The organism is Pseudomonas xionganensis, from assembly GCF_009763245.1.
Taxonomy (GTDB): Bacteria; Pseudomonadota; Gammaproteobacteria; order Pseudomonadales; family Pseudomonadaceae; genus Aquipseudomonas; species Aquipseudomonas xionganensis.
This window is the reverse complement of the sequence record NZ_WKJZ01000001.1, coordinates 1,627,599-1,683,781: the sequence shown is the minus strand read 5'-3', so window position 1 is coordinate 1,683,781 and position 56,183 is coordinate 1,627,599. Positions and strand designations below refer to the sequence as shown.

Below are 56,183 nucleotides of genomic sequence, written 5' to 3'. Positions count from 1 at the left end.
AAGGATCAGCACCTTGGGGTCGTGCAGAATCGCCTGGGCCAGGCCGACGCGACGCTTGAAGCCCTTGGACAGCGTCTCGATGCTCTGCTCCAGCACCGCATCAAGCTCGACCTGAGCCACCGCCTTGGCCACCCGCTCGCGCTTCTCGGCCCCCTTGTAGCCACGCACCTCGGCGATAAATTCAAGGAAGCGGCGCACGGTCATATCGCCGTAGCATGGCGCACCTTCGGGCAGATAACCGATCTGCTGCTGGGCCTTGAGGGTGTCTTTCTGGATATCGAAGCCGAGAATGCTGGCCGTACCCGCGCTTGGCGCGAGAAAGCCGGTAAGCATCTTCATGGTGGTGGACTTGCCGGCGCCGTTGGGGCCGAGAAAGCCCAGCACTTCCCCGGGCTGAACGCTAAAGGACAGATTGTCCACGGCGGTGTGCTGGGCAAAACGCTTGGTCAGGTTTCTTATTTCAATCATGGCCTTTCACCAGTGCGGTAACTGGCCCCACGCGCAACCCGTGCAGGCGCAAGCGGGGCGTTTAAGTGCCGGCGGACTATAAGGAGTCACGCGCAGGCTGCGCAAGCCGGGAACCTGACGGTCAAGGCCCGGGCGTGCAACAGACCGTGACAAACCTGCCCGGGAGCCTGGCTACCCATGGCAAATCAAGCAGTTACAAGATTTTGCCGATAGCCCATCGATCCGGCACACTAAGCGCCCCGAGCAAATGCTCGTTTTGCACAGTTTTCCTGACGCCATGACCCGATCTCCCTTCCGTCGCCTTGTCTTCGGCACCCTGCGCCGCGTGCTGTACCTCTGGGTACGCTCGGAAACCATCAACCAGTCGGCCTTTACCCTCAAGCTCGACCGCAGCAAGCCGGTGTTCTATGTGCTGCAGCTGCCGTCGCTGAGCGACCTGGCGGTGGTCGATACCGAGTGCCGCAAGGCCGGTCTGCCGCGCCCGGTGCTGCCCGTCGCAGTGGGCAACCTGGAGGAGCCTGCAGCCTTCTTCTACCTGACGCCGGAACCGGACTGGCTGGGCCGTCAGGACAAGCGCGGCATCTCCCCTACCCTGCAGCGCCTGGTCGGGGCGCTCAGCCAGCATGCCGTGGATGACGCGCAGATCGTGCCGGTCAGCGTGTTCTGGGGTCAGTCCCCGGACCGCGAAACCAGCGCCTGGAAGCTGCTGTTCGCTGACAGCTGGGCGGTCACCGGGCGTCTGCGCCGGCTGGTCAGCATCCTGATTCTGGGGCGCAAGACCCGCGTGCAGTTCTCCACCCCCATTCATCTGCGCGAGCTGGTGGAGCAGGACAAGGGCCACGAGCGCACCCTGCGCATGGTGCAGCGCATCCTGCGGGTGCACTTTCGCAACCAGAAGGCCGCCGTCATCGGCCCGGACGTGTCGCACCGGCGCAATCTGGTCAAGGGCCTGATTCACGGCCCGCAGGTACGCCAGGCCATTATCGAAGAGGCCGAGCGCGAGGGCATCAGCCTGGAGAAAGCCGAAAGCCAGGCCCTGCGCTATGGTAACGAGATTGCCTCGGACTACGCCTACACCGCGATCCGCTTCCTCGAACTGGTGCTGAGCTGGTTCTGGAACAAGATCTACGACGGCATCAAGGTCAACCATATCGAAGGCGTGCAGGACGTCGCCCAGGGCCACGAAGTGATCTACGTGCCCTGCCACCGCAGCCATATCGACTACCTGCTGCTGTCCTACCTGCTGTTTCGCAACGGCCTGACGCCGCCGCATATCGCCGCCGGCATCAACCTGAACATGCCGATCATCGGCGGCCTGCTACGGCGTGGCGGCGCGTTCTTTATGCGCCGCACCTTCAAGGGCAACCCGCTCTATACCGCGGTATTCAACGAATACCTGCACACCCTGTTCAGCAAGGGTTTCCCGGTGGAGTACTTCGTCGAGGGCGGCCGTTCGCGCACCGGGCGCATGCTGCAGCCGAAGACCGGCATGCTGGCCATCACCCTGCGCAGTTTCCTGCGTTCCAGCCGCCTGCCGGTGGTGTTCGTGCCGGTGTATATCGGCTACGAGCGGGTGCTGGAAGGCCGCACCTATCTGGGCGAGCTGCGTGGGGCGAGCAAGAAGAAGGAGTCGATCTTCGACATCTTCAAGGTTATCGGCGCGCTCAAGCAGCGCTTTGGCCATGTCTGGGTGAATTTTGGCGAGCCGATCAAGCTGGCCGAGTTCCTCGACGCCGAGCAACCAGACTGGCGTACCCAGGATTACGGCACGCAGTTCCGCCCCGACTGGCTGAACAGCGCCACCAACCGCCTGGGCGACAAGGTGGCGCAGCACCTCAACGAAGCTGCGGCGATCAACCCGGTCAATCTGGTGGCCCTGGCGCTGCTCTCCACCAGCAAGCTGGCCCTGGATGAAGGCGCCCTGGCGCGGGTACTCGACCTCTACCTGGCGCTGCTGCGCCGGGTGCCCTACTCGCCCCACACCACCCTGCCGGAGGGCAATGGCCAGGCCCTGATCGAGTACGTGCAGAAGATGGACCTGCTCGCCGAACAGAAGGACGCTCTGGGCAAGATCCTCTATCTGGACGAGCACAATGCGGTGCTGATGACCTACTACCGCAACAACGTGCTGCATATCTTCGCCCTGCCGGCGCTGCTGGCGAGCTTCTTCCAGAGCAGCGCACGGATGAGCCGCGAACAGATCCTGCGCTTTACCAAGGCACTCTACCCCTACCTGCAATCCGAGCTGTTTATCCGCTGGGAGCTGGACGAGCTGGAAGCGGTGATCGACCAGTGGCTGGCGGCCTTTGTCGAGCAGGGGCTGCTCAAGGTCGAAGGAGACGTCTATGTGCGCCCGGCACCCAGCTCGCGCGAATTCGTCCTGCTCACCCTGCTGGCCCGCGCCATTGTGCAGACCCTGCAACGTTTCTATATGGCCACCGCCCTGCTGCTGAATGCCGGACAGAACGCCATCAGCGCCGAGGAACTGGAAAACCTCTGCACCGTGATGGCCCAGCGCCTGTCGATCCTGCATGGCCTGAATGCCCCGGAATTCTTCGACAAGAGTCTGTTCCGCCACTTTATCCAGAGCATGCTGGAACAAGGCGTACTGCGTCAGGACGAAGCCGGCAGGCTCAGTCACCACCCACTGCTCGGGGAACTGGTCGAAGGCGCCGCCAAGCGCGTGCTGCCGGCGGAAATTCGCCTGTCGATCCGCCAGGTGGCCCTAGATAGAAACGAGGATGTAGCCGAGCCGGTATAACCGGCCTGCCTAGCGCAAATACCCTAGGGTGGATGACGCTTTATCCATCCTCCAATATCGGCCGCGAGGGTGGATGAAAAGAGCGTCATCCACCCTACGCGGCGCAGGCTCTGCAGATAATCCCAGGATCAATCACCCGCATCCGATAGCCCATGACCCCAGCCAACGATCAAACCGCCAAGCCATCGCGCGCCGAGTTCCACCAGGCCAACCAGGCCCGCGCCGAGGCCGAAGCCCAGCGCCTGCTGGCAGCCAAGGCCGAACTGGGCGCCCGTTGGCTGGCCTGGGTAGCCAGCCAGTTGTATGCCCTCAAGCCCGCCGAATATGCACAGATGGTGCGCCGCGAACTGCAGCGTCTAAGCCAGGCCAATACCGACTGACAAGGCCTGCTAAGCTGGCTGAACACCCCACTGCACAAGGATGCCCCTCATGCTTCGTCTGATTTCCCTGGCCACCGGCCTGCTGCTGTCCAGCAGCGCCATGGCCCTGTCCCTGGCCGACCTGACCCAGACCGACGCCAGCGGCGGCCTCAAGGACGCCCTGATCCAGGGCGCCCAGGTCGCAGTCAAGCAACTGGGCGCACCGGGCGGGTTTAGTGACAACCCGGATGTGCGCATCGAACTGCCGGGCAACCTCGGCAAGGCCGCACGCACCATGAAGATGATGGGCATGGGCGCCCAGGTCAGCCAACTGGAAAGCAGCATGAACCAGGCCGCCGAAGCCGCCGTACCCCAGGCCCAGGCCCTGCTGGTGGACGCAGTGAAGAAGATGACCGTGCAGGACGCCAAAAGCATCCTCGCCGGGCCACAGGATTCGGCCACCCAGTACCTGAACAAGAGCAGCCGCGAACAGATCCGCGCCAAGTTCCTGCCCATCGTTCAGCAGGCCACCGCCCAGGTTGGTCTGGCCCAGCAATACAACGCCTTTGCCGGTCAGGCCGCCAGCTTTGGCGTGATCGATGCGAAAAACGCCAATATCGAGAGTTATGTCACCGAGCAGGCCCTGGACGGCCTGTTCGAGATGATCGCCCAGCAGGAAGCCAGCATCCGCCAGAACCCGGCGGGCGCGGCCACCAGCCTGGCCAAGAAGGTATTTGGCGCGCTGTAACCCTCCGACTGCCAGCCGGGTTGCCTGACACAGCAGGCGACCCGGCTGGCATCCTTACAGGATATTGGCGTAATCCGCCTCGATCCGGTCCAGGCTCAGGTGGTTGAGGAAGTTGGAGAAGCACATCCAGGCCGACAGCGAGTTGAGGTCGCTGAACTGCGGCGGCAGGTACTTGGGCACCACCACCAGCCCCTCATCCACCAGACGGCGCAGGGTACGCATATCCTCCAGGGTGGTCTTGCCGCAGAACAGCAGCGGAATCTGCTCCAGCTTGCCCTTGCGCACCGCCAGCTGGATGTAGTTGTAGACCATGATAAAGCCCTTCAGATAGGACAGGTCCTTGGTGAAAGGCAGGCCCGTGGGCGTGGAACCGCGAAACACCCGGCTGGCATTGCTGTAGCTGTCTTCCGGGGTAAAGTCCTGCTCGCGGTAGAACTCGAATACCTGGAGAAAGTCCGCGCCCTCCTCGGCCATATGGATGGCCCGGGTGCGGTTGGTCAACTTGCGCAGACGCGTCGGATAGGAGGCGAAAGCGATCACCTCCATGAGAATGGCCAGACCTTCCTGGGTCACGGTGGAAGAAGGCGGGCCCTTGGCCAGAAAGGTGCACACCGGCTGGTTGAGGCCATTGAGGGTGGTGGCCACATGCACCAGCCCCTCATGCACCTCCAGGGCCTTGACGTCGCGTTCGTTGAAGGTGGCGTCGCTGCGGATCTTGATGTAATCGGCGCCCGCCGCCGCGTCGGCGAGGATGCCATCGGATTCGAAGACGCGGATGGTTTCTTCGGCTTCGCCGAACACCTTGTTCAGGCGGTGCTGCAGCAGGTCCACGGCCTGCTTGGCATTGAGGGTCTTGGGCTCGTCCTTGAGGTCACCGCGACTGTCGATATTGTTCAGGTAGTCGGAAAACATCAGGCCCAGATCGGCCAGGGTCGGATCGCCGGCATGAAAGGCGTCTGAGGCAGCGCCGTAAAGGTCCTGGCTGATCAGGCCGAAATCGGCGGTGCCACGGGCTTCGAGCATGCGGATGACCATGCGGTATTCGCGGCACATGCGCCGCATGATCTGCCCCACCGGGTTGAACTGGCCGAGCTGGCGGGTGATATCGCGCTCGATATTCTGGAACTCCAGCTTCTTCTCACCGGCATCGAAGGCCAGGGGGCGGCCTTCGTAATAGGCTCGGTCCACCGCCGGCAACTGTCGCCCCTTGTGTTTGAGGAAATCGGCGCGTACCTGATCGTCCCACTTCACCGCATCCAGCACGCGAATCGGGTTCTGCGCCTCGACGATACGTTCTGACAGTGCGCGCACCGTCAGTTGATAATCATCCAAACCGCTTTGACTGTTCATCCATCCTCGCCGTCAGTCGGCCACACGCTGATAACGTGCCGCTTCGATAAATACATCGGAGTTGGCCTGGTCATCCAGGTAGGCAAACACCTGCTCCAGGGGGCTGGTGATCAGCACGCCCTCGGCCTCGCGCATGTCCACCAGTTCGCCCTGCAGGGTGCCCTGCTGCATGTCCTGCAGAATGCGATCGACATCCAGGTTATACAGCACCAGTTCGCCATCGGTGGTCAGCTCGAAGCCGGCAATGGCGAAGTTGGCACCGAACTTCTGCGGCAGGCCCGCCGACAGGTACCAGCGTCGGCCATGGTGGGCCACGGTAAAGCCGTACTCTTCCAGACTGTCGAGGTTGTCCGGGCTGTCGACATAGGACTTGGCCTTGTAGACATTGGAACCGGCACGGGTGATTTGCAGGTAGAGCTGCTCGCCCCACTCGTTTTTGCGCACCCACTCACCCAGCAGGGGCATGGGCGCCGACTCGTTGGCCGGGATCGGGTCAGTGAAGGTCACCAGACAGCCACTGAGCAGCAGGAAGGACACGGCCAACAGCGCGCGCCAGACGATCATTGAGCTCTCCTTGAAAGCAGTGCGGGTCAAAGCCCCAGCACCAAGTGCATATAGCGTTTAAGAATGGCCAGCATATCCTCGCTGTCCAGGCGCTCGACACCATCGAGCAGGCCTTGATACTCCATGCGCACGATAATGGCCGTCAATAGCTTGGCATCCTGCTCAGGCTGCTCGCTACCCAGTACTTCAAAGAAATGGGTCACGCCCTGCAACAGGATCCTGCGATGGGCGCGCACCAGTTCGTGCAAGCGTGGGTTGAGCAGCGCTTCCTGCTGAAAGGCCTGCTCGGCCAGCAGATGCTCGCGGCGCTGCAACAGCTGGTTACGCACATACTCCACCGCCAGCCGGGCGATATCGCTGGCCAGGCGGCGGCGCGCCTCGGCGCTGCCGTCCAGGCTGGCCACCTGACTCTGCAGCAGGCCCTCGGTACTGCTCCAGAACTGCGCCATATGGGCGGCGCTGCGCTCGACAAACTGGGCGAAGGTATCGGTGATCAGGTCATCGATATCCTTGAAGTAATAGGTGGTGGCCGAGAGCGGTACCTGGGCCTCGGCGGCCACGGCCCTGTGGCGTACGGCACGCACCCCGTCACGCACGATAATGCGCATGGCGGCATCGAGAATGGCCTGGCGACGCTGCTCGCTGCCCTGGCGGCTGGCCTTGCGGCCCTGGTACTGAACGCTTTCGACCACGGCATGGGCCAATTCGGTGGCACTTTCCTGTGCGGGTTTGGCAGTCACGGCTAAGGTTTCCTTTCGAGTTTCAATGCACGCTTGGACAGCTCTTGCTGAAAAATAGTCCAGGCTGTGAAGGCCCGTCGGGCCCTGTTGCACACAAACCTCTCCCCAAGCAGTCAGCACAGGCCAGACGTATACGGATGGCGGACATAAAAAAGCCGCCCGTAGGCGGCTTTATGGCCATCAGGCCTGCGGACGCATATGCGGGAAGAGGATCACGTCCCGAATAGACGGCGCATCGGTGAGCAACATCACCAGGCGGTCGATACCGATGCCTTCACCGGCGGTAGGCGGCATGCCGTATTCCAGGGCGCGGACGAAGTCGGCGTCAAAGTGCATGGCCTCGTCGTCGCCGGCATCCTTGTCGGCCACCTGCTGCATAAAGCGCTCGGCCTGGTCTTCCGCGTCGTTCAGCTCGGAGTAGGCGTTGGCGATCTCGCGGCCACCGATAAACAGCTCGAAGCGGTCGGTGACGCTCGGGTCATCGTCGCTGCGCCGCGCCAGGGGCGACACCTCGAAGGGGTAGCGGGTGATGAAGTGCGGCTGCTCCAGCTTGTGCTCGACCAGCTCCTCGAAAATCATCACCTGCAGCTTGCCCAGGCCTTCGTGACCGAGCAGTTTGGCCCCAGCCTTCTTGGCGATCTCCCGGGCGCGGTCGATATCCTGCAGGTCGGCGGCGCTGATGTCCGGGTTGTACTTGAGGATGGAATCGAACACCGACAGGCGCGCGAACGGCTCGCCGAAGTGGAACACCTTGCCCTGGTAGGGCACATCGGTGCTGCCCAGCACCAGCATGGCCAGCTCGCGGAACAGCTCCTCGGTCAGGTCCATGTTGTCTTCGTAGTCGGCGTAGGCCTGGTAGAACTCGAGCATGGTGAACTCGGGGTTGTGCCGGGTCGAGACGCCTTCGTTACGGAAGTTGCGGTTGATCTCGAAGACCTTTTCAAAACCACCCACAACCAGCCGCTTGAGGTACAGCTCCGGGGCGATACGCAGGAACATCTGCATATCCAGGGCATTGTGGTGCGTCTCGAAGGGCTTGGCTGCGGCGCCGCCAGGGATGGTCTGCAGCATCGGCGTTTCCACTTCGAGGAAATCGCGCTGCATCAGGAACTGGCGGATATGGGCGATCACCTGGGAGCGCACGCGAAAGCTGTGACGCACCTCCTCGTTGACCATCAGGTCGACATAACGCTGACGATAGCGCTGCTCGGTATCGGTCAGGCCGTGGAACTTGTCCGGCAGCGGGCGCAGCGACTTGGTCAGCAGGCGCACGTCGGTCATTTCCACATACAGGTCACCCTTGCCGGAACGGGCCAGGGTGCCCTCGGCGGCGATGATGTCGCCCAGGTCCCAGTGTTTGACCGCTTCCAGGATTTCGGCCGGCAGGGTCTTGCGATTGACATAGACCTGGATACGCCCGGTCATGTCCTGGATCACCATAAAGGAGCCGCGGTTGAGCATGATGCGCCCGGCGACCTTGACCGGGATGGCGGCCTCGGCCAGCTCTTCCTTGCTCGATTCGGCGTACTGTTTCTGCAGGTCGGCGCAGTAGTTGTCGCGGCGAAAATCGTTGGGGAAGGCGTTGCCCTGCTCACGAATGGCAGCCAGCTTTTCCTTGCGCTGGGCAATCAGCTTGTTTTCTTCATGCTGCCGTTCTTCGTGGGAAAGGGCTTGTGGGTCGAGTTGTTGGTCGCTCATGGTCGTCTGTCTGCCTGGCGCGTAAATACAAATGGAATTAGGTAAGGGTTACAGGCCCTGTTTCAGGCTGGCCTCAAGGTAGCCATCGAGGTCACCGTCGAGGACCTTCTGGCAGTCGCTACGCTCGACGCCGGTACGCAGATCCTTGATGCGCGAGTCATCGAGCACATAGGAACGGATCTGGTGGCCCCAGCCGATATCCGACTTGCTGTCTTCCAGCGCCTGGGAGGCGGCGTTGCGCTTCTGCATCTCCAGCTCGTACAACTTGGCCCGCAGCATCTTCATGGCGGTGTCCTTGTTGGCATGCTGGGAGCGCTCGTTCTGGCAGGCCACCACGGTGTTGGTCGGCACGTGGGTAATCCGCACCGCCGAGTCGGTGGTGTTGACATGCTGACCACCGGCACCGGAGGAGCGGTAGGTGTCGATACGCAGGTCGGCCGGGTTGATCTCGATCTCCACCTTGTCGTCGATCTCGGGGGATACGAACACCGCCGAGAACGAGGTGTGGCGACGGGCGCCGGAGTCGAACGGGCTCTTGCGCACCAGGCGGTGCACACCGATCTCGGTGCGCAGCCAGCCGAAGGCGTACTCGCCCTTGATATGCACGGTGGCGCCCTTAATGCCGGCGACTTCGCCTTCGGACAGCTCGACGATCTCGGCATTGAAACCGCGCTTGTCGGCCCAGCGCAGGTACATGCGCAGCAGGATATTGGCCCAGTCCTGCGCTTCCGTGCCGCCGGAGCCGGCCTGGATATCCAGGTAGCAGTTGTTCGGGTCCATCTCATGGCTGAACATGCGGCGGAATTCGAGCTTCTCGAGGATCTCGCGCAGGCGCTCGACTTCGACGACGATGTCATTCACCGCGCCTTCGTCGTTTTCCTCGGCGGCCATCTCCAGCAGATCCTTGGAATCGGCCAGGCTGCCGGTGAGGTCGTCGATGGTTTCGACGATCTGCGCCAGCATGGCGCGCTCACGGCCCAGGGCTTGCGCGTACTCGGGCTTGTTCCAGACGCCGGCGTCTTCCAGTTCGCGGTTTACTTCGACCAGACGATCATGCTTGTGATCGTAGTCAAAGATACCCCCGAATGCTGAGGGTGCGCTCGGACAGATCCTTGATGGCATTGAGGATCGGATTGATTTCCATGGTAGTCGGCACTCGCAAGTCAAACTTTCGGAAAAGCCGGCGAGTATACCCGACTCCCGCCACCCCTGGCACCACGCAATCGGCAGTGGATCACCAACTGACAGACCGATGGCGCACTACACTCACTACAGGAAAATCACAGCCTCCCCTCGCGCCGAAGACACAGGAGTATGCGGGGCCGCTGCCAGGGAATGGTTAACCACAGCCTTGACTGCTCAGGAACAGATCCAGCATGCATTCATCCCACAGCCTGCGCAGCCGCTTTGCCATTACCATCGCCGTGCTGGTAACGGCACTCAGCTGGCTGCTGGGCACCCTGATCGGCATGGACAGCAGCCAGCGCATTCGTGAGGAAGTGGGCCGCGACCTGGCGGAAGTGTCCTACATGATGGTGGACCGCCTGGACCGCGACATGGAAAGCCGCGCCGGCATGCTCCAGGTACTGGGCCAGTTGCGCGCCCTGCGCGAAGGCCAGGACATAGCTGAAGTGCGCAATCTGCTCGACCGCCTGCAGAGCAACTTCCCCAGCATTGCCTGGATCGGCTACACCGACGAGCAGGGCCAGGTGCTGGCCTCCAGCAACGGCATTCTGGAGGGCGTCAATATCGGTCATCGCCCGGTCTTTCTGGAAGGCAGCAAGGGGCTGTTTATCGGCGATGTGCATGAAGCCGTGCTACTGGCCAAGCTGCTGCCCAATCCAACGGGCGAGGCGATGAAGTTTGTCGATATCAGCCTGCCAGTGCTTGACCAGGAAGGCCAACTGGTCGGCGTACTGGCCTCGCACCTGTCATGGGCCTGGGCCGACGAGGTACGCCTGGCCATTCTGGAGCCCATTCAGCAACGTCGTCAGGTCGAATTCTTTGTAATCGGCCAGGATCATACGGTGCTGCTGGCGCCCAAGGAGATGATCGGTCAGCAATTGACCTTGCCCGCCTTGCTGGTCAGCAACCCGCCGCACAACCATTGGGCCGTACAGCAGTGGCCGGATGGCAAGGAATACCTGACCGGCATTGCCACCAGCCAGGGCTACAAGGCCTACGAGGGCCTGGGCTGGATCGTAATCGCCCGCCAGTCACTGGATGAAGCCTATGCGCCAGTGCGTGAAACCACCTTCAATATCCTCCTGTGGGGTAGTCTGCTGGCCCTGCTGTTCGCCTTGCTGGGCTGGCTGCTGACCGGCTATTTCACCCGTCCTCTGCGCCAGATCGCCGAAGCGGCTGATCGTTTGAGCGCGGGTGAGATTGCAGTGATTCCGGATATTCGCAGCACCCACGAAATCGAAACCCTGAGCCACTCCATCCGCCATCTGGTGGAGAGTCTGACCCATCATCATCACGCCCTGGGCGCCATGCAGACCCTGGCCCACCAGGATGGCCTGACCGGTCTGGCCAACCGCATAGCCCTGGAGCACTACCTGCCCCAGGCGCAGCAGCAGTGCCACCAGCACAATCGCTGCCTGGCCCTGCTCTACCTGGATCTGGATGGTTTCAAACCGATCAATGACAAGCTCGGCCACGCCGCAGGCGATTTATTGCTGCAGGAGGTCGCCAACCGGCTACGCAACGGCCTGCGTGAAGGGGACCTGGTGGCGCGCCTGGGTGGCGATGAATTTCTGATGGTGCTGCAGGTCCCCAGTGAAACGGCCCAGGACCAGGCGCAGATGGTGGCCGAGCGCACCCTGCTGGCCCTCAAGGCGCCGGTGCAACTGGAGGGCCACAGCGTGCAGATCGGCTGCAGCATTGGCGGCGCGCTCTGGCCAAACGACCATGGGGATATTGCCGCCACCCTGCAGCTGGCCGACCAGGCCCTGTACCAGGCCAAGGATGCCGGACGCAACTGCGTGGTCTTCTATGCGGCGGCGCCCACCTGACCGAACCCAACCCAGCCGCCAAGTCCCGAGGAAAGAGGCTTACGCAGCGTCCTGCGCCTGACGCACCTGGGCTTCCAGCTCGGCCTTGAGCGCCGGCTCCAGCTTGAGCTGACGCGCCAGTTCATCCAGATAGGCGCGCTCCATAAAGTGCTCCTCATCCACCATCAGCACACTGGCCACATACATCTCGGCGGCCATTTCCGGTGTGCTCGCCGCCCGCGCCAGCTCCGCCGGATCCAGCGGTTTGTTCAGCTCGACCTGCAGCCACTGCTGCAGCTGACCATCCGAGTCGAGCTTGGCCAGTTCGCCATCAATCAGCTGGCGCTCGCGGGCATCGATATGACCATCGGCCTTGGCCGCCGCGACCAGGGCCCTGAGCACCGCCTGGCTGTGTTGTTCGACCTCTGCCGGCGGCAGGCGATCCAGGGTCTGCGGCTCATGCCGGGGCGCACTGGCCTGCTGTGCCTGCCAGTTGCCATAGGCCTTGTAGGCAATCACCCCGAGGGCGGCCAGGCCGCCATAGGTCAGGGCCTTGCCGCCCAGCTTGCGCGCCCGCTTGTTGCCTAGCAGCAGGCCCATGGCCCCCGCCGCCAACGCGCCGCCACCGGCACCGCTGAGCAAACTGCCCAGATCCACGCCCGTCTTTTTTCCGGCAGCCCCGCTGCCCTGCTTGCCGAGCAGATCCTGACCCGACTTGAGTAACTGATCCAGCAAACCACGGGTATTCATTGGCACCGCCCTCAACGTAAATGACCAGATTTCAGACCCACCGAATGCCTTGCGAGTTTCCCCACACCTAAAGCCAAGCGGCGCGAGAAAGATTGGCCCGCTCTTTGCTCAAAGCATCTGGGCCGGGATGGAAAGTCAAGATACCGACTTTTCAGCCCAGGCGAGGCGTCGCGGTTCGTCGTAGGCCGTGCAAATTCGAACAAAAAATTACTGGCGCCAGAAAACCCATAAGAGCCGAGCAGTTCGTCGGGTATCCGGCAGGAAAAATGTCAAATATTGGTCACCGTCACAAAACGCCCATAGCTGTTTTGTAATTGACGCCGATAGGATGGCAGCACAAGAAGAGAGTGGCCAAAGGCCAATAAGCGCCTGAGCCCGAGGGGAAACGATGTTACGGTCCTCGACTTACCGGAAATTCTGCCTGAAGACCCTGGCCGGCATGCTGCTGGGTGGCTGCCTGCTCAGCCCGCAGGCCATTGCCAATAATCCATCGCCCGCCTTCAGCGCCCTGAGTGATGCCCAGAGCGCGGCGCGCCTGGCCAGCTGGGACGTGCTGCTGCAGAACGCGGGCGAGAGTGATGAGCGGGCCCTGCTGCAGCAGGTCAATCGCTTTGTTAACCGCTCGGTGCGCTTTGTCAGCGACCAGCAGGCCTGGGGCCAGAACGACTACTGGGCCACCCCGGCCGAGACCCTGAGCCGCGGCCTGGGTGACTGTGAAGACTTCGCCATCGCCAAGTATTTCAGCCTGGTGCGCCTGGGCATTCCCAGCGCCAAGCTGCGCCTGACCTTCGTCAAAGCCCTCAGACAGAACCAGGCCCATATGGTGCTGGCCTACTACGCCAGCCCGGATGCGCAACCGCTGATTCTCGACAACCTCGATGCGCAGATCCGCCCCGCCAGTGAACGCAGCGACCTGCTGCCGGTGTATGCCTTCAACGACCTCGGCGTATTCCTGGCCAAGGCGCCGCAGCGGGTCAGTCAGCCGCCGCAGTTCCTCGCCCGCTGGAGCGAGCTCAACGAGCGCGCCCTTGCCGACGGCTCGGCCGCCACGGCGCCCCGCAGCTGACAGCTCGCTAGCGTGGCGCCATATGCGCCACCAGCAGCTGCACGCTTTCCTGCCCACGGTATTCGTTGACATCCAGCTTGTAGGCCAGCTCTGCCCAGCGCACCGTGGGATTGGGCCACTGCTCGCGGTCGATATTGAAGGCGATGCCATCGAGCTGCAGGCTGCCGCACTCGCTTTTCAGCACCAGCTTGAGGTGGCGCTCGCCAACGATGCGCTGCTGCACCAGCTGAAACACGCCATGGAACAGCGGCTCGGGAAAATGCTGACCCCAGGGCCCGGCATTGCGCAGCTCCTTGGCCAAAGGCAGATGGAACTCCTCGATCGACAGGCTGCCATCGGACAGCAGTCGCCCGGTCAGATCATCCTCAACCAGCTGACGCCGCACCTCGGCATCGAAGGCGGCGGCAAAGGCGCCGAAGTTGGACGCCGGCAGTGACAGGCCGGCGGCCATGGCATGCCCGCCGAACTTGCTGATCAACCCCGGATGGCGGGCCGCCACGGCGTCCAGGGCATCGCGGATATGAAAACCCGGCACCGAGCGCGCCGAGCCTTTCAACACGCCCTCGCCGGCATCGGCAAAGGCGATGGTCGGGCGGTGATAGCGCTCCTTCATGCGCGAGGCGAGGATGCCGATCACCCCCTGGTGCCAGTCGGCCTCGAACAGGCACAGACCGAAGGGCATGTCCTCCAGGGGCAGATCCTTGAGCTGGGCCAGGGCCTCGCGCTGCATGCCCTGCTCGATGGCCTTGCGATCCTGGTTGAGCTGATCGAGCTGCACCGCCATATCCCGGGCCTGGGCCTCATCCTCACAGAGCAGGCATTCGATGCCCAGACTCATATCGTCCAGCCGCCCGGCTGCATTCAGCCGCGGGCCGAGGATAAAACCCAGATCGGTGGAGGTGATGCGCCGATGGTCGCGTCCGGCCACTTCGAGAATCGCGCGCAGGCCCGGGCGCGCGCGGCCGGCGCGGATGCGCGCCAGGCCCTGATGGACCAGGATGCGGTTGTTGGCATCCAGCGGCACCACGTCCGCCACACTGCCCAACGCCACCAGATCCAGCAGCTCGGCCAGGTTGGGCTCGACCCGCTGCGGGCCAAACCAGCCCAGCTCGCGCAGACGGGCACGCAGGGCCAGCAGCACATAGAACATCACCCCGACCCCGGCCATGGCCTTGCTGGGGAACTCGCAACCCGGCTGATTGGGATTGACGATGGCATCGGCCGCCGGCAATTCCGGCCCCGGCAAATGGTGATCGGTGACCAGCACCCTGAGCCCGGCAGCCTTGGCTGCGGCCACGCCCTCGACACTGGAAATGCCGTTGTCCACGGTAATCAGCAGCTCGGGCTGACGCTCCAGCGCCACCGCGACGATTTCCGGGGTCAGGCCATAGCCATACTCGAAGCGATTGGGCACCAGGTAATCGACATGGGCGGCGCCGAGCATGCGCAGGCCCAGTACCCCCACCGTGCTGGCGGTGGCGCCGTCGGCATCGAAGTCGCCGACGATCAGCATGCGCTGACCTTGCTGCAAGCCCTGCACCAGCAGCTCGACGGCCGCTTCCATGCCCTTCATCTGCTGATAGGGCAGCAAACGCGCCAGGCCCTTGTCCAGTTCGGCCGCCGACTGCACGCCGCGGGCGGCATACAGACGGGTCAGCAGAGGCGGCAGATTGCCCAGGTCAGGCAGGTTTTGGGGCAGCGGACGGGACTCGATACGCATGGGCAGGATGTCGCTTTATCAGGTGTAGATTCGTAGGGTGGACGACGCTTCATCCGTCCACCAGGTGCGCGGGCGCAGGGGGACGAAAAAAGCGTTGTCCACCCGACTGATCCCATCGGCTCAGCGCTCGCCGATCAACCACTCGATCGGCAACTCATGCTGGCCACGCTCATCGGTGACGAACAGCTCGCCATCACTGATCATCACGCTCCAGTTCAGCGAACGCGGCATATCCAGGGCCAGGGCGGCCAGGGCCTCCTGATCCAGGGCCACCACATTGATGTTCTTCAGGCTGCGTACCGGATCCAGCTCCTTGGTCTGCCAGACGCGCAGGTTGCCATAAGCCACCAGACTGAACTTCTCGGTACGCCGCGAGCACCAGGTGATGCGCTCGCTGTCCGGCTGGCCCACCTCGATCCAGTGCAGCACGCGGCCATCCAGGCTCTTCTCCCACAGCGCCGGCTCATCCACATCCGACAGGCCCCGGCCGAAGGCCAGCTGCTCGTGGTAGAACAGGGCATAGGCAACCAGCCGCGCGGCCAGGCGCTCCTCGGTCTCAGAAGGGTGGCGGGCCACGGTGAAACGCAGGCTCTCGTAGACACTGCGGTCCATGTCGGTGAGGTTCAGTTCGATTTTGTAGGTGGTCGACGGCAGGGCCATGGAGGGGCTTCTTGGCTGATCGGAAAGTCGCCAAGTCTAACCCGAAATGCGAGTTGCCGGGCCTGCAGTCAGCAGCGCAGTTGCCGTTCACTCCCGTCATCCGGGTCGCAATAGTGAATGATGGCCTGGCTGGTACTGAGCTCCACCTGCAGCCGGCAATAGTGCTGGCCGTGGCGCCAGGCCATGGCCAGGCTGCTGTCGCTGGACTGGATCAGCTCGAAGCGCCCGGCGAACGCCGGATGCTGGTTGCGAAAGCGCATCAGTGCCAGCAGACGCTGGACCAGCGGTTGCTGCAGCGCCTGCTCAGCCTCATCCAGGCTGTAGCGATGACGATTGATATCGCGCACCTCACCGCTTGCCTCGGCCAGCTGGAAATCGTTGCAGCCGGCCAACAGGCCGACGTAATAGACCTGGGGAATACCGGGCGTGAAGAACTGGATGGCCCTGGCCGCGATATAAGCTTCATCGTTGCGCATCAGCGCTTCATAAAACGTGCAGGTCAGCTGATAGATGGCCCCCACGCTATGCACATTGACCGCCGAACGACGCATGATCGGATCGGCACTGCGCACCGACACCTCATCGACCAGATAGCGGATCTCCGCCTCCGGCAACAGCCCTTCAACATCGGGAATGCAGATGCCGTCGTGGGTATCGAGCACGGTCATCTGGTTGCGTGGGCACATGCGCAGCCACTGCTTGAGGTAGCGGCTGTTGCCGGCCAGGAAGCTGTACAGCACCAAAGGCGGCAAGGCGAAGGCATAGGGATGCATAGCGCGCCGCGAGATGGCGTACTGATAGCTGATATGGTCGTGCACCTCAGGCAGCATCGCGGCGCCATATTTGGCCCCGGTATCGCGAAACCATTCGAGGATCCGGTAGACATCCGGCTCGACCAGAAAGCAACTGCTGCCAATGCGCTTGGTGGTATAGCCAAACGCATCCAGGCGGAACAGCCTGACCCCGCGGGCGGCGAGGAAGGCCATGTACTCCTCCATCAGCCGGTATGTTTGCGCGGACTCATAGTTCAGATCAATCTGCCGCTCGGTGAAGGTACACCAGACCCGACACTGGCTGCCGTCAGCCAGCTGCACCGCGCGAAAGGGCTCCTTCTCCTTGCGGATATGGATCTTGGCCAGATCTTCCAGGCTGATCTCACCCAGCTTGTCGACCTGCACGAACAGCTCGGCAAAGGGTGACGCCTGCCCCCGGGCGATAAAGTCGAGAAACTGCGGCGACTCATCGGCAATGTGACTGATGATCAGATCGACACAGAGGTCGAAGCGCGCGGAAATGCGCTCGACATCGGCCCAGTCGCCGTAACGCGGGTCCACCTGCATATGGGTCAGCGGCGAAAAGCCGGCATCGGCATTGGATGGGTACAACGGCAGGATATGCACCCCGCCGACGGCATCGGCCAGGTGACGATCCAGCAAGCTATACAGTTCGGCCAGGTTGCCGCCGAAGCGATCCGGATAGGTGATCAGCTGAACGGCATTACGCAGCCCCATGCGTCTTCCTCCTTCGGCGCCTAGCATCCGTTAAAGCAGGCTGAGCGCATACGTCAAGTCAGCACCACCCAACCGCAGCCGGCGTAAAGCGCCTGCAGCCTCTCAAACTCGCAGCAAGAGGCGGCCGGCACAAGCGCAGGATCAATGGCCGCGTATTTATCTCGTCAACAGGAGACAGCAGGTCCATAGCCTCCCCCGCCACAATGCAATAGGCTACGCCAGCCGCTGTCACCCAGGAGCCTCCATGATCCCCCCTAGCAAGCCCCTCGCCGGCCTCAAAGTCATCGAACTCGGCACCCTGATCGCCGGGCCGTTTGCCTCACGCATCTGTGCCGAATTTGGCGCCGAGGTGATCAAGGTGGAATCACCCGACGGCGGCGACCCACTGCGCAAATGGCGCAAGCTGTATGAGGGCACCTCGTTGTGGTGGTTTGTGCAGGCGCGCAACAAACGCTCGATCACCCTCAATCTCAAGCATGAAGCCGGGCGCGAGGTGCTGAAGCAGCTGCTGGCCGAGGCGGACATCCTGATCGAGAATTTCCGCCCCGGGGTGCTGGAGAAGCTCGGCCTGGGCTGGGACGTGCTGCATACGCTCAACCCCAAGCTGGTCATGGTGCGCCTGTCGGGCTTTGGTCAGAGCGGGCCGATGAAGGATCAGCCGGGCTTCGGCGCGGTGGGCGAGTCCATGGGAGGGTTGCGCTATATCACCGGTTTCGAGGACAGGCCGCCGGTACGCACCGGCATCAGCATCGGCGACTCCATTGCCGCCCTGTGGGGGGTGATCGGCGCGCTGATGGCCCTGCGCCAGCGCGAAGTCAACGGCGGCAGCGGCCAGGTGGTGGACGTGGCGCTGTATGAGGCCATTTTCGCCATGATGGAATCCATGGTGCCGGAGTTCGATGTATTCGGTTTTATCCGCGAGCGCAGCGGCAATATCATGCCGGGCATCACGCCCTCCTCCATCCACACCACGGCCGATGGCAAACACATTCAGATCGGCGCCAACGGTGATGCCATCTTCAAGCGCTTTATGCAGGCCATCGAGCGTGAAGACCTGGCCAACGCCGCAGACCTGGCCAGCAACGATGGCCGCGATGCCAGGCGTGACGAACTCTATGGGGTGATCGACCGCTGGGTCGGCGCCCACAGCCTGGAGCAGGTTCTCAAGACCCTGCAGCAGGCCGAGGTGCCGGCCAGTCGCATCTACTCCGCCGAAGACATGTTCACGGATCCGCAGTTTCTGGCCCGGGAGATGCTGCTCTCGGCCAGTCTGCCGGATGGCAAACCCTTCAAGATGCCCGGCATCGTGCCCAAGCTGTCCGAGACCCCGGGTGGTGTGGACTGGGTAGGCCCCCGGCTGGGCGAGCACAATGACGAGGTTCTGCAGGCTCTGGGCTATAGCGCCGAACAGATACAGGCCTTGCGCCAGGCCGGCACCCTCTAGAGATAGACACCGTATTTGGCGTAGATCCGCTCGATAACACCCTGCTTCTTGAGCACCAGCAAGGCGGCGTCCAGCTTCTCCAGCCACGCCTCATGCCGCGGCTGCACACGCATGCTGACATCGAACGCACTCATCACATCGCCTATTTCCAGATCACGGTATTCCGGTATCTGCAGCACGCTGTACTGCACAACGGCCTTATTGATCACGACCTGATCAAAACGCATTCTGGCCAGCATCTCCAGCAACTGCGCCTCGTTCAGCGCATTGCGCCGATCAATCTGCCCCGCCTTGATCAAGGGCAGTAGATCCGGATAGGCATAACCTCGTACCAGCCCCACCGACTTGCCGCGCAGATCCTCGGGGCCCTTGACCGGAAAGCGTTTGCCCGGCGCAAAGACCATGACATCGACTACCTTGCCAAAAGGTACAGAGAACACCCCGGGAACCGGCTGATTGTGTACCCAGCCCGGATAAACACCCGGCTCTATGTCAAGTTTCTCGGCATTGAACAGCAGGCCTATGCGCGGGTAGGGGTAGTACTGGATATTGAACTGATCACCGGTGAGCTTGGCCAATTCGTCGAAGATATCCTGATAAATGCCCTGCCGACCGTCCTCGATCATCATCGGCGGATAGTCATAGAACCCGACTTCAAAGGTTGCCGCCTGGGCGTTCGCCCAGATGCAGACCACGCAGTACAGCAGTAAGGCCCTGACAAACCCTTGCATCAGCACACCCTCAACATCAGTCCACGGTCATCCGATCCGCATGCTTGCGCCCTCGCCCTGGCCACAGGCACTCGACCCAAGCGCATCACCAGCATCCGACACCCTGTTTGCGCAAGGCCGTTATAGCTTAGCCGCCCTGCAGCCAGGCAAAAAAAACCGGCCATCGGAGCCGGTTTTTATTACGCGCCAGTTACAGTGGCTTGCCACGATTACCATGTTGAGCGACGAAGCCCTGCACGGTTTTCAGGTCATTGGCCAGCACCGTGCAACGCTCGGCGCGCTCGAACAGATCGGCCAGATGCGGCGGCAATGCCGGAGCCGCACCGATACCGGCCTTTTCCACCGCTTCCGGAAACTTGACCGGGTGCGCGGTGCCCAGCACCACCATGGGTGTGGCCAGGCTGCGGCGGCACTCGCGGGCCGCACGCACACCGATGGCAGTGTGCGGGTCGAGCAACTCGCCACATTCGGCGTGAACCTCGGCGATGGTGGCGCAGGTCTGCGCATCGTCCACCGCCAGGGAGTCGAACAGGCGGCGCGCCTCGGTCCAGCGATCATCCTCCACCGCCAGCTTGCCGCTGGCCTTGAAGCCATCCATCAGGCGCGCCACTTCAGCGCCATTGCGCCCGTGCAGGTCGAACAGCAGGCGCTCGAAGTTGGACGAGACCATGATGTCCATGGACGGCGACAGGGTCGGGTGCAGGGTGTCCTTGTCGTAGCGGTTGCCGGACATAAAGCGGTGCAGGATGTCGTTGCGGTTGGTCGCGACGATCAGCTGGCTGATCGGCAGGCCCATATTGCGCGCGAGATACCCGGCGAAAATGTCACCGAAGTTGCCGGTGGGCACCGAGAAGGCAACGGAACGGGCCGGGCCACCCAGCTGCAGTGCGGCATGGAAGTAGTAGACGATCTGGGCCATGATCCGCGCCCAGTTGATCGAGTTGACCGCCACCAGACGGGTGCCCTTGAGGAAGCCCTGGTCGGCGAAGCTGGCCTTGACCATCTCCTGGCAGTCATCGAAGTTGCCTTCGATGGCGATGTTGTGGATGTTGTCGCCGAGGATGGTGGTCATCTGCCGGCGCTGCACCTCGGACACCCGGTTGTGCGGGTGCATGATGAAGATGTCGACGTGTTCGCAGGCCTTGCAGCCCTCGATGGCCGCCGAGCCGGTGTCGCCGCTGGTGGCCCCCATGATCACCACGCGCTCGCCCCGCTTGCTCAGCACATGGTCGAGCAGACGACCGAGCAGCTGCAGGGCGAAATCCTTGAAGGCCAGGGTCGGGCCGTGGAACAGCTCCAGCACCCACTCATTGCCGTTCAGCTGGCGCAGCGGCGCCACGGCGTTATGGGCGAACACACCGTAGGTTTCCTCAAGAATTCGCTTGAAGTCCGCGTCACTGATGCTGCCGGTGACAAAGGGACGCATCACCCGGAAGGCCAGTTCGTGGTACGGCAGGCCGGCCCAGGAGGCGATTTCCTCAACGGTAAAACGCGGCAGATTCTCCGGCACATAGAGGCCGCCATCACTGGCCAGGCCGGCCAGCAGCACATCTTCGAAGTTCAGGGCCGGTGCCTGGCCACGGGTACTGATATAGCGCATTGTTGAAAACCCTTTAAAAACCGATAAAAGCACTGCAGGCCGGGCTTACCACCCGACCTGGCGTCTTAAGCGAGCTGTTCCACGCGGATACGCACCACTGGCGCGGCCACACCATCCAGGGCCTCCAGGGCAGCAATGGCATCGTTCATGTGCTGCTCGGTGACGCGATGAGTGACCAGGATCATCGGCACCAGGCCATCATGCTCCTCGACTTCCTTCTGCATGATCGACTCGATATTGATGCCGCGCTCGGAGAGGATGCTCGCCACCTGGGCCAGTACGCCCGGGTGATCCTTGGCCTGGATGCGCAGGTAGTAAGCGCTTTCACACTGCTCGATCGGCAGAATCGGGTGATCGCTCAGTGAATCCGGCTGGAAGGCCAGGTGCGGCACACGGTTGGTCGGATCGCTGGTCAGGGCACGCACCACATCCACCAGATCGCCCACCACCGAGGAAGCAGTCGGTTCCATACCGGCGCCAGCACCGTAATAGAGGGTGGAGCCGGCCGCATCACCATTGACCATCACCGCGTTCATCACGCCATTGACGTTGGCAATCAGGCGATCGGCCGGGATCAGGGTCGGATGCACCCGCAACTCGATACCAGAAGCGGTGCAGCGCGCCACGCCCAGGTGCTTGATGCGGTAGCCCAGGGCCTCGGCATAGTTGACGTCGGCAGTGGTCAGCTTGGTGATGCCTTCGGTGTAGGCCTTGTCGAACTGCAGGGGGATACCAAAGGCGATGGACGCGAGAATGGTCAGCTTGTGCGCCGCATCGATGCCCTCCACGTCGAAGGTCGGATCGGCTTCGGCATAGCCCAGGGCCTGAGCCTCTTTCAGCACATCGTCAAAGGCACGGCCCTTCTCGCGCATCTCGCTGAGGATAAAGTTGCCGGTGCCGTTGATGATGCCGGCCAGCCAGTTGATGCGGTTGGCCGCCAGCCCCTCGCGAATGGCCTTGATCACCGGAATGCCGCCGGCCACGGCGGCTTCGAAGGCGACGATCACGCCCTTCTCGCGGGCCCGGGCAAAGATCTCGTTACCATGCACGGCGATCAGCGCCTTGTTCGCGGTAACCACATGCTTGCCATTGGCGATGGCCTGCAAGACCAGATCCTTGGCCAGGGTGTAGCCACCGATCAACTCGATAACGATATCGATCTCGGGGTTATTGACCAGTTCAAAGACATCGCTGGTCAGGTGAATACCGGTCGTGTCGTACTGGGGCTTGGGCGAACGAATGGCAATCTGGGCGATTTCAATACCGCGACCGGCACGCCGGGTAATTTCCTCGGCATTGCGCTTCAATACATTCAACGTACCGCCACCGACAGTACCCAGCCCACAGATGCCTACTTTGACCGGTTTCACACTGAACTCCCCATCTGCACTGCATAAAACGGCCGGAGCAAGCTCCGGCCGTAGAAAAAGAGCCGCACCATACGAAGCGGCTGTTTATTAGTCAATCCGCTAGACGGCTCGGATCACTTGGACTCCAGGGCAATCTTGGCCAGCTGCGGCGCCGGCTGATAACCCGGGATGATCTTGCCATTGGCCAGCACAATCGCCGGAGTACCGGTGACACCGATCATCTGGCCCAGGGCGTACTGCTTGGCCACCGGGTTGTCGCATTGGGCATCCGGCACCGGCTGACGAGTCTTGGCCAGGTTCATGGCCTGCTGCTTGTCCTTGGCACACCAGACACTGGTCAGCTCCTTGGCGGCCGGGGCGTTCAGGCCCTGACGCGGAAACGCCAGGTAACGCACCTCAACCCCGAGACGATTGAGCTCAGGCACCTCGCTGTGCAGCTTCTGGCAATAGCCACAATCGGTATCGGTGAACACGGTGATATGGGTCTTGGATTCCTTGCCGGCAAACACCACCATCTCGGAAGCCGGAATGGCATCGATGGTCTTGGCCACGCCCTGGCTCTCCGCCTGCTCGGTCAGGTTGACCGCCTTGCCGTCCTTGATCTGGAACAGATAGCCCTGCATCAGGAACTGACCGTCACCACTGGCGTAGAGCTGGCGCCCACCTTCCAGCTGCACCTGATAGACCCCCGGCATCGGGCTCTCGGCGATCGCTTCAACCGGCAGATCGGCCTGGATGGCCTTGAGGGTCTGGCGAATGGCCTGATCCGCGTCCTCGGCCACGGCTGCAGCACAGGACAGACCAAGAGTGATAGCCGCAAAAAGGCGAGTTAAACGCATGGAAACTCCCGTCAAAAGACACACTGGGTAGAGATGCACACAGCCTACCATAGAAGCCCCCGATACACCGACCACGGCAGGCCAGGCGGCGTTCTCAGCCGCGCGGATGGTGCTCGGCATGCAGCGCCTGCAAACGCGCCCGGGCGACATGGGTATAGATCTGCGTGGTCGACAGGTCGCTATGGCCCAGCAGCATCTGCACCACGCGCAAATCGGCGCCATGGTTGAGCAGGTGGGTGGCGAACGCGTGGCGCAGGGTATGGGGGGACAGACTCTTGCCGATACCCGCGACCTGGGCCTGATGTTTGATCCGGTGCCAGAAGGTCTGGCGGGTCATCTGCACCCCGCGCAGACTGGGGAACAGTACATCACTGGGCCGGCCATCCAGGAGAAACGGCCGCGCCTCCCTGCTGTAGCGCTCGATCCAGGCAAGCGCCTCCTCGCCAAGCGGAACCAGGCGTTCCTTGCTGCCCTTGCCGAACACCCGCAACACGCCCTGGCGCAGATTGACCTGCTCCAGGGTCAGGCTGATCAACTCCGTGACCCGCAGGCCACAGGCATACAGCACTTCGAGCATGGCGCGGTCGCGCAGACCGACCGGATCATCCAGGTCCGGCGCCGCCAGCAGCGCCTCGACATCCGCCTCGGACAGTGATTTTGGCAAGGGCCGACCCAGCTGCGGCAGCTCCACCTGCAGGGTCGGATCGCGCCCGATCAGTCCTTCGCGCAGCAGAAAGCGGTAGAAACCCCGCAAACCGGACAGCAGGCGCGCCGTGGAACGGGCCTTGTAACCCTGGTTCAGGCGCCAGGCCAGATGATCAAGGATCAGCTCACGCCCCACGGCATCCAGCTGCAGGTCACGGGCCTGCAACCAGCCATTGAACAGCTCCAGGTCACTCCGATAAGCCGTGCGGGTATGAGCCGACAAACCCTTCTCCAACCACAAGGTCTCGACAAAACGTTCGATCAGGGGGTGCTCGACAGCAGACATCGACTAAACCTTATAGAAGCAGAGGCACTAGTTTCCACAAGCCTGGAGGCCAGGCCAAGCGAGCAGCGGAAAAAGCCTGTCACCCTATCTTATGGTCGGTGACAGACCCGCACTCACACGCCATGATTGCATCACGCCACTATCCGAAAACAGGCCCAGCCCATGTCCCAACAGCACTCCCGCCTCGGTCAGATCCTGATCAACAAGGGCTTGATCACCCGCCAACAGCTGGATGAGGCGATAAAACTGCAGCTCACCGGGCACAAACGCCTGGGCGAAATCCTCATCGAACAGGGCTGCCTGACCGAGCGCCAGCTGCACAAGGCCCTGCGCAAGCAGACCAATCTGCGCCTGGCTGCCACCTTGGTGGCCGCGCTGATGCTGCCCTTCCAGCCGATACTGGCCAATCAGCGCCTGGAGCTGGACAGTGTCGCCAGCCAGAACATCGACCCGCCTGGCATGCAGGCGCTGTCTGAAATCGAACTGCGCGATGTCTCCGCCCAGGGCCTGGAAGACAGCCTGCCCGCCCTGTTCCTGCAAGCCGAGAGCGGCGATGGCCTGAGCACGGTCAAACAGCTGTCGAAACTGCTGCTGCCGGTGCTGGACAGCCTGGAGGCGGAAACCTCGCTCAAGGACGTGCACTACGACACCCAGAACCTCAGCTCGGTGATCAATGCGGATGGCTCGGTCAACGTGCGCCTGCCCAGCTCCATCGGCGAACTGCGTTTTGACAATATTCGCGTCGCCGGCGCCGCTCCCGGGCAAAGCTTTGGCAGCCTGAGCCTGCACGATATCGATCTGTCCCAGGCCTCGCTGAAGATCAGCATGCACAAATAATCCGCAACAAAGGCCCAGAAACGAGAAAAGCAGCCCGAGGGCTGCTTTTCTTTGGATAAAACCCGCTATTAGCCGAGTTTTTCCTTGATACGTGCTGCCTTACCGGACAGGTCACGCAGGTAGTACAGCTTGGCTTTACGCACGTCACCGCGACGCTTGACGGCCAGGCTGTCAACCAGCGGGCTGTAGGTCTGGAAGGTACGTTCAACGCCAACACCGTTGGAGATCTTGCGTACAGTGAAGGCACTGTTCAGACCACGGTTACGCTTGGCGATTACCACGCCTTCGAAGGCCTGCAGACGCTGACGGTCACCTTCCTTTACCTTCACCTGAACGACAACGGTGTCGCCGGGGGCAAAAGTCGGGATCTCTTTGCTCATCTGCTCAGCTTCGATCTGCTGAATGATTTTGTTGGTCATGCTGCGCTCCTAAAGACAAGCCACCGGCCTATCATCGATACATTAACTATCGTCCCGCTGGCGGATGTATTCCTCCAGCAGCTTCTTCTCTTCTCCAGAAAGCGAGCGGCTATCCAGAAGATCAGCGCGACGTTCCCAGGTCCGACCAAGGGACTGCTGCAAACGCCAGCGCCGGATGTGTTCATGGTTGCCACTAAGCAACACGGCTGGAACACGTTTATCCGCATACACCTCCGGGCGGGTGTAGTGCGGGCAGTCGAGCAGGCCATCCGTAAAGGAGTCCTCCTCGGCCGAGTCTGCATGACCCAATGCACCAGGCAAAAGGCGCGTTACCGCATCGATCAGCACCATGGCCGGCAGCTCACCGCCGGACAGGACGTAATCCCCGATCGACCATTCTTCATCGACATGCGCCTGAATAAAGCGCTCATCAATACCTTCGTAGCGGCCGGCAATCAGGATCAAAGCTTCCTCACTGGCCAGTTCGCGTACGGCTGACTGCTTCAGCTGACGACCCTGCGGCGACAGGTAGATCACCTTGGCCGCACCACCGGTTGCCTGCTTTGCATCGAGCAAAGCGTCTTCCAGCGGTTTGATCTTCATCACCATGCCGGGGCCACCACCAAAGGGTCGATCATCCACTGTGTGGTGCCGATCCGTGGTGTAGCTGCGCGGATTCCAGCAGGTCAGTTGCAACAACCCCTGCTTCACCGCTCGACTGGTGATGCCGTAATCACTGATGGCGGCAAACATTTCCGGGAACAGCGTAATGACTTCAACGCGCAGATTTGGCATCAGGCTTAGAAGTCCGCATCCCAGTCCACCTGCATCTCGCCGGCGGCCAGGTCGATTGCAAGCACGCACTGCGCCGTATAGGGCAACAAGCGCTCGCGATCATCCAGGCTGTCAGCGCAGGGTTTGACCACCATCACATCGTTGGCACCGGTCTCAAACAGATGATCGACCTTGCCGAGCAACTGCCCCGCCTGGTCAATGACCTTCAGACCTTCCAACTGATACCAGTAGAACTCGTCATCGCTGAGCTCCGGCAGCTCGCTGCGGGGCACACATATCTCGAAACCGGCGAACGTACGCGCCACCTCGCGATCATCAAGCCCCTTGAGCTTTGCCACCAGAACCTTGCCCTGCAAGCGCCCACTGGCTACATCGACCTGCTTTACCTCGTTGTCACGCTTGAGCGTCCAACGGCGGTAATCGAGCACATTGGTAATGGGATCGGTAAAGGAATAGACCTTGACCTCACCCTTGATGCCATGCACCGAAACAATCTTGCCGAGTACCACAAGGTCCTCGGCGGGAGCGGGCATCGTGCTCATAAATTTGCTTAGGCAGCAGCCTTGGCAGATTCCTTCAGCAGCTGAGCAACGCGCTCAGACGGCTGTGCACCCTGACCCAACCAGTAAGCAACACGCTCCTGGTTGACGGACAGCTTGATCTCGTTACCCGAAGCAACCGGGTTGAAGAAACCTACACGCTCAACAAAGCGGCCATCGCGCGCGTTGCGGCTGTTGGTCACAGTCAGGTGATAGAAAGGGCGCTTCTTGGAGCCGCCACGGGCAAGACGGATGGTTACCATTGAACTTCGTTCCTGTAGTCGGTGCTGCAAAACTGAAATGCACGCATAGGGCACTAGGCCCGAAAGGCCGCATATTCTAAGGATTATCCGGCTTTTTGCAAATCTCTTTTTCAAGCCGCCGGTCGTTACTGCCTGCGACAAGCCTGCCGGACCAGCTATCGCTGCCTGCAGAGCCTGTCACTACTGCCTACATCTTGGGCAAACCGCCCGGCATCATGCCGCCAAGACCGCGCATCATCTTGGCCATACCGCCTTTGGCGGTGAATTTCTTCATCATCTTCTGCATCTGCTTGTGCTGCTTGATCAGCCGCCCGATGTCCTGCACCTGGGTGCCGGAGCCCATGGCGATACGGCGTTTGCGCGAACCGCTGATGATTTCCGGATCGCGACGCTCGGCCGGGGTCATGGAGTTGATGATGGCCTCCATCTGCTTGAACTGCTTCTCTGCCGCACCCTGGGCATTGCCCATCTGCGCCAGATTGACACCACCCAGTTGCGGCAGCTTGTCCATCAGGCCGCCCAGGCCGCCCATGTTCTTCATCTGCTGCAGCTGATCACGGAAGTCTTCCAGGTCGAAGCCCTTGCCCTTCTTCAGCTTCTTGGTGAGCTTCTCGGCCTTTTCCCGGTCCAGGGTCTGCTCGGCCTGCTCGATCAGGCTGAGCACGTCACCCATACCGAGGATGCGCGAGGCGATTCGGTCGGGATGGAAAGGCTCCAGGGCCTCGGTCTTCTCACCCATGCCGATAAACTTGATTGGCTTGCCGGTGATATGCCGCACCGACAAGGCCGCACCGCCACGAGCATCACCATCGACCTTGGTCAGCACCACGCCAGTCAGCGGCAGGGCATCATTGAAGGCCTTGGCCGTATTGGCGGCGTCCTGGCCGGTCATGGCATCGACCACGAACAGGGTTTCCACCGGTTTGATCGCCGCGTGCAGGGCCTGGATCTCGGCCATCATCTGCGCATCAATGGCCAGGCGACCGGCGGTATCGACCAGCACCACATCAATAAACTTGAGCTTGGCTTCCTTGATCGCGGCCTCGGCAATGGCCACCGGCTTCTGGCTGATATCGGAAGGGAAGAAGGTCACACCAATATCAGCCGCCAGGGTTTCCAGCTGCTTGATCGCCGCCGGGCGATAAACGTCAGCCGACACCACCAGCACGCTCTTCTTCTTGCGCTCCTTGAGGAAGCGCGCCAGCTTGCCCACGGTGGTGGTCTTACCGGCGCCCTGCAGACCCGCCATCAGCACCACGGCTGGCGGCGCGGCATTCAGCGCCAGGTCTTCGTTGGCCGCACCCATCAGCTCTTCCAGCTCGGCGCGCACGACCTTCACAAAAGCCTGCCCCGGAGTCAGGCTCTTCGACACCTCGACACCGACGGCCCGCTCCTTGACCTTGTTGACGAAGTCCTTGACCACCGGCAACGCAACGTCGGCCTCCAGCAAGGCCATGCGCACTTCACGCAAGGTGTCCTTGATGTTGTCTTCGGTCAACTTGGCCTTGCCAGTGACATTGCGCAGCGTCTGCGAGAGACGATCAGTCAGATTTTCGAACATGCACGTTCCTTACAGGCTCTCCGGAGCCGAGGGTGGGCTTGCAACAGGCCGCCGATTATACCCAAGACTGCCGCACCATTGACTGCTCTTTATCGCCCCGACCAGCAACTGCCCAAGCCCCGAGTCGAGCGCAGGCGGCCAACGCTTTCGTGGGGCAGCGGTTGTATGCCACACTGAGCGCCTTTCAGGTTTGCTTGACAAGGATTTATGCAGCCTCTGCTACCCAGCCTCGCCGCCGCCGGTCTTTATATTGGGGCCACCCTGTACCAGGGCCTGCAACTGCGCCAGCGCAGCCTCGGCAACAAACACCTTCTGCTGTTTCTCGGCGTCCTTGCCCTGTTGTTGCATGGCAGCAGCCTGTGCCTGCAGATGTACGATGGCAACGGCCTGGTTCTCGACTTCTTCAAGGCTGCCAGCCTGATTGCCGCGGCAGTGATCCTGCTGACCCTGCTGGCCTGCCTGCGCATCCCGGTGGAGAACCTGCTCCTGCTGCTTTTCCCCCTGGGCTTCCTGACGGTGCTGCTGGCCGAGTTTATGCCCAGCGGCACCACCAGGGCGATCACCGAAGCCCCCGGCATCCTGGCCCATATCCTGCTGTCGATCACGGCCTACGGCATGCTGACCATCGCGGTATTCCAATCGCTGCTAGTGCTGCTGCAGGATCATCAGCTCAAGCACAAGCACCCGTCCGGACTGATCCGTAACTTCCCGCCGCTGCAGACCATGGAAAGCCTGCTGTTCGGCTTTCTCTGGGCTGGCTGGGCCCTGCTTTCACTTTCGCTGCTTTCCGGCGCTCTGTTTATCGAAGACCTGCTGGCACAACACCTGGCACACAAGACCATCCTCTCGCTATTCGCCTGGATCGTTTTCGCTGTGCTGCTCTGGGGCCGCCACCAGCTTGGCTGGCGCGGACACAAAGCCATTCGCTGGACCCTGGCCGGCTTCTGTCTGCTGATGCTGGCCTACTTCGGCAGCAAGCTGGTTCGCGAATTCATCCTGCATATCTGAGACCCCTTTCGTGGACGACCTCCATTCCAGCTACCTGCTTGGTCTGCTGATTTTCCTGATCCTCTGTTCGGCCTTTTTCTCAAGTTCCGAGACCGGCATGCTCAGCCTCAACCGCTATCGGCTCAAGCATATGGCCAAGGAGGGGCACAAGGGCGCCAAGCGTGTAAGTGGCTTGCTCAGCCGCCCCGATCGCCTGCTCGGTACCATTCTGGTCGGCAATAACGTGGTCAATATCCTCGCCGCCTCCATCGCCACTGTGCTGGCAGTGGATATCTGGGGGGAAAAGGGTATCGCCATCGCTACCGCCGGCCTGACCATCGTGGTGCTGATCTTTGGCGAAATCACCCCCAAGACCCTGGCAGCCCTGCGTCCGGAGCTGGTGGCCTTCCCCGCCAGCCGAGTGCTGAGCCTGCTACAACGTCTGCTCTACCCGGTGGTGTGGCTGACCAGCGCCATCAGCAGCGGGCTGCTGCGCCTGCTCGGTGTGGACCCGTCACAGCGCAGCAATGACAGCCTGTCAACCGAAGAACTGCGCAGCGTAGTGCGCGAGTCTGGCCCCGGGATGCCGAAGAATCGCCAGGACATGCTGCTGGGCATCCTCAATCTGGAGCAGGTCACGGTCAACGACATCATGATCCCGCGCAATGAGGTCACCGGCATCAATCTGGACGATGATCTGGACAGCATCATCAGCCTGCTGACCAACACCACCCATACGCGCCTGCCAGTATTTCGCAACGACATCAATCAGATCGAAGGCGTGGTGCATATGCGCCAGATCGCCCGCCTGCTGACCCATAACGAACTGAGCAAGGACGCCTTGCTGGCGGCCTGCAATGAGCCCTATTTCGTTCCGGAAAGCACGCCGCTGTCGACCCAGCTGATCAACTTCCAGAAGGAAAAGCGCCGCATCGGCATCGTCGTCGACGAGTATGGCGATGTAATCGGCGTGGTCACCCTGGAAGACCTGCTTGAGGAGATCGTCGGTGATTTCAGCAACCAGAGCAGCCTGCGCAGCCCGGATATCCATCCCCAGGATGACGGCACCCAGGTCATCGATGGCGCGGCCTATATCCGCGAAATCAACAAGGCTCTGGACTGGCACCTGCCCTGCGACGGCCCCAAGACCCTCAATGGCCTGATCACCGAAGCGCTGGAAAATATTCCGGAAAGTGCGGTGTGCCTGAAGATCGGCCCCTATCGCCTGGAAATCCTGCAGTCTTCAGGCAACCGGGTGAAAAGCGTGCGAGTCTGGCAGGCCGGCGTATCCGCGCTCAAAGAGCAGAGCGTGGAAGAGTAAGCTGGGCAGCCAATCCCTCGGCCCAGACCCGATAGCCCAGCCCCGATGGGTGATAGCCATCCGCGGCCAGGTAATCGCGGGCAAACTCCAGCTGAACCGCGCAATGCTGCACCCCCAGCTCATCAGCCAGTTTCTCTAGACTGCGATCCAGAATCCGTCCGCGAGCACCAAGCACCTGCCGCAGCAACCAGGGCAAGGCGCGGAAATGCTGCAACGGCGGCACCGCACTAAAAGCCACCTGCGCACCACCATCCACCAACAGCTGCGCCATCAGCTGCAGCGGCTTTTGCCATTGCTGCAGCGAGCTCAGCCCGGTGGTGTCATTGACACCAAATACCAACAGAGCCAGATCCACCGGCTCACCCAGAGCCTCCGGCAAAAGGCGCTGACTGGCCTGTCCGGCAGTGATGCCATTCTCACCGCAGGCCCGCCACTGCACCGGGCGCCGCAAACGCTGGGCCAGCGCTTCGGCCAACTGCCCGGGCAAAGCCGCCTGCAGGTTATCCACGCCGACACCCGCCACGGTGGACTCACCCACCAGCAACAACCGCAGGGGCTGACCGGCAAAGTCCTGCCCGGCTTCGCCATACGGCAGACCAGCCGCCGGCGGCAAGCGCAGAGCCGTGCGCCGGGTATACAGGGCCTGAGGCACAATCAGGGGCAGCAGCGGCAAGGCCAGCAGCCACCAGAGGGCAATGCGCCTCACAGGCTGACGCTGATCGCCCGGGAAGCGCGAACAGCCTTGGCCCGCGCGGCCTCGATCGACTCATCACGGGCCAGGGCCACGCCCATACGCCGCTGGCCACTGACTTCGGGCTTGCCGAACAGGCGCAAGGCAGTGTCCGCCTCACTCAAGGCTGCTCCCAGGTTGCCAAAGCTCACCTGACAAGACTCCCCCTCCACCAGCAGCACCGCCGAGGCGCTGGGGCCAAGCTGGCGGATGGCTGGAATCGGCAGGCCGAGAACGGCCCGGGCATGCAGGGCGAACTCGGACAGGTCCTGGGAAATCAGGGTGACCAGGCCCGTATCATGGGGCCGCGGCGAGACCTCGCTGAACCACACCTGGTCGCCCTTGATAAACAGCTCCACACCAAACAGACCGCGCCCGCCGAGGGCCTCGGTCACGGCCAACGCCACTCGCTCGGACTCGGCCAGCGCCCGGGCACTCATGGCCTGCGGCTGCCAGGACTCGTGGTAGTCGCCCTTGACCTGGCGATGGCCCACGGGCGCACAGAACGAGGTGCCGCCGGCATGGCGCACGGTAAGCAGGGTGATCTCGTAATCGAAGTCGATAAAACCCTCGACTATGACCCGCCCCTTGCCAGCCCGGCCGCCTTCCTGGGCGTAATCCCAGGCAGACTGCAGGTCGGCATCACCCTTGAGCAGGCTCTGGCCCTTGCCGGAGGAACTCATGATCGGCTTGACCACACAGGGGTACCCGACAGCTCTCACCGCTGCCGCATAGGTCTCGAAGGTATCGGCGAAATGATAAGGCGACGTGGGCAGGCCCAACTCCTCGGCTGCCAGGCGACGAATACCCTCGCGGTTCATGGTCAGCTGCGCGGCGCGCGCCGTGGGGATCACGGTAAAGCCTTCGGCCTCCAGTTCCACCAGGGTCGCCGTGGCGATGGCCTCGATCTCCGGCACGATATAGTGCGGCCGCTCCTGCTCGATCACCGCGCGCAGGGCGGCGCCATCGAGCATATTGATCACATGACTGCGATGGGCCACCTGCATGGCCGGGGCATTGGCGTAGCGATCCACGGCAATCACCTCGACACCCAGGCGCTGCAGCTCGATCACCACTTCCTTGCCCAGCTCGCCCGAGCCACACAGCAGGACGCGGGTCGCACTCGGCGACAAGGGGGTTCCAATACGGGGCATGACTGTTCCTCAGATTGATCGGTGCAGCATCCTGCTAGAGCAGGACACCTTTGCCCTGGGCGCGCTGATGACACAGGCGCAGCGTTTCACGGCGCTGCTCATTGCTCATGCGACTCCAGTGGGTGATTTCGGCCACGCTACGCTGACAGCCGATACAGATATCCTCGTCATCCAGGGCGCAGACATGCACGCAGGGCGAGGCCACGGGGCGTTCGCTATCCATCAGTCGTCCTGCACCGCCAGATCGCGGGCGTAACGCTGAGCGTTATGCACATAGTGGGCGGCGCTGGCCTCCAGCATTTTTTTCTGCTGCTCGGTCAGTTCGCGCACCACCTTGCCGGGCGAGCCCATGACCAGCGAACCATCGGGAATTTCCTTGCCTTCGCCAATCAGGCTATTGGCGCCGATGATGCAGTACTTGCCGATCTTGGCGCCGTTGAGCACCACGGCATTGATGCCGATCAGACTGTAGTCGCCCACCGTGCAGCCATGCAGCATGGCGTTATGGCCGATGGTCACGCCCGTACCAACAGTCAGCGGAAAGCCCATATCGGTGTGCATCACCGTGCCGTCCTGCACATTGCTGTTCTCGCCGATATGGATCAGCTCGTTGTCGCCGCGCAGGACGGCACCGAACCAGACACTGGCCCCCGGCTCCAGCTTGACCTTGCCCACCAGCGTGGCATTGGGCGCAACCCAGCTCTGCTCGTGGGCCTCGACGTGGGACGAACCCAGGCGGTATTTCATGGATGCTTCCTCGTTATTCAGCTGAGCCTGATAAAGTGCTCAGGCGGTCGATGCAGGTCGATGCCCGCGTCATAGATCAGGTTGACCAGCTCCACCAGCATGATGGCCGTCAGCCCCCAGATCTTGTATTCGCCATAGCGATAACTGGGCACATACCAGCTGCGCCCCAGGTAATCGATGCGATGGGTGGTTTCCCGCGGATCTTCACGAAAGAATTCCAGGGGTACGCTGAAGACCGCCGCGATCTCGCCATCATTCGGCTCATAGTCGACAAAATCCGGCACCAGGCCGACATAGGGCGTGACCTGAATGCCATGGCGCGAGACCAGGGTGCTCAATGGCCCGATCACCTCCACCAGACCGGCCGGCAGGCCGATTTCCTCATGGGCTTCGCGCAGCGCCGTACGAATCAGATCCTGATCCTCCGGGTCACGCCGCCCTCCGGGAAAGGCGACCTCGCCACTGTGGGTGGACAGCCCATGGGCCCGCAGCGTCAGCACCACCTCCGGCGCATCGCTGCGGGTGATGGGCACCAGCACGGCAGCTTCCGGGTAGTCATTGGCAGTGGGTAACAGCAGCGGGCGATAGCCGCGCATGCGGTGCATCAGCTCGTCCAGCATGGGCATTCTCGATCTTTTTTGCTGCCTGGATAATGGCACGAAAGCCTTGAAGCTCCCAAGCCCCGGGCACGCCATAGCGGTCATTCAGAGAGCCAATCGCGCCAACCAGACATCTTGCCGAACGGGCGCTGCCCGCGCCAAGATGGGACAAATTGAGGAGAGCACAGCATGAAGTTCTGCAGCCAGTGCGGCAGCCCCGTCAGCCAGAGCATACCGGCCGGTGACAACCGCCTGCGGCATGTCTGCGAGCACTGCCATACCGTGCATTACCAGAACCCGCGCATCGTCGCTGGCTGCCTGCCGATCTGGGGTGAGCAAGTGCTCTTGTGTCGCCGCGCCATCGAACCGCGCCGCGGCTACTGGACCCTGCCCGCAGGCTTTATGGAAAACGGCGAAACCATCGAGCAGGCCGCCGCCCGGGAAACCCACGAAGAAGCCTGTGCCCGGGTGCGCGACTTGAATCTCTATACCCTGTTCGACCTGCCCCATATCAACCAGGTGTATATGCTGTTCCGCGCCGAACTGGTCGACCTGGACTTCGCCGCCGGCGAAGAAAGCCTGGAGGTGCAGCTCTTCCACGAACAGGAGATCCCCTGGTCAGAGCTGGCTTTCCCCACCATAGGCCGTACCTTAGAATGCTATTTCGCTGACCGGCGCAGCCAACACTACCCGGTTCGCAACGAGCCGCTGGAAGCCTTGCGCGCACACTTTAGAAAGACCTGATTGACGAGAACGATGATGCGCTGGTTGCTCCCCCTGCTTTGCCTGACCCTGGCCATGACCGCTCAAGCCAGCATCACCCCCTCTCTGGGCGGACGCACCGTGGACAAGGTGCTGGTGCTCAAGTCCGAACGCCAGCTACACCTGCAGCACCGCGGCGAAACCCTGAAATCCTACCGGATATCCCTGGGCAAACAGCCGGTCGGGGCCAAGGAGCGAGAAGGCGACCTGCGCACGCCGGAAGGCATCTACTGGATCGACTGGCGCAAGCCCAGCGACAAGTACCAGCTGTCCCTGCATATTTCCTACCCCAATGCCCGCGACCAGGCCCGTGCCCGCGCCAAGGGCGTACCGCCGGGCGGCATGATCATGATCCACGGCACCCCGCTGGATGAGGAATACCCGGAGTGGTTCTTTCACACCCTGGACTGGACCGAAGGCTGCATTGCCCTGAAAAACGATGATATGCGTGAGGTCTGGAGCCTGATCAAGGACGGCACCCTGATCGAAATCAGGCCCTGATCGCCCACGGCCAGCCGGGAGCAAGCTGCGGCGCGGCGCAATCCAGAACCCACGACAACGCCCTGGCCATCGCCATCCATAACGGCGCTTATGCCCATCCCGGACTGCGCTGCACTGGTCCAGGCTAAGGCTTGTGGCTTAGAACTGCATATCGGAAAGGCGCCAGACCTCGAAGGCCGGGGTTTCATAGGGGTGGCTGTTTTTCATGGCCTTGACGGTATCGTGAATCAGCTCATCGCCCACCACCATCTCCACCTTCCACTCCGCCACCTTCTCCACCTGACCTTGCTGGCCGAGGAAAGGCTGGCTGCCCTGCAGCGGGCGGAACTGACCCTGCCCCAAGGCCTGCCAGCAGCAGCTGTCATATGCGCCAATGCGCCCACCGCCGGCGGCGAAAACGGCCTGCTTGACCGCTTCCAGATGGCTTTCCGGCACATAAAAGCAAAACTTGTACATCGCGCGCTCCAGCGACAGACCTGACGGATACAGCAAATGATTGGCGCCAAGGATAATGGCATTTAGCCTGCAAGGCGATCAGCGCCCTGCATCACAGTTGCAGTGTAAGACGGCAGATTCCGCCTCGCGTTCCGTCCATCGGCTATCCGACGAATCGCTAGCGGCCCGACCAGAAGCGCCGCCAGCGCGCCGCCAAACCAGGCGCAGGCCGCGCATGGCGGCCGTCACAGTAGGGCAACTGGCGCGAACGCCCACAGCGGCACAGCAGCAAGAATTGCTGACGAGCCGGCTCAAGACGCAGACCAGCGGTGCAATCGACAGGACAATCGGGAAGCCGGGGCGAGCGCCCACAGCGGCACAACAGATGGGTTTCGCCAGGGTTGACCTGGCGAACCTCGGGCAGCAAGGGCTCTGGCGAACTCGGCGCGGCCTTTCTCGCCCCAGCAGAGACGGGAAAGGCCTCAGTCTTATCAGTCAACCCAGACCCGGGCATTGCGGAACATACGCATCCAGCCGGCATCTTCCTGCCATTCATCCGGCTTCCAGGAGTTCTGTACGGCGCGGAACACCCGCTCCGGGTGCGGCATCATGATGGTGACGCGGCCGTCACGACTGGTCAGGCCGGTAATGCCGCGCGGCGAGCCGTTGGGGTTGGCCGGGTAGCGCTCAGTAACCTTGCCATGGTTATCCACATAACGCAGGGCCACACAACCGGACAAATCGGCTTCCAGCAGGGCTTCCTCGCTCTCGAACTCGGCATGACCTTCACCATGGGCGATGGCGATCGGCAGACGCGAGCCGGCCATGCCCTGGAGGAAGATCGAGGCCGATTCCTGGATCTGCACCATGGCCACCCGCGCCTCGAACTGCTCGGAGCGGTTACGCACGAAGTGCGGCCAGAACTCGGTACCGGGGATCAGTTCGTGCAGGTTGCTCATCATCTGGCAGCCGTTGCACACACCCAGGGCAAAACTGTCCTTGCGCTCGAAGAAGGCCTGGAAGCCATCACGGGCGCGGCTGTTGAACAGAATCGACTTGGCCCAACCCTCGCCGGCGCCGAGCACGTCACCGTAGGAGAAGCCGCCACAGGCCACCAGCCCCTTGAACTGCTCCAGGCTGACCCGGCCGCTGAGGATATCGCTCATATGCACGTCGACGGCAGCGAAGCCGGCACGGTCGAAGGCCGCAGCCATTTCCACCTGACCATTGACGCCCTGCTCGCGCAGGATGGCGATCTGTGGACGGATGCCCTTGCGGATATAGGGGGCGCTGATGTCCTGGTTGACGTCGAACGCGAGCTTGATGTTCAGGCCCGGGTTGTCTTCCTCCAGCAGCGCCTCGAACTCCTGATCGGCGCAATCGGCGTTATCACGCAGACGCTGGATGCGGTAGCTGGTTTCGCTCCACTGGCGCTGCAGCTGGCTGCGCTGGCCGCCAAATACCGGCAGGCCATTGAAGCTGATGCTGACGTCATCACTGTTAACCGGCTGACCAATCACCGCCACGCAATCACCCAGACCAGCCGCACTGAACTGCGCCAGCACTTCTGGGGTGGCGTCCTGATGTACCTGAATCACCGCCCCCAGCTCTTCGTTGAACAGCACCGCAGCCAGCTCGGCACTGTCGTCGGCCAGGGCATCGAGGAACAGATTGAGACCGCAGTGACCGGCAAAGGCCATTTCCAGCGCCGTGACCAGCAGACCGCCGTCGGAACGGTCGTGGTAGGCGAGGATATGACCATCGGCATTCAGGCCCTGGATCACCGCGAAGAAGGCCTTGAGGTCTTCGGCGTCATCCACATCCGGCGCCTGCTGGCCGAGCTGGGCGTAGACCTGGGTGAGAATCGAGGCGCCCAGACGGTTCTGTCCGCGGCCCAGGTCGATCAGGATCAGGTCGGTTTCGCCCTTGTCCATGCGCAGTTGCGGAGTCAGGGTCTGGCGAATATCGCTGACCGGAGCAAAGCCGGTCACCACCAGCGACAGCGGTGAGGTGACGCTCTTGTCAACGCCCTCCTCCTGCCAGCGGGTCTTCATCGACATGGAGTCCTTGCCCACCGGAATGGTGATGCCCAGCTCCGGGCACAACTCCATGCCAACTGCTTTTACCGTGTCATACAGGCGTGCATCTTCGCCCGGGTGGCCGGCGGCGGCCATCCAGTTGGCGGACAGCTTGATATCGCTCAGCTTGTCGATTTTCGACGCGGCCAGGTTGGTGATGGTCTCGCCAATGGCCATGCGCCCGGAGGCCGCGGCATTCAGCAGGGCCAGCGGCGTGCGCTCGCCCATGGCCATGGCTTCACCGGTGTAGACGTCGAAACTGGTGGCAGTCACGGCGCAGTCAGCCACCGGCACCTGCCAGGGGCCGACCATCTGATCACGAGCCACCAGGCCAGTGATGCTGCGGTCGCCAATGGTGATCAGGAAGCTCTTGCTGGCCACGGCCGGGTGATGCAGCACGCGGGTCACGGCCTCGTCGATGGCCAGGCTGCCGGCATCGAAATCATCGCCCAGTTCAGGTTCACGGCTGGCCGAACGATGCATGCGCGGCGGCTTGCCCAGCAGCACGTTGAGCGGCATGTCCACCGGCTTGTTGCCGAAATGGCTGTCGGTCACGGTCAGGTGCGGCTCGGCAATGGCCTCGCCGACTACGGCAAAGGGGCAGCGCTCGCGCTCGCAGATAGCCTGGAAACGCTCGAAATCAGCGGCATCCACGGCCAGCACATAGCGCTCCTGGGACTCGTTGCACCAGATTTCCAGCGGCGCCATGCCCGGCTCATCGTTGGGCACGTTGCGCAGTTCGAAGCGACCGCCCCGGCCACCGTCGTTGATCAGCTCCGGCAAGGCATTGGAGATGCCGCCGGCGCCCACGTCATGGATAAACTTGATCGGGTTGGCATCGCCCAGCTGCCAGCAGCGGTCGATCACCTCCTGGCAGCGGCGCTCCATTTCCGGGTTCTCGCGCTGCACCGAGGCAAAATCCAGATCCGCCGAACTGGCACCAGTGGCCATGGACGAGGCCGCGCCACCGCCCAGGCCGATCAGCATGGCCGGGCCGCCGAGCACGATCAGCTTGGCGCCGACGCTGATTTCACCCTTCTGCACATGGTCGGCGCGGATGTTGCCCATACCGCCGGCCAGCATGATCGGCTTGTGATAGCCGCGCACTTCCTCGCCATGGGGCGTCTGAATCGCCTGCTCGAAGGTACGGAAATAGCCGGTCAGGGCCGGACGACCGAATTCATTGTTGAACGCGGCGCCGCCCAGGGGGCCTTCGATCATGATGTCAAGGGCGGTGACGATGCGCTCGGGCTTGCCGTAGGGCACTTCCCAGGGCTGCTCGAAACCGGGGATCTGCAGGTTGGACACGGTAAAGCCGGTCAGGCCGGCCTTGGGCTTGGCACCGCGACCAGTGGCGCCCTCATCGCGGATCTCGCCGCCGGAGCCGGTGGAAGCGCCAGGGAACGGGGCGATGGCGGTCGGGTGGTTGTGGGTTTCCACCTTCATCAGGATATGCACCGGCTCCTGGGTCGCGCCGTACTGGCGCGTCTCGGGATCGGGGAAGAAACGCCCGGCGCTGTGCCCGACGATCACCGAGGCATTGTCCTTATAGGCACTGAGTACACCTTCGCGGTGCATCTCGTAGGTGTTCTTGATCATGCCGAACAGGGATTTTTCTTGGGCTTGGCCATCGATATCCCAGCTGGCGTTGAAGATCTTGTGCCGGCAGTGCTCGGAGTTGGCCTGGGCAAACATCATCAGTTCGATATCGTGGGGGTTACGCCCCAGATCCTGGAAGCTCTTGACCAGGTAATCGATCTCGTCCTCGGCCAGGGCCAGGCCCAGCTGGGCATTGGCCTGCTCCAGGGCGGCGCGACCACCACCCAGTACGTCCACGGCATTCAGCGGCTTGGGCTGGGCATGGCTGAACAGGGCGCTGGCGGCTTCGAAGTTGTCCAGCACCAGCTGGGTCATGCGGTCGTGCAGCAATGCAGCAACCTGCTCGGCATCGCTGGCGCTCAGCTCACCGCTGACGTAATAGGCCAGCCCCCGCTCGATGCGCTGGATCTTGTCCAGGCCGCAGTTGCGCGCGATATCGCTGGCCTTGCTCGACCAGGGCGAGATGGTGCCGAAACGCGGGATGGTGAGAAACAGGCGGCCGCTGGGCTCCTGCACCGGCACACTGGGGCCGTATTGCAGCAGACGGGCCAGCACCTGCTCTTCGTCGGCGGTCAGGGCCGCGCGGATATCGGCAAAATGCGCAAACTCGGCGTACAGCCCGGTAACGGCAGGTACCTTGCTGGTCAGTTGCTCAAGCAATTTACCGTGGCGAAAAGCAGAAAGGGCGGGAGCGCCGCGCAGGATCAACATCGGGGACAGCCTCTGGGAAGGGGTGTACTTTGAGGCCGTGCATTCTAGCCTAAAGCGCCGCCAACGGCACCCGTGACAACACAGGCAAACCAGGCGCTGCGCTAGCAGAGAAGACTCGCACTGTCGAGATATGGCGCACCCGATGCTTTGCGTATACTGCGCCAATGTTTGCCCAATCCGTGTTCCGCTTGCGCTGCGCCTGCTGGCTGTCAGCGATCGGAGTCCTCCTGCTGCTCGGCGGCTGTGCTGAAGAACCCAGCACCCTAGAGCGCATTCAGGCGGAGGGCACGCTGCGCGTGGTTACCCGCAACAGCCCGGCCACCTATTTCCAGGATCGCAATGGCGAAACCGGCTTCGAATACGAGCTGGTCAAACGCTTCGCCGACGACCTGGGCCTGAAGCTGGAAATCGAGACGGCAGACAATCTGGACGAGCTGTTCAGTCGCCTCAACCAGACCAACGGTCCGGTTCTGGCCGCCGCCGGTCTGGTCGGCAGCCAGGGACGACAGACCCAGGCGCGTTTTTCCAGCGCTTACCTGGAGGTCACTCCCCAGGTTGTCTATCGCAACGGCCAGCAGCGCCCCAGCCGCCCCGGCGATCTGGTCGACAAGCGCATCCTGGTGCTCAAGGGCAGCAGCCATGCCGAACAACTGCAGGCACTGCAGCAACAGATACCGGAACTGAAGTTTGAAGAATCCGCCGCCGTAGAAGTGGTGGATCTGCTGCGCATGGTGGACGAGGGGCAGATCGACCTGACCCTGGTCGACTCCAATGAGCTGGCGATGAACCAGGTGTATTTCCCCAATGTGCGCGTGGCCTTCGATCTGGGTGATGCCCAGCATCTGGGCTGGGCCGTGGCGCCGGGCGAGGACACCAGCCTGCTCGACGAAATCAATGCGTTTATCGCCCGAGCCCACGAGAACGGCAGCCTGCAGCGGCTCAAGCAACGCTATTACGGTCATGTCGACGTACTGGGCTATGTCGGCGCCTACACCTTCGCCAAGCATTTGCAGCAACGCCTGCCACGCTACGAAGCCTTCTTCCGCCAGGCCGCCCAGACCCATGGCGTGGACTGGCGCCTGCTGGCGGCCATGGGCTATCAGGAATCGCTGTGGCAGCCTACCGCCACCTCCAAGACCGGCGTGCGCGGCCTGATGATGCTGACCCTGCGCACCGCCCAGGCCATGGGCGTGTCGGATCGACTCGATCCCAGACAAAGCATCGAAGGCGGCGCCAAATATATTGTCTGGGTAAAAAACCAGTTACCGGAGAGCATCCAGGAGCCTGATCGCACCTGGTTCGCCCTGGCCGCCTACAACGTCGGTGGCGGCCACCTGGAAGATGCGCGCAAACTCACCGAGGCCGAGGGGCTGGACCCGAACAAGTGGCTCGACGTGCAGAAGATCCTGCCGCGCCTTTCCCAGAAGCAGTGGTACAGCAAAACCCGCTACGGCTATGCCCGCGGCGGTGAGCCGGTGCATTTCGTGCGCAATATCCGCCGCTATTACGACATCCTCACCTGGGTCACCCAGCCGCAACTGGAAGGCACCCAGCTGGCCGACAGCAGCCTGCACGTGCCGGGCATCGACAAACGCAAGCCGGCGGAGAATCCGCCACTCTAACCAGCAGACTATTGGAAAACGTAGGCGAGGCAGCTAGCGCAAGGCGAAAGCAGGCGAGAGCGCGGAGTTTACGAGCTGTAAATGAGCGGGCGAGTCTGCTTTCAACGCTGCGATAGCAACGCACGACTGCATGGACGCAGGAGGTAGGGCGACGCAGGAAGCCAAAGCCGAGGTAGTTTTCCAATGATCTGCTAGCGGGCCTGGCGCCGCGCGCGGAAAAACTCACTGAGCACCGCCCCACACTCCTCCGCCAATACGCCCCCCTCAACCAGCACACGATGGTTGAGAAAGGCCTGGCTGAAGAACTCACCGCGACTGATCGCCACCCCGGCCTTGGGCTCGGTGGCGCCATAGACCACGCGCTGGATACGGCTATGCACGATCAGGCCGGCGCACATGCTGCACGGCTCCAGGGTCACATACAGGGTGCTGCCCGGCAGGCGGTAATTATCCACGGCCAGGGCAGCGACACGAATGGCCACCATCTCGGCATGGGCGCTGGGATCAGAGGTGGAAATCGGGCAGTTGAAACCACGCCCGATGATCTCGCCATCCTGCACCAGCACGGCGCCGACCGGCACCTCGCCCAGAGCTGCGCCCTCGGCGGCCAGGGCCAGAGCCTCACGCATGAAATGCGCGTCGAGCGAGCGGTCGATGATCTGTACTCTCTTCATGGGTTGAACCCGCAGTATGGAAGGCCGCACCGTGCAAAACCGCGAAGCGTTTTCCGCCGAATAATCCGGTGGATGTAAAAAGCGATGTCCACCCTACACCACCTCGATTGATGCCATCAGGCCGGTTTCCATATGGTCGATCACATGGCAGTGGAACATCCATACCCCGGGATTATCCGCAACCAGCGCAACACGCGCGCGCTCATTCTTGCCCAGCAGGTAGGTGTCCGTGAAATACGGAATGACCTTCTTGCGATTGGAGTCCAGCACCTTGAAGGTCATGCCGTGCAGGTGGATCGGATGCTGGTACTGGCTGAGGTTGCGCAGCTCGAAGATATAGCTCCTGCCCAGCTGCAGGCGGGCAATCGGCCGATCGGCGCAGGTCTTGTCGTTGATATCCCAGGCCTGGCCATTGATCTGCCAGAAGCTGTGCGCCGCACCCTGCTCCAGGCCGACCGATACAGCCCCGGCCCACTCGAAGTTGAAGCGCACAGTCTCGGCAACAGCCAGGTCAGGCTCGGCCACCGGGTTGGCCGGCAGCGCAGGCGGCCAATCAGTTGCGCGGTCGGCACTTTCCTGCGCGCGCAGGGTTGCCAGGCGCAGCGGGCCGTTGCGCAGCGACAACTCAGTACCCGCCGCCGGCACCTTCAGCCCCAGCTCGATACGCATGCCCGGCCCCAGCCAGTACTCCTTGCCCAGCGGCCGAGGCTCGACCGGATTACCGTCCAGCGCATAGATGCGTGCATCCGCGCCAGGCAGGTTGAGGCGATAGGTCAGGGTGTTATCCAGATTGATCAGACGCAGGCGCACCACCTGCCCGGCCGGCAACTCCAGGGTTGGCGCATGCACGCCATTGACCGTACTCAGGCGCCCCGACGTGCCACCCCGCGCAGCCTCGCGCGGTACGCTGAACTCGGTGAACGCGCCCTGCTCGTCGATGTGCCAGCTTTTCAGATTAAGCGTGTGGTCATACCTGAAACCGCTGGGTTCACGCTCCTCGACGATCAGCGCGCCTACCAGCCCACGCCCCAGCTGCTCGGCGCTGGCGACATGGGGGTGATACCAGAAACTGCCAGCATCGGGGGTGATGAAGTTGTAGTCGAAGTACTCCCCCGGCAGCACCGGTGCCTGGGACACATAGGGCACACCGTCCATCTCCAGTGGCAGGCGGATACCGTGCCAGTGGATGGTGGTCGGTACGTCCAGCCGGTTAATGAAGCGTACGCGCAAGCGCTCGCCCTGCCGGCAGCGCAACTCCACACCCGGTGCCTGGCCACCGTAGGCCCAGGCCGGCGTGACATAACCCGGCACCAGCTCGATATCCAGCGGCGCGGCGATCAGTTCATAGTCATGGGTCGCCACATTTTCCGGGCGCCCCAGCCAGTAGCGCACGCCGCCCGCGCCAAGGCCGACAACAGCAAGACCGGCCAGGCCAGCCAGCATTTGTCTACGGGTAAAGGACATAGGCGTTTCCTTGGCCCGGATGCATTCCGGGAAGATATTTATCCGACCCCAAGCCGGGCTCGCAATTGCAATATCTTCTCATTTAAACAACGGGACTGACGACCCCGAAAAGCGGACAGGATGCCGCAGCAGATACAACAAGGGCAGCTCACGCTGCCCTTGTTGCCTACATCACTCCCACTCGATCGTGGCCGGCGGCTTGCTCGACACATCGTAGGTCACGCGGGAGATGCCTTCGATCTCGTTGATGATGCGGTTGCTGACCTTCTCCAGCAGCTCGTAGGGCAGGTGGGCCCAGCGCGCGGTCATAAAGTCGATGGTTTCCACGGCGCGCAGGGCGACGACCCAGGCGTAGCGACGGCCGTCGCCGACCACACCCACCGACTTGACCGGCTGGAAAACCACAAAGGCCTGGCTGGTCTTGTGGTACCAGTCGAAGTTGCGCAGCTCCTCGATAAAGATATGGTCAGCCTGACGCAGCAGGTCGGCGTATTCCTTCTTCACCTCGCCGAGGATGCGCACGCCCAGGCCCGGACCCGGGAAGGGGTGACGGTAGACCATGTCGTAGGGCAGGCCCAGTTCCAGGCCGATACGGCGCACTTCATCCTTGAACAGTTCACGCAGCGGCTCGACCAGCTTGAGGTTCATTTCCTCCGGCAGGCCGCCGACGTTGTGGTGCGACTTGATCACATGGGCCTTGCCGGTCTTGGCCCCGGCCGACTCGATCACGTCCGGGTAAATGGTGCCCTGGGCGAGGAACTGGATATTTTCCAGCTTGCTGGCCTCGGCATCGAACACGTCAATAAAGGTACGACCGATGATCTTGCGCTTCTTCTCCGGGTCGGCTTCGCCGGCCAGGTTACCCAGGAACTGCTCCTCGGCATTGGCACGGATCACCTTGACCCCCATGTTCTCGGCAAACATGGCCATCACCTGCTCACCTTCGTGCAGGCGCAGCAGGCCATTGTCGACGAATACGCAGGTCAGCTGATCGCCGATAGCCTTGTGCAGCAATGCTGCGACCACCGAGGAATCGACACCGCCGGACAGCCCCAGCAGCACATTGGCATCACCCACCTGAGCGCGTACCTGGGCAATAGCGTCCTCGACGATATTGGCCGGGGTCCACAGCGCCTCACAGCCGGCGATCTCCAGCACGAAGCGCGAGAGGATGCGACCGCCCTGCTTGGTGTGGGTCACTTCCGGGTGGAACTGCACACCGTAGTAATGGCGGGTGTCGTCGCTCATGGCGGCGATCGGGCAGCTCGGGGTGCTGGCCAGGATGTGGAAACCTTCCGGCAGACGGGTAACCTTGTCGCCGTGGCTCATCCACACGTCCAGACCGAGCACGCCGTCGGCGTCCACATGATCCTCGATGCCGGCCAGCAACTGGCTCTTGCCGACCACATCGACGCGGGCGTAACCGAATTCGCGCAGGTTGGAACCTTCCACCTTGCCGCCCAGCTGCTCGGCCATGGTCTGCATGCCGTAGCAGATACCCAGCACCGGCACGCCCAGATCGAACACCGCCTGCGGCGCCCGCGGACTATTGGCTTCGTGCACCGACTCCGGGCCACCGGCGAGGATGATGCCGCGCGGGGCAAAGGCGCGAATGTCGTCGTCGCTCATATCCCAGGGGTGCAGTTCGCAATAGACGCCAATCTCACGCACGCGGCGGGCGATCAGCTGGGTGTACTGGGAACCGAAGTCCAGAATCAGGATACGGTGGGCGTGGATGTCGTGGGCCATGGCCATCTCTCGTAGGTATTCACAAATGACACGGGGCTGATCGAACAGCCCCGTTATTCATACATTGCAAAAATCGATTTGCCGCGTCGCGAGCGCCGGGCAGGCAAGGCGGAGAGAAACGAGAAAGCGGAGTTTGCTGAAGCACGCATTTACTCACTTCGTTCGCCCTCCGGGCCGTCCTTTCGGACGTTCACTGGCGAGCCAGTGTCGAGTTTTTCTCCAACGCAGTATGCGCAAGCGCAGCAGCGTCAAATCGATTTTTTAGCCGACGCGGTAGTTCGGCGCCTCTTTGGTGATCTGCACGTCATGGACGTGCGACTCGGCCATACCGGCGCCCGTGATACGCACAAACTCGGGTTTGGTACGCATCTCGTCGATGGTAGCGCAGCCGGTGTAACCCATGGAGGCACGCAGGCCGCCCATCAGCTGATGGACGATGGCGCTCATGGCACCTTTATACGGCACACGGCCTTCGATACCTTCCGGCACCAGCTTCTCGGCACCGGCCGAGGAGTCCTGGAAGTAACGATCCGAGGAGCCCTGGGCCTGGGCCATGGCGCCCAGCGAGCCCATGCCGCGGTAAGCCTTGTAGGAGCGGCCCTGGAACAGCTCGACCTCACCCGGCGCCTCTTCGGTACCGGCCAGCATGGAGCCGATCATCACGGCGGAGGCGCCGGCGACAATGGCCTTGGACAGGTCACCAGAGAAGCGGATGCCACCGTCGGCGATCAGCGGCACACCCGTGCCAGCCAGGGCAGCGGCGACATTGGCCACGGCGCTGATCTGCGGCACACCCACGCCGGCAACGATACGGGTGGTGCAGATCGAACCCGGACCGATACCCACCTTGACCGCATCGGCGCCCGCCTCGGCCAGCGCCCTGGCAGCGTCGCCAGTGGCGATATTGCCGCCGATCACCTGCACCTCGGGGAAGTTCTGCTTGACCCAGCGTACGCGGTCGATCACACCCTTGGAGTGACCGTGGGCGGTGTCGACGATAATCACGTCAACACCGGCTGCGGCCAGCGCCGCAACGCGGTCGGCGGTATCGGCACCGGTGCCGACCGCGGCGCCGACGCGCAGACGACCCTGGTCGTCCTTGCTGGCCAGCGGGTAGGCCTTGGCCTTCTCGATATCGTTGACGGTCATCATGCCCTTGAGGCGGTACTGATCATCGACGATCAGCACCCGCTCGATGCGGTGCTTGTGCAGCAGCTTGCGCACCACCTGGGTGTCTTCGCCTTCCTTGACCGTGACCAGGCGCTCTTTCGGCGTCATCACGTCGCGTACCTTGGCGGCCATATTGGTTTCGAAACGCACGTCACGGCTGGTGACGATGCCCACCAGGTCACCGTGGTGCAGTACCGGCACGCCGGAGATATTGTTCTGCCGGGTCAGATCGAACAGATCACCCACGGTGGCATCGGCCTCGATGGTGATCGGATCCTTGACCACGCCAGACTCGTAGCGCTTGACCTTGCGCACTTCGGCGGCCTGCTGCTCGGGCGTCATGTTCTTGTGGATGATGCCGATGCCACCTTCCTGGGCCATGGCGATGGCCAGACGCGCTTCGGTCACGGTGTCCATGGCGGCGGACAGCAGGGGGATATTCAGCTCGATGCCACGGGTCAGACGCGTTTTGAGGCTGACATCCTTCGGCAAGACTTCGGAATAACCAGGGATAAGTAGAACGTCGTCGAAGGTAAGGGCTTCTTGACTGATACGCAGCATGGCGGGGGCTCCCGGGCGGGAAAATTGGAAGCGCGCCATTATACTCAGACGCCCTGCTTCACTCAATGCAAAGAAGTGCCGAGCCTCCCCCCTTATAAATCAACCCGTATCAGGGACACCGGATAGCCCAGGCGGGCGGCAAACTCGTCGACAAAGCTCTGCTTGAAACCGGCATCGGCCCAGTTGTTGAAGATAAAGCCCAGATTGGAGAAGCCGCAGGGCTGCAGAAACAGGAAGCCGTTGATATCGTCCTCAAAGCCACAGAGCGGGCAGCGGAAGTTGTCGGTATGCCCCGGCATCCACTCCTCCAGACTGTCGAACAACCTTTCACCCACCTCCTGCCTGCACTCGGGGCAGCCGGCCTCTTCAAGAAAGCCCGTGGTCGGAGTATAGATGCAGCGCTTGTAGATGATTTCCAGACCATGCACCGCCTGCCCAAACGGCAACAACTCCGGCCGCTCGACCACCCGCCGCGCGCCCTCGGCGATGCCGTAGCCCATATGCTTATAGGTGCGCCCGCAGGTCGTTAGCTGTTCCTGGATGATGTTCTGCTTGACCAGCCAGCGCACAATCACCCGCGCCCGCGCCTCATGGCCGGGGAAGCTGGAAATCTGCGGCACGATGATCGCCTGCTGCTCACTCATATCAAAACTCGGTTTGCGCTGAAGGCGCGCAGCTTAATGGCCACACGACGCCGGTCAAGGCCAAGCCACTATGGTCGACCGGGCAAAGCCTTTACTATGCCGGCCATGATCAAAGATCCCTTCCAACGCCTGAACCTCGACCGCGAAGTGCTCAGCGTCAGCCAGCTGAACAACCGCGCACGCCTGCTGCTGGAAGATGTATTCGGTGGCATCTGGGTGGAAGGCGAAATATCCAACCTGGCCAGGCCGGCGTCCGGGCATATCTATTTCACCCTTAAAGATAGCCAGGCCCAGGTGCGCTGCGCGCTGTTCCGGCAAAACGCCGCCAAGGTGCGCCAGGCGCTGCGCGATGGCCTGGCGGTCAAGGTGCGTGGCAAGGTTTCGCTGTTCGAGGGGCGCGGCGACTACCAACTGATTCTCGATGCCGTGGAACCGGCCGGCGATGGAGCGCTGCGCCTGGCCTTCGAAGCGCTGAAGGAAAAGCTCAGCGCCGAGGGGCTGTTCGCAGCTGAAGGCAAAGTCGCCCTGCCGCCTCACCCGCAGCGTATCGGCATTATCAGCTCGCCGACCGGTGCCGTGATCCGCGACATCATCAGCGTGTTCCGCCGCCGCGCTCCGCAGGTCGAGCTGTGCCTGATCCCCACCGCAGTGCAGGGCCGCGAAGCCACAGCGCAGATTGTCCGCGCCCTGACCCTGGCCGACGCCCGTGGCTTCGATGCCCTGATCCTGGCTCGCGGTGGCGGCTCGCTGGAAGACCTCTGGTGCTTTAACGAAGAGCCGGTGGCGCGCGCCATTGCCGCCTGCGTCACGCCCATCGTCAGCGCGGTGGGCCATGAAACCGATGTTTCCATCGCCGATTTTGTTGCCGACGTACGCGCCCCCACCCCCTCGGCCGCCGCCGAACTGCTGGCCCCGGACAGCAGCGAACTGCTGCAGCGCCTGTACAGCCTCAAGCGCCGCCTGCTGATGCGCATGCAGCACCGCCTGGAGCGTGAGCATATGCGCCTGGACGGCCTGCAGCGACGCCTGCGCCACCCGGGCGAAGCCCTGCGCCAGCAGGCACAGCGCGTGGATGATCTGGAAATGCGCCTGGCCCGGGCCTTCGAGCGCAGCCTGGGGCAACGCCGCGAACGCCTGAATCACCTGCAGACTCGCCTGCATAGCCTGCACCCGGAACGCAACCTGAAATTGCTGGAGCAACGCCTGCAAGCCCTTGCCGAGCGCCTGCAACGCAGCATGGGCGAGGGCCTAAAGGCTCGCCGCCTGCAACTGCACAGCCAGGTGCAAACGCTGCATGCGGTCAGCCCCCTGGCCACCCTCGGCCGTGGCTACAGCATCCTGCTGGACGAGCGCGGTCGCGCCATCCGCAACGCCGCCGACACCCATCCAGGCCAGCGTTTACAAGCCAAGCTGGGCGCTGGCGAGCTGCTGGTTCGCGTGGAAGATAACCAGCTGGCACCGGTTACTTTTTCACTCCTCGACTAACTCAAAATCGTCCTTACCCCGCACTGCACAATCGGGGCAGAAAAAATCTTCGGGCAAGGCGGTAAAAATGGTGCCAGGGGCAAAGCCCTCGCGGGGCTCGCCGAGCGCTTCGTCGTACTGATACCCACAACCGGGACAGAGGTACTTGGCCATTTACGCCTCCTGGGCAGCAGGTTGCTGGGCGCTGACGCCTGCATAGCGGGCCTCAAGCTCGGCGCGCCGGCCGGGAGCTATGTTGACCTTGTCAAAGTCACCGGCAATATGCGGCAGTGCCAGCAAGCGCTTATCCATTACGCGGTACCACAGCGCAGGCAGCATCGCGATGGCGTACATGCCGAAATAGCCTATAGGCAAGGTCGGCAGATCGGCAAAGCTGCGCAGGCTTTGATAGCGCCGGGTCGGGTTGGCGTGGTGATCGGAATGACGCTCCAACTGGAACAGCAGCAGGTTGGAGGCAATGTAGTCGGCATTCCAGCTGTGCCACGGCTGGCAGTGCTCATAACCACCATTGGCTTTACGCTGACGCAGCAGGCCGTAGTGTTCAATGTAGTTGGCACTGGTCAGTTGCCACCAGCCAAAGAAATTCTGCACCAGCAGAAACGGCAGCATGATCCAGCCGAACACCGCGATCAGCGCACCCTGGATGACCAGAGTCAGTGCATAGGATTGCAGCACTTCGTTGCTCGGGTGCCAAACCGACTTGCCCTGGCGCTCCATGCGCTCTTTCTCACACTGCCAGCCGCGACGAAAACCCGCAGGAATTTCCTTGCAGGCAAATTGGTAAATGTTCTCGCCCATCTTCGAGCTGGCTGGATCTTCAGGGGTGGCCACATGCCGGTGATGACCACGGTTATGCTCGACACAGAAATGCCCGTAACCCGAGACCGCCAATGCAATGCGCGCCATCCAGCGCTCCAGCGCCGGCTTCTTGTGACCCAGCTCATGGGCGGTATTGATGCCCAGGCCGCTGTACAAACCGGCGGTCAATGTCAGCATGATCAAAGCAGGCACGCCAAGGTCGTGACTGGAGATAAACCAGGCAAAGATCACCAGCACCAGCACGTGCATGGGCACCGTTAAAATGGGCAGCCAGCGGTAATACGCATCCGCCTCCAGCTGCGGCACCAGCTCCTCGGGCGGGTTGTTACGGTCCTCACCCAGCAACCAGTCAAGCACACTGACGCCTATATAAGATGCAATCAAAGGCACGACAAACAGCCACTGGTTGTCTGTCAGGTAATACAAACCAATGCCGCTGAGGGCGACCAAGGGATAGAGCAATGACACCAGCCAAAGGTAGCGCTTGCGGTCTTGGTAGGTAATTTCCCCTTTATCAGGGTGCTGCGTAGTGAACCGATGCATCGACTGGCCCTCTGGGCGGTGGTTGATGGTCACCACTCTAAGGCTGCAGCGCATTCACTTACATTGCAGTTAATGACGCAATCATGGTCATTTATCGCCATACTCAACCTATGAACAACGAGCTCAACCAACTGCCCACACCCAGCACCTACACCCGCCTGCTGCTCCAGCGCTGGCCGGAGCAGGCCCGCAACCTGCTGGCCGGTACTGGCCTAGGGGAAAGCCTGCCGGCCAGCAGCACCCATATCAGCGCGGCGCAACAACTGCAGATTTTCCGCAATGTGATGGCGCTGACTGGGCGCAGTGACTGGGGGCTTGTTTTCGGCCAGCAACTCAACATAACCAGCCATGGACCGCTGGGTTTTGCTGCGCTCAGTGCGCCGACCTTAGGCGAAGGCCTGGATGTCCTGGTGCAGTTTGCGCGGATACGTGCGCCCTATATCGGCTTCAGCGCCAGCCTGCAGGACAACCTGCTGTGCTTTAGAGTGGATACTCAGCGCTATGCCTTGGGCGAGCTGGAACTGCCGCTGATTGAGGTGCTGATGCAAATCGCCAGCAGCTATGTCAATGCGGTAATGGGCCACAGCGCCAGCGAGGTGATTCTGCAGTTTGCCTGCCCCGCGCCGCCTCATGCGGGGCTGTATGCCAGTTATTTCGCGGGCCGATGCGAGTTCAATGCCGACACCAATGCCTTCGTCATACCCGCTGGGCTGCGTCGCCTACCCTGCCCCTTGCACGATGAGAAAACATACCGCGCCGCCTTGATGCGCTGCCGCGAAGCGCTCAACAACCTACTCCATCCCAAGGACATCAAGACCCGCGCCGAGCATTGGCTCATGACTCATTTTGATCAGTTCACCACGCTTGGCGATCCCATCAGCCAACCGCGCCTGGACGATCTTGCTGCCGCGCTGGCCATGTCGCCACGAACATTGATCCGCCGTCTGGATGAACACGGCACCAGCTTTCGCAGCCTGTGCAGCGTCCAGAAACAACAACTCGCCTGCCGCCTGCTCAGCGATGCACGCTACTCAGTCAGCGACATAGCGCTGCTGCTAGGCTACAGCGACGCCGCAAACTTTGGCCGGGCCTTTCGCCAGATGACCGGCATCGCGCCTGGGCAATACCGTCGCACTAAACGCTAAGATGCCGCCTGAACAAGCCAATGGCGGTCCTGTTGGATCCCATGGGATTAGCGCGCACAAGCGCTATGCAATTCGACACCCCATATCCACCCTCTGGCGACGGCAGCATGAGCCTGCTTAACCCAGCTAACGGAATTTCTATGCGCCTGCTTGCCCTCTTGATTGCCCTCTGCCTCGCCCTGCCCGCCCATGCCGAAGGCTTTATCAGCCGATTGCTGAACAAGCCCGTACCGGGCGGTGTGGCCGTGGTGGACCTGGGGCCGGCAGCCAGCGCGCCCAGCGTGCGCTATCAGAACAAGCCGGTGCTGGTGATCCATGAGGATCAGCAGCGCTGGATCGCCATTGTCGGCATTCCCCTGAGCGTGAAACCCGGCACTCAACAGATCAGCGTCAGTGGCAGCCAGACCCTGAGCTTCCAGGTGGGCAACAAGCACTACATGGAACAGCGCATCACCCTCAAGAACCTGCAACAGGTCAACCCAAACGCGGACAACCTAGAACGTATCGAGCGCGAGCTGGCCGAACAGACCCGCGCCTACCAGCAGTTCAGCCCCCGCCAGCCGAGCAATCTGCTGTTCGACAGACCGGTGGGCGGCCCGCTGTCCAGCCCCTTCGGCCTGCGCCGCTTCTTCAACGGCGAGGAACGCAATCCGCACTCCGGACTGGACTTTGCGGCCAACAGCGGCACGCCAATCAAGGCGCCGGCGGCGGGCAAGGTTATTCTGATCGGCGACTATTTCTTTAACGGCAAGACGGTATTTGTCGACCACGGCCAGGGCCTGATCAGCATGTTCTGCCACCTGTCGGCCATCGACGTAAAGCTGGGTGACGAGATCCCCCGAGGCGGCCATCTCGGCAAAGTCGGCGCCACCGGCCGCGCTACCGGCCCGCATCTGCACTGGAACGTCAGCCTCAACGACGTCCGCGTCGACCCGGCAATCTTTATCGGCCAGTTCAAGAACTGACATGCCGCGCAATCAACCCGCTTAAAACCCAAAAGCCCAGGCATAAGAACCCAATAAATACCCAATAACGACCAATAATTCCAATTTTTTCGCATTGCTTGCCAGCTTTAACCCAAGCCATTAGGGTTGGCAGCATGAACGCGCCCCATACCCTGATACTCCTGCGCCAATACGCCTGCCAGCGCCTGGCAAGCCCACGACTGCGTGGCTGAGCCCCTCCCCGCCGCTCCCCCGCTATCGTGTTTGCCAGGCCCGTACCCCAAGGATTTGCCATGACCATGCTCAAAGACCCCGCCAAGAAATACCGCCCCTTTACCCAGATCCAGCTCCCCGACCGCACCTGGCCGGACCGGATCATCGACAAGGCCCCCATCTGGCTGTCCACCGACCTGCGCGACGGCAACCAGTCGCTGATCGAGCCGATGGATGCCGAGAAGAAGATGCGCTTCTTCAAGTGCCTGGTGGCCGTGGGCCTGAAGGAAATCGAAGTGGGTTTCCCGTCTGCATCGCAGACCGACTTCGACTTCGTGCGCGAGCTGATCGAGGGCGGCCATATCCCCGATGACGTCACCATCCAGGTGCTGACCCAGGCCCGCGAGGACCTGATCACCCGCACCTTCGAGTCGCTCAAGGGCGCCAAGCGCGCCATCGTCCACTACTACAACGCCACCGCGCCGAGTTTCCGTCGCATCGTCTTCAATCAGAACAAGGCCGGCGTGATCGAGATCGCCGTAGGCGCCGCGCGCATCATCAAGCGCCTGGCCGCCGCGCAGCCGGACACTCAGTGGGGCTTCGAGTATTCGCCGGAAGTGTTCAGCTCAACCGAGACGGATTTTGCCGTCGAGGTGTGCAATGCGGTGATCGGCGTATTCCAGCCGACCCCGGCGAACAAGTTGATCCTCAACCTGCCGGCCACCATCGAGTGCGCCACGCCGAACCACTACGCCGACCAGATCGAGTGGTTCGGCCGCCGCATCGATCGCCGCGACAGCGTGCTGATCAGTGTGCACACCCATAACGACCGCGGCACCGGCGTGGCGGCGTCCGAGCTGGCCGTGATGGCCGGCGCCGACCGCGTCGAGGGCTGCCTGTTCGGCAACGGCGAGCGCACCGGCAACGTCTGCCTGGTGACCCTGGCGCTCAACCTCTACACCCAGGGCGTCGATCCGCAGCTGGACTTCTCCGACATCGACGCGGTGCGCAAGGTGGTCGAGGACTGCAACCAGATCCCGGTGCATCCGCGCCACCCCTATGCCGGCGATCTGGTCCATACCGCCTTCTCCGGCTCGCACCAGGACGCGATCCGCAAGGGCTTCGCCCAGCAGCAGGCCGACGCGGTCTGGGAAGTGCCCTACCTGCCGATCGATCCGGCTGACATCGGCCGCGACTACGAGGCGGTGATCCGCGTCAACAGCCAGTCCGGCAAGGGCGGCATCGCCTTCCTGCTGGAGCAGGAATACGGTATCAACCTGCCGCGGCGCATGCAGATCGAGTTCAGCCAGGTGGTGCAGCGCGAGACCGATCGCCTCGGCCTGGAGATGACCGCCGCGCAGATCTACCAGCTTCTGGAAAGCGAGTATCTGCAAGCCAGCGCGCCCTACGCCCTGAAAGGTCATCGCCTGCAGGAAGAAAACGGCACCAGCGCGGTGGACGTTGAAGTCATCGAGGCAGGGGAAAGCCGGCACTGGCGCGGCATCGGCAAGGGGCCGCTGGAAGCCCTGGTGGCTGGTCTGCCGGTGGCCGTGGAAATCATGGATTACAGCGAGCATGCCATCGGCGCCGGCACCAACGCCCAGGCGGCGGCCTACATCGAGCTGCGCGTCAATGGCGGCCGCGCCCTGCACGGCGCAGGCATCGATGAAAACCTCACCACGGCGAGCTTCCGCGCGCTGTTCAGTGCCCTCAATCGCGCCCTGGCTCAGGCAGCCGAACAGGCCGCCTGATTGCTGGGCAAGCCGTCAGACTACTGACGGCTTGCCCGCCAGGTAATGCGCCGTCGCCTGCAATGCCTGGCCGATATCCGGCCAGTGCAGCTGGTGGCGCTGGGCCAGAGCCTGGGTCGCTGAGGTATCGAAGCGGGTGGTCTGGATAAAATCCAGCGACTCGGCATCGGTACGCAACAACTGCGGCAGCCCCGGAAGTTTCAGCAAGCCCCGCAGCAAGGCAATCGGCAGATGCCGACTCGGTGCCCGCACCCCCAGCGTCTGGGCCAATTGCTGCAGCATGCCCCGCAGGTTGGGCGTCGCGGCATCCAGAGCAAGAATCTCCTGCCCGACCTGCTGCTTATCAAAGGCAGCCGCCACCATGAGTTCCGCCAAGAAATCCACACTGACCAGTGGCAACCAATGCGCCGGCGAGCCCGGTATCGCGCCCAGCCGACCGCTGGCCAGATTGCCAATCAGTCCCGCCAAGGGCTGCGCTGGCAGAATATGCCCGCTGCGGCTGTGGCCACACACAGTGGCCGGATGCACGACCGTGAGTGGCGCCTGCAATTCAGCCATCCGTGCACGCACACGAAAATGCGCCTCCAGCTTGCTGCCCTCGTACCCGCCGCTGCGCCGATAAACCCCGTTCCAATCGGTACGCTCGGGCTGCTGCAGGTCAATGCCGAGGCGCTGCAGATGGCCATGGTTGGCCAGCATAAAGCCGCCTACCATCAGCAGGCGACTGCCCTGTTGCGCTGCAAGCTCTGCCACCGCAACAGCACCCTCAACATTGACTCGGCGCGCCTGCTCGGCCGCCAATCCCCAGGCAAACTGTGCGCCCAGATGAAACACTACAGCCGCCTGATGCACCCGCTCACGGGCAGAGGCGTCCAATCCCAGGCCCGGCAGACCCAGATCACCGACAACGGCTGTGAGCAGATGCCCCTGCCCGCCCAATTGCTCGACCTGCTCACGCAGAGCCGGCAGGTTGTGCGGCCGACGCATCAGCACACTGA

Annotated in this window: 52 protein-coding genes (2 of these 52 cut by a window edge); 16 read left to right on the top strand and 36 right to left on the bottom strand. The window is 62.3% G+C overall.

Annotation, left to right across the window (positions count from 1 at the left end):
• A protein-coding gene (locus GJV18_RS07715) for an ABC transporter ATP-binding protein (protein ID WP_160344145.1) crosses the window boundary here: on the bottom strand, positions 1 to 468 show its 5' portion. It extends 456 nt beyond the left edge of the window; the window shows 468 of its 924 coding nt (coding positions 1–468); its start codon is at positions 466 to 468; its stop codon lies off the left edge, out of view.
• 277 nt (positions 469 to 745) lie between these two features.
• Here GJV18_RS07715 and plsB point away from each other — a divergent pair, with 277 nt between their 5' ends.
• From plsB to GJV18_RS07700, 3 genes are all read left to right on the top strand, one after another.
• A complete protein-coding gene (gene plsB / locus GJV18_RS07710) occupies positions 746 to 3,229 on the top strand; it encodes a glycerol-3-phosphate 1-O-acyltransferase PlsB (RefSeq protein ID WP_160344143.1) in 2,484 nt (827 codons plus the stop codon).
• A 152-nt stretch (positions 3,230 to 3,381) separates the two neighbouring features.
• Positions 3,382 to 3,609 carry a hypothetical protein gene (locus GJV18_RS07705; RefSeq protein WP_160344141.1) on the top strand — a complete coding sequence of 76 codons (228 nt, stop codon included), beginning with the start codon at positions 3,382 to 3,384 and terminating at the stop codon, positions 3,607 to 3,609.
• Between the two features lie 49 nt (positions 3,610 to 3,658).
• On the top strand, positions 3,659 to 4,336 hold the full coding sequence (locus GJV18_RS07700; protein WP_160344139.1) for a DUF4197 domain-containing protein: 678 nt from the start codon (positions 3,659 to 3,661) through the stop codon (positions 4,334 to 4,336).
• A gap of 54 nt (positions 4,337 to 4,390) precedes the next feature.
• On the opposite strand, the gene GJV18_RS07695 is transcribed toward GJV18_RS07700, so the two are convergent.
• The 5 genes from GJV18_RS07695 to prfB form a co-directional block, all read right to left on the bottom strand.
• Positions 4,391 to 5,686, bottom strand: a complete 1,296-nt coding sequence (locus tag GJV18_RS07695) for a flavohemoglobin expression-modulating QEGLA motif protein (protein ID WP_160344137.1) — start codon at positions 5,684 to 5,686, stop codon at positions 4,391 to 4,393.
• Positions 5,687 to 5,698: 12 nt separating this feature from the next.
• Positions 5,699 to 6,250: a hypothetical protein gene (locus GJV18_RS07690; protein WP_160344136.1), complete on the bottom strand. Its 552-nt coding sequence runs from the start codon at positions 6,248 to 6,250 to the stop codon at positions 5,699 to 5,701.
• Positions 6,251 to 6,276: 26 nt separating this feature from the next.
• Positions 6,277 to 6,990 carry a TetR/AcrR family transcriptional regulator gene (locus tag GJV18_RS07685; protein ID WP_160344134.1) on the bottom strand — a complete coding sequence of 238 codons (714 nt, stop codon included), beginning with the start codon at positions 6,988 to 6,990 and terminating at the stop codon, positions 6,277 to 6,279.
• Between the two features lie 180 nt (positions 6,991 to 7,170).
• Positions 7,171 to 8,688, bottom strand: a complete 1,518-nt coding sequence (gene lysS, locus GJV18_RS07680; RefSeq protein WP_160344132.1) for a lysine--tRNA ligase — start codon at positions 8,686 to 8,688, stop codon at positions 7,171 to 7,173.
• Between the two features lie 48 nt (positions 8,689 to 8,736).
• Positions 8,737 to 9,832, bottom strand: a protein-coding gene (prfB, locus tag GJV18_RS07675) for a peptide chain release factor 2 (protein ID WP_160344130.1) whose coding sequence is annotated in 2 segments (ribosomal slippage) — positions 8,737 to 9,759 and positions 9,761 to 9,832 — 1,095 coding nt in all. Because the reading frame shifts where the segments join, the coding sequence is not laid out codon by codon here.
• Positions 9,833 to 10,064: 232 nt separating this feature from the next.
• On the opposite strand from prfB, the gene GJV18_RS07670 reads away from it, so the two are divergent.
• Positions 10,065 to 11,702, top strand: coding sequence for a sensor domain-containing diguanylate cyclase (locus GJV18_RS07670; protein ID WP_160344128.1), 1,638 nt, complete (start codon positions 10,065 to 10,067; stop codon positions 11,700 to 11,702).
• A 39-nt stretch (positions 11,703 to 11,741) separates the two neighbouring features.
• Here the strand turns inward: GJV18_RS07670 and GJV18_RS07665 are convergent, their stop codons facing one another.
• Positions 11,742 to 12,431, bottom strand: coding sequence for a tellurite resistance TerB family protein (locus GJV18_RS07665; RefSeq protein ID WP_160344126.1), 690 nt, complete (start codon positions 12,429 to 12,431; stop codon positions 11,742 to 11,744).
• Positions 12,432 to 12,819: 388 nt separating this feature from the next.
• Between GJV18_RS07665 and GJV18_RS07660 the strand changes: the two genes are divergently transcribed.
• The gene (locus GJV18_RS07660) at positions 12,820 to 13,497 is read left to right on the top strand and encodes a transglutaminase-like cysteine peptidase (protein WP_178113419.1); all 678 of its coding nucleotides are present in this window, start codon (positions 12,820 to 12,822) and stop codon (positions 13,495 to 13,497) included.
• Between the two features lie 7 nt (positions 13,498 to 13,504).
• Here GJV18_RS07660 and recJ read toward each other — a convergent pair whose 3' ends face one another.
• The 3 genes from recJ to gtfA form a co-directional block, all read right to left on the bottom strand.
• Positions 13,505 to 15,217, bottom strand: coding sequence for a single-stranded-DNA-specific exonuclease RecJ (gene recJ, locus GJV18_RS07655; protein WP_160344124.1), 1,713 nt, complete (start codon positions 15,215 to 15,217; stop codon positions 13,505 to 13,507).
• A gap of 120 nt (positions 15,218 to 15,337) precedes the next feature.
• Complete coding sequence (locus GJV18_RS07650; protein ID WP_160344122.1) at positions 15,338 to 15,877, bottom strand: YaeQ family protein; 540 nt, start codon at positions 15,875 to 15,877, stop codon at positions 15,338 to 15,340.
• 68 nt (positions 15,878 to 15,945) lie between these two features.
• Positions 15,946 to 17,388, bottom strand: coding sequence for a sucrose phosphorylase (gene gtfA / locus GJV18_RS07645; RefSeq protein ID WP_160344120.1), 1,443 nt, complete (start codon positions 17,386 to 17,388; stop codon positions 15,946 to 15,948).
• A 244-nt stretch (positions 17,389 to 17,632) separates the two neighbouring features.
• Here gtfA and GJV18_RS07640 point away from each other — a divergent pair, with 244 nt between their 5' ends.
• Positions 17,633 to 18,832 carry a CaiB/BaiF CoA transferase family protein gene (locus tag GJV18_RS07640; protein ID WP_160344118.1) on the top strand — a complete coding sequence of 400 codons (1,200 nt, stop codon included), beginning with the start codon at positions 17,633 to 17,635 and terminating at the stop codon, positions 18,830 to 18,832.
• On the opposite strand, the gene GJV18_RS07635 is transcribed toward GJV18_RS07640, so the two are convergent.
• The 5 genes from GJV18_RS07635 to xerD form a co-directional block, all read right to left on the bottom strand.
• Positions 18,829 to 19,563, bottom strand: a complete 735-nt coding sequence (locus GJV18_RS07635; protein WP_160344116.1) for a substrate-binding periplasmic protein — start codon at positions 19,561 to 19,563, stop codon at positions 18,829 to 18,831. The genes GJV18_RS07640 and GJV18_RS07635 overlap by 4 nt on opposite strands.
• Positions 19,564 to 19,753: 190 nt before the next feature.
• Positions 19,754 to 21,163 carry a threonine synthase gene (gene thrC, locus GJV18_RS07630; protein ID WP_160344114.1) on the bottom strand — a complete coding sequence of 470 codons (1,410 nt, stop codon included), beginning with the start codon at positions 21,161 to 21,163 and terminating at the stop codon, positions 19,754 to 19,756.
• Between the two features lie 65 nt (positions 21,164 to 21,228).
• Entirely contained in the window at positions 21,229 to 22,533 is a 1,305-nt protein-coding gene (locus tag GJV18_RS07625) for a homoserine dehydrogenase (RefSeq protein WP_160344112.1), read from the bottom strand.
• 113 nt (positions 22,534 to 22,646) lie between these two features.
• Positions 22,647 to 23,372, bottom strand: coding sequence for a thioredoxin fold domain-containing protein (locus tag GJV18_RS07620; RefSeq protein WP_160344110.1), 726 nt, complete (start codon positions 23,370 to 23,372; stop codon positions 22,647 to 22,649).
• A gap of 94 nt (positions 23,373 to 23,466) precedes the next feature.
• A complete protein-coding gene (xerD, locus tag GJV18_RS07615) occupies positions 23,467 to 24,363 on the bottom strand; it encodes a site-specific tyrosine recombinase XerD (RefSeq protein WP_160344108.1) in 897 nt (298 codons plus the stop codon).
• Positions 24,364 to 24,525: 162 nt separating this feature from the next.
• On the opposite strand from xerD, the gene GJV18_RS07610 reads away from it, so the two are divergent.
• Complete coding sequence (locus tag GJV18_RS07610) at positions 24,526 to 25,200, top strand: hypothetical protein (protein ID WP_160344106.1); 675 nt, start codon at positions 24,526 to 24,528, stop codon at positions 25,198 to 25,200.
• 68 nt (positions 25,201 to 25,268) lie between these two features.
• Here the strand turns inward: GJV18_RS07610 and rplS are convergent, their stop codons facing one another.
• The 5 genes from rplS to ffh form a co-directional block, all read right to left on the bottom strand.
• The gene (rplS, locus tag GJV18_RS07605) at positions 25,269 to 25,619 is read right to left on the bottom strand and encodes a 50S ribosomal protein L19 (protein WP_160344104.1); all 351 of its coding nucleotides are present in this window, start codon (positions 25,617 to 25,619) and stop codon (positions 25,269 to 25,271) included.
• A 42-nt stretch (positions 25,620 to 25,661) separates the two neighbouring features.
• Positions 25,662 to 26,414 carry a tRNA (guanosine(37)-N1)-methyltransferase TrmD gene (gene trmD / locus GJV18_RS07600; protein ID WP_160344102.1) on the bottom strand — a complete coding sequence of 251 codons (753 nt, stop codon included), beginning with the start codon at positions 26,412 to 26,414 and terminating at the stop codon, positions 25,662 to 25,664.
• A gap of 5 nt (positions 26,415 to 26,419) precedes the next feature.
• Positions 26,420 to 26,947: a ribosome maturation factor RimM gene (gene rimM / locus GJV18_RS07595; RefSeq protein WP_178113443.1), complete on the bottom strand. Its 528-nt coding sequence runs from the start codon at positions 26,945 to 26,947 to the stop codon at positions 26,420 to 26,422.
• Between the two features lie 17 nt (positions 26,948 to 26,964).
• The gene (gene rpsP, locus GJV18_RS07590) at positions 26,965 to 27,216 is read right to left on the bottom strand and encodes a 30S ribosomal protein S16 (RefSeq protein WP_160344098.1); all 252 of its coding nucleotides are present in this window, start codon (positions 27,214 to 27,216) and stop codon (positions 26,965 to 26,967) included.
• A gap of 187 nt (positions 27,217 to 27,403) precedes the next feature.
• Entirely contained in the window at positions 27,404 to 28,777 is a 1,374-nt protein-coding gene (gene ffh, locus GJV18_RS07585; RefSeq protein ID WP_160344096.1) for a signal recognition particle protein, read from the bottom strand.
• 207 nt (positions 28,778 to 28,984) lie between these two features.
• Between ffh and GJV18_RS07580 the strand changes: the two genes are divergently transcribed.
• Positions 28,985 to 29,785: a cytochrome C assembly family protein gene (locus GJV18_RS07580; RefSeq protein WP_160344094.1), complete on the top strand. Its 801-nt coding sequence runs from the start codon at positions 28,985 to 28,987 to the stop codon at positions 29,783 to 29,785.
• Positions 29,786 to 29,795: 10 nt separating this feature from the next.
• Positions 29,796 to 31,085, top strand: a complete 1,290-nt coding sequence (locus tag GJV18_RS07575) for an HlyC/CorC family transporter (RefSeq protein ID WP_160344092.1) — start codon at positions 29,796 to 29,798, stop codon at positions 31,083 to 31,085.
• Here GJV18_RS07575 and GJV18_RS07570 read toward each other — a convergent pair.
• From GJV18_RS07570 to GJV18_RS07550, 5 genes are read right to left on the bottom strand one after another with little or no spacing between them, the layout of a single operon-like run.
• Positions 31,060 to 31,791: an SGNH/GDSL hydrolase family protein gene (locus GJV18_RS07570; RefSeq protein ID WP_160344090.1), complete on the bottom strand. Its 732-nt coding sequence runs from the start codon at positions 31,789 to 31,791 to the stop codon at positions 31,060 to 31,062. The two genes, GJV18_RS07575 and GJV18_RS07570, sit on opposite strands and share 26 nt — an antisense overlap.
• Entirely contained in the window at positions 31,788 to 32,969 is a 1,182-nt protein-coding gene (gene purT, locus GJV18_RS07565; protein ID WP_160344088.1) for a formate-dependent phosphoribosylglycinamide formyltransferase, read from the bottom strand. Before purT ends, GJV18_RS07570 begins: the two co-directional genes overlap by 4 nt.
• A gap of 34 nt (positions 32,970 to 33,003) precedes the next feature.
• Entirely contained in the window at positions 33,004 to 33,192 is a 189-nt protein-coding gene (locus GJV18_RS07560; protein WP_407692335.1) for a DUF1289 domain-containing protein, read from the bottom strand.
• Positions 33,192 to 33,716 (bottom strand): gamma carbonic anhydrase family protein, encoded by a 525-nt coding sequence (locus GJV18_RS07555; RefSeq protein WP_160344086.1) that lies wholly within the window; start codon positions 33,714 to 33,716, stop codon positions 33,192 to 33,194. The genes GJV18_RS07560 and GJV18_RS07555 overlap by 1 nt, the downstream gene beginning before the upstream one ends.
• Before the next feature lie 17 nt (positions 33,717 to 33,733).
• A complete protein-coding gene (locus tag GJV18_RS07550; protein WP_160346031.1) occupies positions 33,734 to 34,336 on the bottom strand; it encodes a CoA pyrophosphatase in 603 nt (200 codons plus the stop codon).
• A 168-nt stretch (positions 34,337 to 34,504) separates the two neighbouring features.
• Between GJV18_RS07550 and GJV18_RS07545 the strand changes: the two genes are divergently transcribed.
• Together GJV18_RS07545 and GJV18_RS07540 are read left to right on the top strand one after the other, a co-directional pair.
• On the top strand, positions 34,505 to 35,059 hold the full coding sequence (locus GJV18_RS07545; RefSeq protein WP_160344084.1) for an NUDIX hydrolase: 555 nt from the start codon (positions 34,505 to 34,507) through the stop codon (positions 35,057 to 35,059).
• Between the two features lie 15 nt (positions 35,060 to 35,074).
• On the top strand, positions 35,075 to 35,578 hold the full coding sequence (locus tag GJV18_RS07540; RefSeq protein WP_160344082.1) for a L,D-transpeptidase family protein: 504 nt from the start codon (positions 35,075 to 35,077) through the stop codon (positions 35,576 to 35,578).
• 138 nt (positions 35,579 to 35,716) lie between these two features.
• Here GJV18_RS07540 and GJV18_RS07535 read toward each other — a convergent pair whose 3' ends face one another.
• The 3 genes from GJV18_RS07535 to purL all read right to left on the bottom strand — a co-directional run bounded on the left by GJV18_RS07535 (position 35,717) and on the right by purL (position 40,401).
• A complete protein-coding gene (locus GJV18_RS07535; RefSeq protein ID WP_160344080.1) occupies positions 35,717 to 36,034 on the bottom strand; it encodes a Nif3-like dinuclear metal center hexameric protein in 318 nt (105 codons plus the stop codon).
• Positions 36,035 to 36,191: 157 nt separating this feature from the next.
• Positions 36,192 to 36,527 carry a CDGSH iron-sulfur domain-containing protein gene (locus GJV18_RS07530; RefSeq protein WP_160344078.1) on the bottom strand — a complete coding sequence of 112 codons (336 nt, stop codon included), beginning with the start codon at positions 36,525 to 36,527 and terminating at the stop codon, positions 36,192 to 36,194.
• A complete protein-coding gene (gene purL / locus GJV18_RS07525) occupies positions 36,505 to 40,401 on the bottom strand; it encodes a phosphoribosylformylglycinamidine synthase (RefSeq protein ID WP_160344076.1) in 3,897 nt (1,298 codons plus the stop codon). The genes GJV18_RS07530 and purL overlap by 23 nt, the downstream gene beginning before the upstream one ends.
• A 164-nt stretch (positions 40,402 to 40,565) precedes the next feature.
• On the opposite strand from purL, the gene mltF reads away from it, so the two are divergent.
• Positions 40,566 to 42,023 carry a membrane-bound lytic murein transglycosylase MltF gene (gene mltF / locus GJV18_RS07520; protein WP_160344074.1) on the top strand — a complete coding sequence of 486 codons (1,458 nt, stop codon included), beginning with the start codon at positions 40,566 to 40,568 and terminating at the stop codon, positions 42,021 to 42,023.
• Between the two features lie 191 nt (positions 42,024 to 42,214).
• Here mltF and tadA read toward each other — a convergent pair whose 3' ends face one another.
• The 5 genes from tadA to GJV18_RS07495 form a co-directional block, all read right to left on the bottom strand.
• Entirely contained in the window at positions 42,215 to 42,697 is a 483-nt protein-coding gene (tadA, locus tag GJV18_RS07515) for a tRNA adenosine(34) deaminase TadA (protein ID WP_160344072.1), read from the bottom strand.
• Positions 42,698 to 42,790: 93 nt separating this feature from the next.
• Positions 42,791 to 44,161 (bottom strand): multicopper oxidase family protein, encoded by a 1,371-nt coding sequence (locus GJV18_RS07510; RefSeq protein WP_160344071.1) that lies wholly within the window; start codon positions 44,159 to 44,161, stop codon positions 42,791 to 42,793.
• A gap of 171 nt (positions 44,162 to 44,332) precedes the next feature.
• Entirely contained in the window at positions 44,333 to 45,910 is a 1,578-nt protein-coding gene (gene guaA, locus GJV18_RS07505; protein WP_160344070.1) for a glutamine-hydrolyzing GMP synthase, read from the bottom strand.
• Positions 45,911 to 46,171: 261 nt separating this feature from the next.
• Positions 46,172 to 47,641 (bottom strand): IMP dehydrogenase, encoded by a 1,470-nt coding sequence (gene guaB / locus GJV18_RS07500; RefSeq protein ID WP_160344069.1) that lies wholly within the window; start codon positions 47,639 to 47,641, stop codon positions 46,172 to 46,174.
• A 92-nt stretch (positions 47,642 to 47,733) separates the two neighbouring features.
• Positions 47,734 to 48,285: a sugar ABC transporter ATPase gene (locus GJV18_RS07495; RefSeq protein ID WP_160344068.1), complete on the bottom strand. Its 552-nt coding sequence runs from the start codon at positions 48,283 to 48,285 to the stop codon at positions 47,734 to 47,736.
• A gap of 105 nt (positions 48,286 to 48,390) precedes the next feature.
• On the opposite strand from GJV18_RS07495, the gene xseA reads away from it, so the two are divergent.
• Positions 48,391 to 49,770: an exodeoxyribonuclease VII large subunit gene (gene xseA, locus GJV18_RS07490; RefSeq protein WP_160344067.1), complete on the top strand. Its 1,380-nt coding sequence runs from the start codon at positions 48,391 to 48,393 to the stop codon at positions 49,768 to 49,770.
• Here xseA and GJV18_RS07485 read toward each other — a convergent pair.
• Both GJV18_RS07485 and GJV18_RS07480 read right to left on the bottom strand, forming a co-directional pair.
• The gene (locus GJV18_RS07485; protein ID WP_160344066.1) at positions 49,756 to 49,923 is read right to left on the bottom strand and encodes a rubredoxin; all 168 of its coding nucleotides are present in this window, start codon (positions 49,921 to 49,923) and stop codon (positions 49,756 to 49,758) included. The two genes, xseA and GJV18_RS07485, sit on opposite strands and share 15 nt — an antisense overlap.
• A complete protein-coding gene (locus GJV18_RS07480) occupies positions 49,924 to 50,946 on the bottom strand; it encodes an alkane 1-monooxygenase (protein WP_218571972.1) in 1,023 nt (340 codons plus the stop codon).
• A gap of 269 nt (positions 50,947 to 51,215) precedes the next feature.
• Between GJV18_RS07480 and GJV18_RS07475 the strand changes: the two genes are divergently transcribed.
• The 3 genes from GJV18_RS07475 to leuA all read left to right on the top strand — a co-directional run bounded on the left by GJV18_RS07475 (position 51,216) and on the right by leuA (position 55,185).
• Positions 51,216 to 52,277 carry an AraC family transcriptional regulator gene (locus GJV18_RS07475; RefSeq protein WP_160344064.1) on the top strand — a complete coding sequence of 354 codons (1,062 nt, stop codon included), beginning with the start codon at positions 51,216 to 51,218 and terminating at the stop codon, positions 52,275 to 52,277.
• A 140-nt stretch (positions 52,278 to 52,417) separates the two neighbouring features.
• Positions 52,418 to 53,242 carry a peptidoglycan DD-metalloendopeptidase family protein gene (locus GJV18_RS07470; protein WP_160344063.1) on the top strand — a complete coding sequence of 275 codons (825 nt, stop codon included), beginning with the start codon at positions 52,418 to 52,420 and terminating at the stop codon, positions 53,240 to 53,242.
• 272 nt (positions 53,243 to 53,514) lie between these two features.
• Positions 53,515 to 55,185 carry a 2-isopropylmalate synthase gene (gene leuA, locus GJV18_RS07465; protein ID WP_160344062.1) on the top strand — a complete coding sequence of 557 codons (1,671 nt, stop codon included), beginning with the start codon at positions 53,515 to 53,517 and terminating at the stop codon, positions 55,183 to 55,185.
• 15 nt (positions 55,186 to 55,200) lie between these two features.
• Here leuA and GJV18_RS07460 read toward each other — a convergent pair whose 3' ends face one another.
• Positions 55,201 to 56,183 carry the 3' portion of an SDR family oxidoreductase gene (locus tag GJV18_RS07460; protein WP_160344061.1) on the bottom strand. 85 nt of this gene lie beyond the right edge of the window, so the window shows 983 of its 1,068 coding nt (coding positions 86–1,068); its start codon lies beyond the right edge, outside the window; the stop codon is at positions 55,201 to 55,203.

What these genes read in the sequence shown, in the direction of transcription:
- plsB (WP_160344143.1), top strand. Translation starts at nt 746, where the DNA reads ATGACCCGATCTCCCTTCCGTCGCCTTGTCTTCGGCACCCTGCGCCGC.
- GJV18_RS07705 (WP_160344141.1), top strand. Translation starts at nt 3,382, where the DNA reads ATGACCCCAGCCAACGATCAAACCGCCAAGCCATCGCGCGCCGAGTTC.
- GJV18_RS07700 (WP_160344139.1), top strand. Translation starts at nt 3,659, where the DNA reads ATGCTTCGTCTGATTTCCCTGGCCACCGGCCTGCTGCTGTCCAGCAGC.
- GJV18_RS07695 (WP_160344137.1), bottom strand. Translation starts at nt 5,686, where the DNA reads ATGAACAGTCAAAGCGGTTTGGATGATTATCAACTGACGGTGCGCGCA.
- GJV18_RS07690 (WP_160344136.1), bottom strand. Translation starts at nt 6,250, where the DNA reads ATGATCGTCTGGCGCGCGCTGTTGGCCGTGTCCTTCCTGCTGCTCAGT.
- lysS (WP_160344132.1), bottom strand. Translation starts at nt 8,688, where the DNA reads ATGAGCGACCAACAACTCGACCCACAAGCCCTTTCCCACGAAGAACGG.
- GJV18_RS07670 (WP_160344128.1), top strand. Translation starts at nt 10,065, where the DNA reads ATGCATTCATCCCACAGCCTGCGCAGCCGCTTTGCCATTACCATCGCC.
- GJV18_RS07665 (WP_160344126.1), bottom strand. Translation starts at nt 12,431, where the DNA reads ATGAATACCCGTGGTTTGCTGGATCAGTTACTCAAGTCGGGTCAGGAT.
- GJV18_RS07660 (WP_178113419.1), top strand. Translation starts at nt 12,820, where the DNA reads ATGTTACGGTCCTCGACTTACCGGAAATTCTGCCTGAAGACCCTGGCC.
- recJ (WP_160344124.1), bottom strand. Translation starts at nt 15,217, where the DNA reads ATGCGTATCGAGTCCCGTCCGCTGCCCCAAAACCTGCCTGACCTGGGC.
- GJV18_RS07650 (WP_160344122.1), bottom strand. Translation starts at nt 15,877, where the DNA reads ATGGCCCTGCCGTCGACCACCTACAAAATCGAACTGAACCTCACCGAC.
- gtfA (WP_160344120.1), bottom strand. Translation starts at nt 17,388, where the DNA reads ATGGGGCTGCGTAATGCCGTTCAGCTGATCACCTATCCGGATCGCTTC.
- GJV18_RS07640 (WP_160344118.1), top strand. Translation starts at nt 17,633, where the DNA reads ATGATCCCCCCTAGCAAGCCCCTCGCCGGCCTCAAAGTCATCGAACTC.
- GJV18_RS07635 (WP_160344116.1), bottom strand. Translation starts at nt 19,563, where the DNA reads ATGCAAGGGTTTGTCAGGGCCTTACTGCTGTACTGCGTGGTCTGCATC.
- thrC (WP_160344114.1), bottom strand. Translation starts at nt 21,163, where the DNA reads ATGCGCTATATCAGTACCCGTGGCCAGGCACCGGCCCTGAACTTCGAA.
- GJV18_RS07620 (WP_160344110.1), bottom strand. Translation starts at nt 23,372, where the DNA reads ATGCGTTTAACTCGCCTTTTTGCGGCTATCACTCTTGGTCTGTCCTGT.
- xerD (WP_160344108.1), bottom strand. Translation starts at nt 24,363, where the DNA reads ATGTCTGCTGTCGAGCACCCCCTGATCGAACGTTTTGTCGAGACCTTG.
- GJV18_RS07610 (WP_160344106.1), top strand. Translation starts at nt 24,526, where the DNA reads ATGTCCCAACAGCACTCCCGCCTCGGTCAGATCCTGATCAACAAGGGC.
- rplS (WP_160344104.1), bottom strand. Translation starts at nt 25,619, where the DNA reads ATGACCAACAAAATCATTCAGCAGATCGAAGCTGAGCAGATGAGCAAA.
- trmD (WP_160344102.1), bottom strand. Translation starts at nt 26,414, where the DNA reads ATGCCAAATCTGCGCGTTGAAGTCATTACGCTGTTCCCGGAAATGTTT.
- rimM (WP_178113443.1), bottom strand. Translation starts at nt 26,947, where the DNA reads ATGCCCGCTCCCGCCGAGGACCTTGTGGTACTCGGCAAGATTGTTTCG.
- rpsP (WP_160344098.1), bottom strand. Translation starts at nt 27,216, where the DNA reads ATGGTAACCATCCGTCTTGCCCGTGGCGGCTCCAAGAAGCGCCCTTTC.
- ffh (WP_160344096.1), bottom strand. Translation starts at nt 28,777, where the DNA reads ATGTTCGAAAATCTGACTGATCGTCTCTCGCAGACGCTGCGCAATGTC.
- GJV18_RS07580 (WP_160344094.1), top strand. Translation starts at nt 28,985, where the DNA reads ATGCAGCCTCTGCTACCCAGCCTCGCCGCCGCCGGTCTTTATATTGGG.
- purT (WP_160344088.1), bottom strand. Translation starts at nt 32,969, where the DNA reads ATGCCCCGTATTGGAACCCCCTTGTCGCCGAGTGCGACCCGCGTCCTG.
- GJV18_RS07560 (WP_407692335.1), bottom strand. Translation starts at nt 33,192, where the DNA reads ATGGATAGCGAACGCCCCGTGGCCTCGCCCTGCGTGCATGTCTGCGCC.
- GJV18_RS07555 (WP_160344086.1), bottom strand. Translation starts at nt 33,716, where the DNA reads ATGAAATACCGCCTGGGTTCGTCCCACGTCGAGGCCCACGAGCAGAGC.
- GJV18_RS07550 (WP_160346031.1), bottom strand. Translation starts at nt 34,336, where the DNA reads ATGCTGGACGAGCTGATGCACCGCATGCGCGGCTATCGCCCGCTGCTG.
- GJV18_RS07545 (WP_160344084.1), top strand. Translation starts at nt 34,505, where the DNA reads ATGAAGTTCTGCAGCCAGTGCGGCAGCCCCGTCAGCCAGAGCATACCG.
- GJV18_RS07540 (WP_160344082.1), top strand. Translation starts at nt 35,075, where the DNA reads ATGCGCTGGTTGCTCCCCCTGCTTTGCCTGACCCTGGCCATGACCGCT.
- GJV18_RS07535 (WP_160344080.1), bottom strand. Translation starts at nt 36,034, where the DNA reads ATGTACAAGTTTTGCTTTTATGTGCCGGAAAGCCATCTGGAAGCGGTC.
- GJV18_RS07530 (WP_160344078.1), bottom strand. Translation starts at nt 36,527, where the DNA reads ATGCCCGGGTCTGGGTTGACTGATAAGACTGAGGCCTTTCCCGTCTCT.
- purL (WP_160344076.1), bottom strand. Translation starts at nt 40,401, where the DNA reads ATGTTGATCCTGCGCGGCGCTCCCGCCCTTTCTGCTTTTCGCCACGGT.
- mltF (WP_160344074.1), top strand. Translation starts at nt 40,566, where the DNA reads ATGTTTGCCCAATCCGTGTTCCGCTTGCGCTGCGCCTGCTGGCTGTCA.
- tadA (WP_160344072.1), bottom strand. Translation starts at nt 42,697, where the DNA reads ATGAAGAGAGTACAGATCATCGACCGCTCGCTCGACGCGCATTTCATG.
- GJV18_RS07510 (WP_160344071.1), bottom strand. Translation starts at nt 44,161, where the DNA reads ATGTCCTTTACCCGTAGACAAATGCTGGCTGGCCTGGCCGGTCTTGCT.
- guaA (WP_160344070.1), bottom strand. Translation starts at nt 45,910, where the DNA reads ATGGCCCACGACATCCACGCCCACCGTATCCTGATTCTGGACTTCGGT.
- guaB (WP_160344069.1), bottom strand. Translation starts at nt 47,641, where the DNA reads ATGCTGCGTATCAGTCAAGAAGCCCTTACCTTCGACGACGTTCTACTT.
- GJV18_RS07495 (WP_160344068.1), bottom strand. Translation starts at nt 48,285, where the DNA reads ATGAGTGAGCAGCAGGCGATCATCGTGCCGCAGATTTCCAGCTTCCCC.
- xseA (WP_160344067.1), top strand. Translation starts at nt 48,391, where the DNA reads ATGATCAAAGATCCCTTCCAACGCCTGAACCTCGACCGCGAAGTGCTC.
- GJV18_RS07485 (WP_160344066.1), bottom strand. Translation starts at nt 49,923, where the DNA reads ATGGCCAAGTACCTCTGTCCCGGTTGTGGGTATCAGTACGACGAAGCG.
- GJV18_RS07475 (WP_160344064.1), top strand. Translation starts at nt 51,216, where the DNA reads ATGGTCATTTATCGCCATACTCAACCTATGAACAACGAGCTCAACCAA.
- GJV18_RS07470 (WP_160344063.1), top strand. Translation starts at nt 52,418, where the DNA reads ATGCGCCTGCTTGCCCTCTTGATTGCCCTCTGCCTCGCCCTGCCCGCC.
- leuA (WP_160344062.1), top strand. Translation starts at nt 53,515, where the DNA reads ATGACCATGCTCAAAGACCCCGCCAAGAAATACCGCCCCTTTACCCAG.